62 protein-coding genes (2 of these 62 cut by a window edge) are annotated in these 57,671 nt (G+C 33.5%); 31 read left to right on the top strand and 31 right to left on the bottom strand.

Annotated elements, in window-relative coordinates; translation table 11 throughout:
• From C8P67_RS09140 to priA, 6 genes are all read left to right on the top strand, one after another.
• Positions 1–368, top strand: the end of a protein-coding gene (locus C8P67_RS09140; protein WP_115812562.1) for a M20/M25/M40 family metallo-hydrolase. It extends 1,006 nt beyond the left edge of the window; the window shows 368 of its 1,374 coding nt (coding positions 1,007–1,374); its start codon lies off the left edge, out of view; it ends in the stop codon at positions 366–368.
• A 213-nt stretch (positions 369–581) separates the two neighbouring features.
• Positions 582–1,439, top strand: a complete 858-nt coding sequence (gene nadC / locus C8P67_RS09135) for a carboxylating nicotinate-nucleotide diphosphorylase (protein ID WP_115812560.1) — start codon at positions 582–584, stop codon at positions 1,437–1,439.
• 4 nt (positions 1,440–1,443) lie between these two features.
• The gene (locus C8P67_RS09130) at positions 1,444–2,370 is read left to right on the top strand and encodes a YihY/virulence factor BrkB family protein (protein ID WP_115812558.1); all 927 of its coding nucleotides are present in this window, start codon (positions 1,444–1,446) and stop codon (positions 2,368–2,370) included.
• A gap of 111 nt (positions 2,371–2,481) precedes the next feature.
• Complete coding sequence (locus C8P67_RS09125; RefSeq protein ID WP_115812556.1) at positions 2,482–2,916, top strand: DUF2147 domain-containing protein; 435 nt, start codon at positions 2,482–2,484, stop codon at positions 2,914–2,916.
• Between the two features lie 14 nt (positions 2,917–2,930).
• Positions 2,931–3,689: a subclass B1 metallo-beta-lactamase gene (bla-B1-FLAV, locus tag C8P67_RS09120; protein ID WP_115812554.1), complete on the top strand. Its 759-nt coding sequence runs from the start codon at positions 2,931–2,933 to the stop codon at positions 3,687–3,689.
• A 24-nt stretch (positions 3,690–3,713) separates the two neighbouring features.
• Positions 3,714–6,164 carry a replication restart helicase PriA gene (priA, locus tag C8P67_RS09115; protein ID WP_115812552.1) on the top strand — a complete coding sequence of 817 codons (2,451 nt, stop codon included), beginning with the start codon at positions 3,714–3,716 and terminating at the stop codon, positions 6,162–6,164.
• A gap of 11 nt (positions 6,165–6,175) precedes the next feature.
• On the opposite strand, the gene C8P67_RS09110 is transcribed toward priA, so the two are convergent.
• The gene (locus C8P67_RS09110; protein ID WP_115812550.1) at positions 6,176–6,871 is read right to left on the bottom strand and encodes a LytR/AlgR family response regulator transcription factor; all 696 of its coding nucleotides are present in this window, start codon (positions 6,869–6,871) and stop codon (positions 6,176–6,178) included.
• Positions 6,872–7,036: 165 nt separating this feature from the next.
• Here C8P67_RS09110 and rpsF point away from each other — a divergent pair, with 165 nt between their 5' ends.
• The 18 genes from rpsF to C8P67_RS09015 all read left to right on the top strand — a co-directional run bounded on the left by rpsF (position 7,037) and on the right by C8P67_RS09015 (position 24,430).
• Positions 7,037–7,378, top strand: coding sequence for a 30S ribosomal protein S6 (gene rpsF, locus C8P67_RS09105; RefSeq protein WP_077370382.1), 342 nt, complete (start codon positions 7,037–7,039; stop codon positions 7,376–7,378).
• Between the two features lie 5 nt (positions 7,379–7,383).
• Positions 7,384–7,680 carry a 30S ribosomal protein S18 gene (rpsR, locus tag C8P67_RS09100; protein WP_007138295.1) on the top strand — a complete coding sequence of 99 codons (297 nt, stop codon included), beginning with the start codon at positions 7,384–7,386 and terminating at the stop codon, positions 7,678–7,680.
• Positions 7,681–7,746: 66 nt separating this feature from the next.
• Entirely contained in the window at positions 7,747–8,190 is a 444-nt protein-coding gene (rplI, locus tag C8P67_RS09095; protein WP_115812548.1) for a 50S ribosomal protein L9, read from the top strand.
• 128 nt (positions 8,191–8,318) lie between these two features.
• The gene (locus tag C8P67_RS09090; RefSeq protein ID WP_115812546.1) at positions 8,319–8,792 is read left to right on the top strand and encodes a DUF6495 family protein; all 474 of its coding nucleotides are present in this window, start codon (positions 8,319–8,321) and stop codon (positions 8,790–8,792) included.
• Between the two features lie 75 nt (positions 8,793–8,867).
• Complete coding sequence (gene ligA / locus C8P67_RS09085) at positions 8,868–10,871, top strand: NAD-dependent DNA ligase LigA (protein ID WP_115812544.1); 2,004 nt, start codon at positions 8,868–8,870, stop codon at positions 10,869–10,871.
• A gap of 805 nt (positions 10,872–11,676) precedes the next feature.
• Positions 11,677–12,195, top strand: coding sequence for a DUF6913 domain-containing protein (locus C8P67_RS09075; protein ID WP_115812540.1), 519 nt, complete (start codon positions 11,677–11,679; stop codon positions 12,193–12,195).
• 8 nt (positions 12,196–12,203) lie between these two features.
• Positions 12,204–13,091, top strand: a complete 888-nt coding sequence (gene dapA, locus C8P67_RS09070) for a 4-hydroxy-tetrahydrodipicolinate synthase (RefSeq protein WP_115812538.1) — start codon at positions 12,204–12,206, stop codon at positions 13,089–13,091.
• 126 nt (positions 13,092–13,217) lie between these two features.
• A complete protein-coding gene (locus tag C8P67_RS09065) occupies positions 13,218–14,012 on the top strand; it encodes an outer membrane protein assembly factor BamD (RefSeq protein ID WP_115812536.1) in 795 nt (264 codons plus the stop codon).
• Between the two features lie 8 nt (positions 14,013–14,020).
• Positions 14,021–14,338 carry a DNA-directed RNA polymerase subunit omega gene (locus C8P67_RS09060; RefSeq protein WP_026709525.1) on the top strand — a complete coding sequence of 106 codons (318 nt, stop codon included), beginning with the start codon at positions 14,021–14,023 and terminating at the stop codon, positions 14,336–14,338.
• 9 nt (positions 14,339–14,347) lie between these two features.
• Positions 14,348–15,559: a bifunctional phosphopantothenoylcysteine decarboxylase/phosphopantothenate--cysteine ligase CoaBC gene (gene coaBC, locus C8P67_RS09055; RefSeq protein WP_115812534.1), complete on the top strand. Its 1,212-nt coding sequence runs from the start codon at positions 14,348–14,350 to the stop codon at positions 15,557–15,559.
• Positions 15,552–16,433 (top strand): type IX secretion system protein PorD, encoded by an 882-nt coding sequence (gene porD / locus C8P67_RS09050; protein WP_115812532.1) that lies wholly within the window; start codon positions 15,552–15,554, stop codon positions 16,431–16,433. The genes coaBC and porD overlap by 8 nt, the downstream gene beginning before the upstream one ends.
• 52 nt (positions 16,434–16,485) lie before the next feature.
• Positions 16,486–18,138 (top strand): DNA repair protein RecN, encoded by a 1,653-nt coding sequence (gene recN, locus C8P67_RS09045; RefSeq protein ID WP_115812530.1) that lies wholly within the window; start codon positions 16,486–16,488, stop codon positions 18,136–18,138.
• A 72-nt stretch (positions 18,139–18,210) separates the two neighbouring features.
• A complete protein-coding gene (gene fabV / locus C8P67_RS09040; RefSeq protein ID WP_115812528.1) occupies positions 18,211–19,401 on the top strand; it encodes an enoyl-ACP reductase FabV in 1,191 nt (396 codons plus the stop codon).
• Positions 19,402–19,563: 162 nt separating this feature from the next.
• Entirely contained in the window at positions 19,564–20,370 is an 807-nt protein-coding gene (locus tag C8P67_RS09035) for an enoyl-ACP reductase FabI (protein ID WP_115812526.1), read from the top strand.
• Positions 20,371–20,479: 109 nt separating this feature from the next.
• Positions 20,480–21,478: a glycosyltransferase gene (locus C8P67_RS09030; RefSeq protein WP_115812524.1), complete on the top strand. Its 999-nt coding sequence runs from the start codon at positions 20,480–20,482 to the stop codon at positions 21,476–21,478.
• Position 21,479: 1 nt separating this feature from the next.
• A complete protein-coding gene (gene coaE, locus C8P67_RS09025; RefSeq protein ID WP_115812522.1) occupies positions 21,480–22,076 on the top strand; it encodes a dephospho-CoA kinase in 597 nt (198 codons plus the stop codon).
• Between the two features lie 59 nt (positions 22,077–22,135).
• Entirely contained in the window at positions 22,136–23,719 is a 1,584-nt protein-coding gene (locus tag C8P67_RS09020) for a sensor histidine kinase (protein ID WP_115812520.1), read from the top strand.
• Between the two features lie 3 nt (positions 23,720–23,722).
• On the top strand, positions 23,723–24,430 hold the full coding sequence (locus C8P67_RS09015) for a response regulator transcription factor (RefSeq protein ID WP_115812518.1): 708 nt from the start codon (positions 23,723–23,725) through the stop codon (positions 24,428–24,430).
• 130 nt (positions 24,431–24,560) lie between these two features.
• Here C8P67_RS09015 and C8P67_RS09010 read toward each other — a convergent pair whose 3' ends face one another.
• From C8P67_RS09010 to C8P67_RS08955, 12 genes are all read right to left on the bottom strand, one after another.
• Positions 24,561–25,271: a YebC/PmpR family DNA-binding transcriptional regulator gene (locus C8P67_RS09010; protein WP_100841226.1), complete on the bottom strand. Its 711-nt coding sequence runs from the start codon at positions 25,269–25,271 to the stop codon at positions 24,561–24,563.
• 81 nt (positions 25,272–25,352) lie between these two features.
• A complete protein-coding gene (locus C8P67_RS09005) occupies positions 25,353–27,392 on the bottom strand; it encodes a S41 family peptidase (protein ID WP_115812516.1) in 2,040 nt (679 codons plus the stop codon).
• Positions 27,393–27,537: 145 nt separating this feature from the next.
• Complete coding sequence (gene gcvT, locus C8P67_RS09000) at positions 27,538–28,620, bottom strand: glycine cleavage system aminomethyltransferase GcvT (protein WP_115812514.1); 1,083 nt, start codon at positions 28,618–28,620, stop codon at positions 27,538–27,540.
• 384 nt (positions 28,621–29,004) lie between these two features.
• Positions 29,005–29,469 (bottom strand): DUF1569 domain-containing protein, encoded by a 465-nt coding sequence (locus C8P67_RS08995; protein WP_115812512.1) that lies wholly within the window; start codon positions 29,467–29,469, stop codon positions 29,005–29,007.
• A 223-nt stretch (positions 29,470–29,692) separates the two neighbouring features.
• Positions 29,693–30,157: an Mpo1 family 2-hydroxy fatty acid dioxygenase gene (locus C8P67_RS08990; protein WP_115812510.1), complete on the bottom strand. Its 465-nt coding sequence runs from the start codon at positions 30,155–30,157 to the stop codon at positions 29,693–29,695.
• 50 nt (positions 30,158–30,207) lie between these two features.
• Positions 30,208–30,714 carry a GNAT family N-acetyltransferase gene (locus C8P67_RS08985; RefSeq protein ID WP_115812508.1) on the bottom strand — a complete coding sequence of 169 codons (507 nt, stop codon included), beginning with the start codon at positions 30,712–30,714 and terminating at the stop codon, positions 30,208–30,210.
• Positions 30,715–30,859: 145 nt separating this feature from the next.
• A complete protein-coding gene (locus tag C8P67_RS08980; protein ID WP_115812506.1) occupies positions 30,860–31,435 on the bottom strand; it encodes a DJ-1/PfpI family protein in 576 nt (191 codons plus the stop codon).
• A 346-nt stretch (positions 31,436–31,781) separates the two neighbouring features.
• A complete protein-coding gene (locus C8P67_RS08975) occupies positions 31,782–33,641 on the bottom strand; it encodes a peptidase U32 family protein (RefSeq protein WP_115812504.1) in 1,860 nt (619 codons plus the stop codon).
• An 861-nt stretch (positions 33,642–34,502) separates the two neighbouring features.
• The gene (locus C8P67_RS08970) at positions 34,503–34,997 is read right to left on the bottom strand and encodes a hypothetical protein (protein WP_245980407.1); all 495 of its coding nucleotides are present in this window, start codon (positions 34,995–34,997) and stop codon (positions 34,503–34,505) included.
• Positions 34,998–35,160: 163 nt separating this feature from the next.
• On the bottom strand, positions 35,161–35,856 hold the full coding sequence (locus C8P67_RS08965) for a hypothetical protein (protein WP_147298214.1): 696 nt from the start codon (positions 35,854–35,856) through the stop codon (positions 35,161–35,163).
• Positions 35,857–36,009: 153 nt separating this feature from the next.
• Complete coding sequence (locus C8P67_RS08960) at positions 36,010–36,525, bottom strand: hypothetical protein (RefSeq protein WP_147298213.1); 516 nt, start codon at positions 36,523–36,525, stop codon at positions 36,010–36,012.
• 169 nt (positions 36,526–36,694) lie between these two features.
• A complete protein-coding gene (locus C8P67_RS08955; RefSeq protein WP_115812498.1) occupies positions 36,695–37,234 on the bottom strand; it encodes an STM3941 family protein in 540 nt (179 codons plus the stop codon).
• A 460-nt stretch (positions 37,235–37,694) separates the two neighbouring features.
• Between C8P67_RS08955 and C8P67_RS08950 the strand changes: the two genes are divergently transcribed.
• Entirely contained in the window at positions 37,695–38,543 is an 849-nt protein-coding gene (locus tag C8P67_RS08950; RefSeq protein ID WP_115812496.1) for an NAD(P)H-hydrate dehydratase, read from the top strand.
• Positions 38,544–38,660: 117 nt separating this feature from the next.
• Here C8P67_RS08950 and C8P67_RS08945 read toward each other — a convergent pair whose 3' ends face one another.
• Both C8P67_RS08945 and C8P67_RS08940 read right to left on the bottom strand, forming a co-directional pair.
• Entirely contained in the window at positions 38,661–39,140 is a 480-nt protein-coding gene (locus C8P67_RS08945) for a hypothetical protein (RefSeq protein ID WP_115812494.1), read from the bottom strand.
• A gap of 70 nt (positions 39,141–39,210) precedes the next feature.
• Positions 39,211–39,528 carry a hypothetical protein gene (locus C8P67_RS08940; protein ID WP_115812492.1) on the bottom strand — a complete coding sequence of 106 codons (318 nt, stop codon included), beginning with the start codon at positions 39,526–39,528 and terminating at the stop codon, positions 39,211–39,213.
• 273 nt (positions 39,529–39,801) lie between these two features.
• Here C8P67_RS08940 and C8P67_RS08935 point away from each other — a divergent pair, with 273 nt between their 5' ends.
• Positions 39,802–40,320 carry a hypothetical protein gene (locus C8P67_RS08935; RefSeq protein WP_115812490.1) on the top strand — a complete coding sequence of 173 codons (519 nt, stop codon included), beginning with the start codon at positions 39,802–39,804 and terminating at the stop codon, positions 40,318–40,320.
• Between the two features lie 97 nt (positions 40,321–40,417).
• Here C8P67_RS08935 and C8P67_RS08930 read toward each other — a convergent pair whose 3' ends face one another.
• On the bottom strand, positions 40,418–42,520 hold the full coding sequence (locus tag C8P67_RS08930) for a beta-galactosidase (protein WP_115812488.1): 2,103 nt from the start codon (positions 42,518–42,520) through the stop codon (positions 40,418–40,420).
• Positions 42,521–42,727: 207 nt separating this feature from the next.
• On the opposite strand from C8P67_RS08930, the gene C8P67_RS08925 reads away from it, so the two are divergent.
• Both C8P67_RS08925 and C8P67_RS08920 read left to right on the top strand, forming a co-directional pair.
• Positions 42,728–43,522: a HipA family kinase gene (locus C8P67_RS08925; RefSeq protein WP_115812487.1), complete on the top strand. Its 795-nt coding sequence runs from the start codon at positions 42,728–42,730 to the stop codon at positions 43,520–43,522.
• Positions 43,500–43,883, top strand: coding sequence for a DUF3037 domain-containing protein (locus tag C8P67_RS08920; RefSeq protein ID WP_115812485.1), 384 nt, complete (start codon positions 43,500–43,502; stop codon positions 43,881–43,883). The genes C8P67_RS08925 and C8P67_RS08920 overlap by 23 nt, the downstream gene beginning before the upstream one ends.
• A 117-nt stretch (positions 43,884–44,000) precedes the next feature.
• Here C8P67_RS08920 and C8P67_RS08915 read toward each other — a convergent pair whose 3' ends face one another.
• The 3 genes from C8P67_RS08915 to C8P67_RS08905 all read right to left on the bottom strand — a co-directional run bounded on the left by C8P67_RS08915 (position 44,001) and on the right by C8P67_RS08905 (position 45,895).
• Positions 44,001–45,071, bottom strand: coding sequence for a DNA topoisomerase IB (locus C8P67_RS08915; RefSeq protein WP_115812484.1), 1,071 nt, complete (start codon positions 45,069–45,071; stop codon positions 44,001–44,003).
• 11 nt (positions 45,072–45,082) lie between these two features.
• Entirely contained in the window at positions 45,083–45,391 is a 309-nt protein-coding gene (locus C8P67_RS08910) for a hypothetical protein (protein ID WP_115812482.1), read from the bottom strand.
• Between the two features lie 213 nt (positions 45,392–45,604).
• Positions 45,605–45,895: a YciI family protein gene (locus tag C8P67_RS08905; protein WP_115812480.1), complete on the bottom strand. Its 291-nt coding sequence runs from the start codon at positions 45,893–45,895 to the stop codon at positions 45,605–45,607.
• Positions 45,896–45,912: 17 nt separating this feature from the next.
• Between C8P67_RS08905 and C8P67_RS22515 the strand changes: the two genes are divergently transcribed.
• Entirely contained in the window at positions 45,913–46,245 is a 333-nt protein-coding gene (locus C8P67_RS22515; RefSeq protein ID WP_449403985.1) for a hypothetical protein, read from the top strand.
• On the opposite strand, the gene C8P67_RS08895 is transcribed toward C8P67_RS22515, so the two are convergent.
• Entirely contained in the window at positions 46,220–46,885 is a 666-nt protein-coding gene (locus C8P67_RS08895; RefSeq protein ID WP_115812476.1) for a hypothetical protein, read from the bottom strand. The genes C8P67_RS22515 and C8P67_RS08895 overlap by 26 nt on opposite strands.
• A gap of 199 nt (positions 46,886–47,084) precedes the next feature.
• On the opposite strand from C8P67_RS08895, the gene C8P67_RS08890 reads away from it, so the two are divergent.
• Positions 47,085–47,432: a hypothetical protein gene (locus tag C8P67_RS08890; RefSeq protein ID WP_147298212.1), complete on the top strand. Its 348-nt coding sequence runs from the start codon at positions 47,085–47,087 to the stop codon at positions 47,430–47,432.
• 76 nt (positions 47,433–47,508) lie between these two features.
• Here the strand turns inward: C8P67_RS08890 and C8P67_RS08885 are convergent, their stop codons facing one another.
• Positions 47,509–47,934, bottom strand: coding sequence for a VOC family protein (locus tag C8P67_RS08885; RefSeq protein ID WP_115812471.1), 426 nt, complete (start codon positions 47,932–47,934; stop codon positions 47,509–47,511).
• Positions 47,935–48,526: 592 nt separating this feature from the next.
• Between C8P67_RS08885 and C8P67_RS08880 the strand changes: the two genes are divergently transcribed.
• Complete coding sequence (locus C8P67_RS08880) at positions 48,527–49,909, top strand: MFS transporter (protein ID WP_115812469.1); 1,383 nt, start codon at positions 48,527–48,529, stop codon at positions 49,907–49,909.
• A 610-nt stretch (positions 49,910–50,519) separates the two neighbouring features.
• Here the strand turns inward: C8P67_RS08880 and C8P67_RS08875 are convergent.
• The 10 genes from C8P67_RS08875 to thrC form a co-directional block, all read right to left on the bottom strand.
• Positions 50,520–51,101, bottom strand: a complete 582-nt coding sequence (locus C8P67_RS08875) for a hypothetical protein (protein ID WP_115812467.1) — start codon at positions 51,099–51,101, stop codon at positions 50,520–50,522.
• Positions 51,085–51,873, bottom strand: coding sequence for an alpha/beta hydrolase (locus C8P67_RS08870; protein ID WP_115812465.1), 789 nt, complete (start codon positions 51,871–51,873; stop codon positions 51,085–51,087). Before C8P67_RS08870 ends, C8P67_RS08875 begins: the two co-directional genes overlap by 17 nt.
• A gap of 87 nt (positions 51,874–51,960) precedes the next feature.
• Positions 51,961–52,575, bottom strand: coding sequence for a Crp/Fnr family transcriptional regulator (locus tag C8P67_RS08865; RefSeq protein WP_115812463.1), 615 nt, complete (start codon positions 52,573–52,575; stop codon positions 51,961–51,963).
• Positions 52,576–52,912: 337 nt separating this feature from the next.
• A complete protein-coding gene (locus C8P67_RS08860) occupies positions 52,913–53,392 on the bottom strand; it encodes a hypothetical protein (protein ID WP_115812461.1) in 480 nt (159 codons plus the stop codon).
• A gap of 84 nt (positions 53,393–53,476) precedes the next feature.
• Positions 53,477–53,713 (bottom strand): hypothetical protein, encoded by a 237-nt coding sequence (locus C8P67_RS08855; RefSeq protein WP_115812459.1) that lies wholly within the window; start codon positions 53,711–53,713, stop codon positions 53,477–53,479.
• 47 nt (positions 53,714–53,760) lie between these two features.
• Positions 53,761–54,240 (bottom strand): hypothetical protein, encoded by a 480-nt coding sequence (locus tag C8P67_RS08850; protein WP_115812457.1) that lies wholly within the window; start codon positions 54,238–54,240, stop codon positions 53,761–53,763.
• Between the two features lie 106 nt (positions 54,241–54,346).
• Positions 54,347–54,712, bottom strand: coding sequence for a hypothetical protein (locus C8P67_RS08845; RefSeq protein WP_147298211.1), 366 nt, complete (start codon positions 54,710–54,712; stop codon positions 54,347–54,349).
• Between the two features lie 139 nt (positions 54,713–54,851).
• The gene (locus tag C8P67_RS08840) at positions 54,852–55,490 is read right to left on the bottom strand and encodes a hypothetical protein (RefSeq protein ID WP_115812453.1); all 639 of its coding nucleotides are present in this window, start codon (positions 55,488–55,490) and stop codon (positions 54,852–54,854) included.
• Positions 55,491–55,524: 34 nt separating this feature from the next.
• Positions 55,525–56,280 (bottom strand): restriction endonuclease, encoded by a 756-nt coding sequence (locus C8P67_RS08835; RefSeq protein ID WP_115812451.1) that lies wholly within the window; start codon positions 56,278–56,280, stop codon positions 55,525–55,527.
• Positions 56,281–56,600: 320 nt separating this feature from the next.
• Positions 56,601–57,671, bottom strand: partial view of a threonine synthase gene (gene thrC / locus C8P67_RS08830; protein WP_115812449.1) — the 3' portion only. 219 nt of this gene lie beyond the right edge of the window; the window shows 1,071 of its 1,290 coding nt (coding positions 220–1,290); the start codon falls outside the window, past its right edge; the stop codon is at positions 56,601–56,603.

Here is a 57,671-nt window from a genome sequence, read left to right as displayed (position 1 = left end):
AAGAAGCTTCAAAACAAAAGAATGAAAATCATATTTTTGCTTTAGAAAGTGACTCTGGCGGGTTTACTCCAAGAGGTTTTTCTATTGAAGCGGATGATGTTAACTTTAAAAAGATACAAGGTTTTAAAGATTTTTTTGAACCTTACTTAGTTCATAGTTTTACAATTGGTCACGCTGGAGCGGATATTGGTCACTTAACTTCAAATAAAATTGTCAAAGCAGGATTAAAGCCAGATTCTCAGCGTTATTTTGATTACCATCATGCAGCAAATGATAAGTTTGATGCAATTAATAAAAGAGAGTTAGAACTTGGTGCAGCGACTATGACGTCACTTATTTATTTGATAGATCAAAAAGGGATAGAATAATTTTAATGATTATGATTTTAATGACAGCCTGCATGGAATTTAATTCCTGCAGGTTTTTTGTTTAAAAGTAAAATCAGGGATGCTTGAAAAGTTAATAATTGAAATATTGATTTAGTCATAAATAAATGTAAAAATCTTAATTTTTCAAACTCACTTGCTTTTTATTGCACAAAATAAATCTTATTTTAGCAATCCAAATTAAAGAATAAAAAGATGATTACTGAAGAGCAGTTTCAAAACGAACTAAAAGTATTGATTGCAAATGCTATTAGAGAGGATGTCGGAACCGGAGATTATAGTTCATTGGCTTGTATCCCAGAAAATGCAATGGGTAAAGCCAAATTATTGGTAAAAGAAGAAGGTATTATCGCCGGAGTGGCTTTTGCAAAAATGATATTTGAATATGTGGATCCAAATATGAAGATTGAAACCTTCATTCAAGATGGCACACCAGTCAAAAAAGGAGATGTTGTTTTTCATGTTTCGGGTAGTTCGCAGTCGATTTTAAAATCCGAAAGAGTAGTTTTAAACTCGATGCAGAGAATGAGTGCCATAGCAACCAAAACAAATAGTTATGTACAGCTGTTAAAAGGAACTGATACAAAAATATTAGATACAAGGAAAACAACGCCAGGATTTCGTGTTGCCGAGAAATGGGCAGTTACAATCGGAGGTGGAGAAAATCATCGTTTTGCATTGTATGATATGGTTATGCTAAAGGATAATCACATTGATTTTGCTGGCGGAATTACATTGGCAATAGCCAAAACACAAGCGTATCTGAAAGAAAATAATTTGGACTTAAAAATTATTGTTGAAGCCAGAGATCTTTCTGAAATTGAAGAGATTTTAAAAAGTGACGGAGTACACAGAATATTGATTGATAATTTCAATTATGAAGATACGCGTACAGCTGTAGCTTTAATTGGCAGCAAATGCCAAACCGAATCTTCGGGAAATATTAATGAGACAACAATGCGCAATTACGCAGAATGCGGGGTTAATTATATTTCTTCGGGCGCATTGACACATTCCGTTTATAATATGGATTTAAGCTTGAAAGCGATTTAAGGTTATGACGTTTAAGATCGAGGCAAAAATCGAAAAAATCCCAATTATCAGAAATCTGATGCATATCTTGAAGAAGATTAAAATGCCAGGTTTGGGAGGATTTTCTTTTTATGATTTATTGGAATTGTATTTTGAAGGTATCATCGACGGAGCATTTTCATATCATGCCAGTGCAGTTGCATTCAGCTTTTTTATGGCACTGTTTCCATTTGCCTTATTTATTTTAAACTTAATACCTTACATTCCTATAGAAGGTTTTCAAAACGATTTTTTGGAATTTGTAAGAGAGGGAGTTCCGCCAAATACCTATGATGCAATTGCTAATATTGTAAACGATATTCTTAACAACAGTCATACCGGATTAGTGTCTTCGGGATTTTTCTTGTCTATTTTCCTGATGGCAAATGGTATAAACGGAATCCTTGGCGGATTTGAATCTTCCCGTCATGTTTTGGAAAAAAGAGGTTTTTTGAATCAGTATTTTGTTGCCTTGGGAATTTCGTTACTGCTTTCTATTCTTCTACTTCTGACAGTTGCAATTATTGTAGTTTTTGAGGTTTTGATTCAAAGCACAGCAATACAAGATGTCTTGAATGATAAAATTCCTTTGATAATTTTAGGAAGATACCTTCTTGTAATATTAATGATTTTGATTACATCTTCTGTTTTATTGCGATACGGGACTAAGCAGTCACATAAACCGCCATTCATTAGTGTAGGTTCAGTTTTTACTACAGTGCTTATTATTATTTCATCCTATTTTTTCGGAATTTGGGTGCTGCGGTTTTCAAAGTATAATGAGCTGTATGGTTCGATTGGAACATTGTTGATTATGATGTTTTACATCTGGATTAACTGTATGATTTTATTATTAGGGTTTGAATTGAATGCGACTATTCGTAAATTAAAAAAGAGCAGATCGGAGAACTAAAGTTTGATAATAAATTGTTATTGTTTAAATGGAATTTTGTATTCTTGCGATGAGTAATTCGATGAGTTAATTTCGAATAATATAATTTTTGCATTAATAATTTAAGAAAAAATGAAAAGAAGTATCGTATTTGGTTTGGTTATGTGTTTTTCGATGATTTTTAATGCTCAGGGACAGACAGTTTTAGGAAAATGGAAAACCATTGATGATGAAACCGGAGAAGCAAAATCGATTGTAGAAGTTTACGAAAAATCAGGAAAAGTGTATGCCAAAGTTGTAGAAATACTTCGCGCAGAACACAAAAAAGATGTTTGCACGAAATGTGATGGTGCTGAGAAAAATAAACCAATTTTAGGAATGGTTATAATGAACGGCCTCAAAAAAGATGGTGAAGAATACAATGGAGGCACAATTTTAGACCCTGAAAACGGAAAAAAATACAAATGCTATATCACATTGGAATCTCCTGATAAATTGAAACTTCGTGGTTACATTGGAATTGCACTTGTTGGAAGAACTCAATACTGGATAAGAGTCAAAAATTAATTTTAGTATTACAAATGCGAAAATTTGCAACGATAATTTTAGTCTTTATAATATGCTCAAAAAGTTTTGGGCAGTCTAAAAATTCGCCGTTGCAAATAACTCATCTTGCAGGTGACTTTTACATCTATAAAACTTTTCATGAATATAATGGAGTTTTAGTTTCTGCAAATGCAATGTATCTGGTTACTGAGAAAGGTGTTGTCTTGTTTGATGCTCCGTGGGATGAATCACAGTTTAAGCCTTTGTTAGACAGTATAAAATCTAAACATAAAAAGGATGTAGTAATGTATTTTGTAACGCATTCTCATGAAGATCGGGCAGGAGGTTTAGAATTTTATGGACAAAAAGGAATTAAAACATATACTATAAAACTAACAGACGAAATTTTAAAAAATGAAAATGAAGGCAGAGCCAAATTTGTAATTCCTAATGATACTGTTTTCAGTTCTGGAAAATATAAATTTGAGGTCTATTATCCGGGAAAAGGGCATACGTCAGACAATATAGTTGTTTGGTTTGATAAAGAAAAACTGCTTTATGGAGGATGTTTTATCAAAAGCGCAGAAGCCAAAGACTTAGGTTATTTGGGAGAAGCGTATGTAAATGAGTGGGAAGAATCCATTAAAAAAGTTCAGGCAAAATTTAAAAATCCAAAATATATTATTCCAGGTCATGATGATTGGACTAATACAGAGTCTTTGAATCATACTTTAAAAATGGTTCAGGAATATAAAACTAAAAAAGCGTCTGATAATAAATTAAATAAAAAGTAATTTTACAGACCATAAATTCTTTACATGCATTTCGTTGAAGTTGTTTTACCGCTTTCTCTAGCCAAGACTTTTACCTACAGAGTTTCGGAGGCTGAATTTCTTTTTATAAAAAAGGGAATGAGGGTTACGGTACCTTTTGGAAAAAACAAAATTTATACGGCTTTGGTTATTGAAATTCACAATAACACACCAGCTTTATATGAGGCCAAGGAAATACATCAAATCTTAGATACAGCTCCATTAGTAACAGATTTTCAAATCAAGCATTGGTTGTGGATTGCCGATTATTATATGTGCGCCATAGGTGATGTGTATCGTAACGCCATGCCAAGTGCTTTGTTGTTAGAAAGTGAAACGCTGATAACAAGAAAAAATGACTTATCTGTTGATGAAAGTCTGCTTTCGGATGATGAGTATTTAATTTATGAAGCCTTACAGCAACAGAGTTCGTTAAAAATTCAGGATATTATTTCGATTTTGAATAAGAAAAATATTTTTCCTGTTATTCAAAAATTGATTGATAAAAATATTTTGATCTTGCAGGAAGAATTGCAGGAAACGTACAAACCAAAATTGGTTAGATATGTCAGATTGCATCCGAAATACGATTCTAATGATGGCTTAAAAGACCTGCTTGAAATTTTAAAAAGTGCCAGCAAACAAAAAGAAATAGTTCTGAATTATTTCCAGTTAAGTGCTTCCGAAAAAAAGCCGATTACCGTTAAAAAATTGGTAGAATCTGCTCAATCTTCTCCTGCGATTGTAAAGGCATTGATCGAAAAAGAAATTTTAGAAGAGTATTACCTGCAGGAAGACCGAATTAATTTTTCCGGAAAAGGAAGGGAAGATGAACTGCAGTTGAGTTCGGATCAGCAAAAAGCTTTTGAATCGATAAAAGAAAGTTTTAAAGAAAAATCAGTTTGTCTTTTACACGGAATTACTTCAAGCGGAAAGACTGAAATATATATTAAACTTATTGAAGAATATCTGGACACGGGAAAGCAGGTCCTGTATTTGTTGCCGGAAATTGTCTTGACTGCTCAATTGGTTTCCAGAATCAGAGCGCATTTTGGAAATAAGGTGGCTGTTTTTCATTCTAAATACAGTAATAACGAAAGAGTAGAAGTCTGGAATCAGGTTTTATTGAATGCGCCAAAAGCTCAGATTGTAATTGGTGCCAGATCAGCTCTGTTTCTGCCTTTTTATGATTTAGGATTTATAATTATAGACGAAGAGCATGAACAGACTTTTAAACAGTCAGATCCTGCTCCCAGGTTTCATGCCCGTGATTCAGCTATTGTTTTGGCGAATGCTCATAAGGCGAAAGTGGTTTTAGGTTCGGCGACGCCAAGTCTTGAAACGTATTATAATGCTAAATCGGGTAAGTTTGGATTTGTTGAGATTTTGAAGCGTTTTGGAAATTCAAGCCTGCCTGAAGTTTTTCTGGTTGATTTGAAAGATAAATACTTTCGAAAAAAAATGAACGGCCATTTCAGTGACGTTTTGGTAGAAGAAATCACGGCATCTTTATCATTGGGAGAGCAGGTGATTTTGTTTCAAAACAGAAGGGGATATTCACCGATTATAGAATGTATTACCTGCGGACATGTTCCTCATTGCCAGTCCTGCGATGTGAGTTTGACCTATCATAAACATAAAAATCAGCTTCGTTGTCATTACTGCGGTTATTCTATTGCAAATCCTACCCATTGTCACGCTTGTCATGGTGTTGATTTGACTACAAAAGGCTTGGGAACTGAGCAGATAGAGCAGGAGTTGGTAACTATTTTTCCAAATGCTAAAATTGGCCGAATGGATCAGGATACAACACGTGGAAAATTTGGTTTCGAAAAAATAATTGACAGTTTTAAAAATCGGGAGTTTGATATTTTGGTGGGAACTCAGATGCTAGCCAAAGGTTTGGATTTTGATAATGTGAATCTGGTTGGAATCATGAATGCCGATACGATGCTGTATCATCCGGATTTTAGGGCTTTCGAGAGAAGCTTTCAAATGATGACTCAGGTTGCAGGACGTGCAGGACGCTCTGATAAAAAAGGAAAAGTAATTATTCAGACATATAATCCGAATCACAATACAATACAGCAGGTTACCCATTCAAATTATGTAGGAATGTATAAGGAGCAATTGTACGATAGACAGATATATAAGTACCCGCCTTATTTCAGGATTATAAAACTAACCTTGAAACAACGTGATTTTGATAAGTTAAAAGAAGGTGCAATGTGGCTGTACCAAGTGCTGAGTCAGAATCTTGCCATGCCGGTTTTGGGTCCCGAAGAGCCTGCAATCAGCAGAATCCGAAATGAATATATAAGGACTATAATTATTAAAATTCCTCAAAATAATTCTATTGGAGGTACAAAAAAAACTATTCAGAAGATACTGAATAGTTTTGAGGCTGTTTCTCAATACAGATCTATTAAGGTTACTGTAAATGTCGATTTTTATTAAAGAGTAGTTTTTTACGAATAGGCAAGTGCTTTTACTAAATCTTCTTTTTTATTTCTGCTCAAAGGAATTTTAGTCACTCCGATTTCAGCAAATTTGCTGTTGAAACGGTCAATTTTATCAATATTCACAATATATGATTTGTGTACCCTAATAAATTTTTCTTTTGATAAATCATTTTCAAAAGATTTCATTGTAGAAAGGACAAGATTGCTGTCATCTTCGGTCACTACTTTTACATAATCACCAAAAGCTTCAATCCATTTGATTTTAGAAGTAAATATCTTTAATTTTTTTAGATTACTCTTAATAAAGATATGTTCTCCTTCGTCTTCTTTGTTTTCTTTTTTGAGAAGAAAGTGGTCAATCGCTCTGCGGACAGAAGCGTTAAAACGTTCAATAGAAATTGGTTTTTGTAAATAATCGGTAGCATCATAATCAAATGCTTTCATAGCATATTCTGCTTTTGAAGTAATGAAAATGATTTGAGGTTTGGTCTTTAAACCATCCAGAAAATCAAAACCACTGATTACTGGCATTTCAATATCAAGAAATATTAAATCGACAGTATGAACAGTCATACAGCTTTTTGCCTCAATCGCATTTGAAAAATCACCAATTAAATTTAGGTTGGTATGATTATTAACCAGCTTCGCAATAATCATTCTTTGTATTGAACTATCATCAACAACAACACAGTTTAGCTTCATAGTATCAAGTTTTTGATTTGGTAGAGTAAAAATAGTTTTTTTTTTGATTTAATTTTAAAAATTCAATTTTTTTTTCTCCGTTCATCGATAATAGTTATTTAAGGTTTGTTTGTTTGAAAAAAAAGATTACTTTTGCACCCAATTTAACAAATAAATAAATTTTTTATGAATCATTATGAAACTGTTTTCATTTTAAATCCCGTTTTATCTGAAGTTCAGGTAAAGGAAACAGTAAGCAAATTTGAAGATTTTCTTACTAGTAGAGGAGCAGAAATGGTATCTAAAGAAGACTGGGGTCTTAAAAAGATGGCTTACGAAATCCAAAATAAGAAAAGTGGTTTTTACCATTTGTTCGAATTTAAAGTATCAGGAGAAGTTCTTATTGCTTTTGAAACTGAATTCAGACGTGACGAAAGAGTTATGCGTTTCTTAACTGTAAGTCTTGACAAACATGCTATCTCTTGGGCTGAAAGAAGAAGAGCAAAACTTAAATCTCAAAAAGCTTAATTATCATGGCAACATTACAACAATCTGCTTCAGGAAAAAAAGACGGGGATATCAGATATCTTACGCCTTTGAACATAGAAACTAACAAAACTAAAAAGTATTGTCGTTTCAAAAAATCAGGTATCAAATATATCGATTATAAAGATGCTGATTTCTTATTGAAATTCGTTAATGAGCAAGGAAAAATTCTTCCTCGTCGTTTAACTGGAACTTCATTAAAATACCAAAGAAAAGTTTCTGTAGCTGTGAAAAGAGCTCGTCACTTAGCTTTAATGCCATACGTGGCCGATTTATTGAAATAATTAAAAATTAACAGTTGTTGGTTTTCTGAAATATGAAACCTAACTTCTCAAACAAAGGACAACAACATGGAACTTATTTTAAGAAAAGACGTTCAGAATTTAGGATTTAAAGATGATGTAGTAACTGTAAAAAACGGATACGGTCGTAACTTTTTAATCCCACAAGGATTTGCTCATTTAGCTACTTCTTCTGCAAAGAAAGTATTGGCTGAAAACCTTAGACAAAGAGCTCACAAAGAAGCTAAAGTTGTAGCAGATGCAAAAGCATTGGCTGAGGCTTTAAAAGCTATCGAAATTAAAATTTCTGCAAAAGCAGGTGGTGAAAAATTATTTGGTTCAATTACAAACATTGATATTGCTGCAGTTTTAGCTAATGCAGGTCAAGAAATTGATAGAAAATTTATCACTTCTGGTATCGTTAAACGTACTGGTAAATATACTGCTTCAGTTAGATTACACAGAGATGTAATCGTTGAATTAGCATACGAAATTGTTGCTGAAAAAGCATAATTTTTAAATGTATATATTGAAATCCCGATGAAAGTCGGGATTTTTTTGTTTAATCAAATAGCTTTAAGTTAAGTGGTAAGCATGAATTAGGCTTACGGCTTATAGCTTAGAGCATAAAGCTTTAAAAAATGAAATATTCTAGGTTAACCAAAGAGCAATTTGAAGAATTAACGCAGGAGTTCACTAATTTTTTGGCGACTCAGGCAATTGATAAGGCTGAATGGGATCAAATCAAAACGGATAAACCAGAAGTGGCAGAGCAGGAACTGGATGTTTTTTCAGATTTAGTTTGGGAGGGCGTTTTGACCAGAGCTACATATTTGGAATTTTTCTCCAAAAATCATATTTTTTTATTTCATTGTTTTGATACCTATGTGAAATCAATTGTTTTAAAATCATTGGTTCCTGATGTTGATTTCTTGACTAAAGAAGGCTTGCAATGGCTGAGTGATAATATGTTTACAGATACTATCGAAATGAAAGTGGGTAAAAAAGAATTTACTGAGGAACGTAATCTTTCTATTTTTCAATTAATCCAGCAGGGATCTATTTTGAGTGACGGGCAATTATATAATCAAATTAATACAATTATTGAGTCGTAAAATTTGATTTATAAACTTTAAATTGGTTATTTTAGTAGATTATTTAATCGGCTAGAATAGCCATTTTTTTTGTTTATGAATATACAGGATACCATTCAAACGCTTAGGGAAGAACTTAATCTTCACAATCATAATTATTATGTGCTGGATAATCCAACGTTATCTGATTATGAGTTTGATATGAAATTAAAAGAACTTCAGGATTTAGAAAACAAACATCCTGAATTTTTTGACAGCAATTCGCCAACTCAAAGGGTAGGAGGTACGGTTACTAAAAATTTCAAAACAATTCCGCATGAATATCGTATGTATTCCTTGGATAATTCTTATTCTAAAGAAGATTTATTGGATTGGGAAGCACGTATTCAAAGAGGATTAGGAAATGTCGATTTGCAATATACCTGTGAATTAAAATACGATGGAGCTTCAATCAGTATTACTTACGAAAAGGGAAAATTAGCTCAGGCTTTAACCCGTGGCGATGGTTTTCAGGGTGATGATGTAACTAATAACATTAAAACAATCAAATCAGTTCCTTTGCAATTAAAAGGTAATTATCCTGATAAATTTGATATTCGTGGCGAAATTATTCTGCCGTTGAAAGGATTCGAGAAAATGAATCAGGAATTGATTGAAATTGGCGAGACACCATATTCGAATCCGAGAAATACAGCATCAGGAAGTTTAAAACTGCAGGACAGTGCCGAAGTAGCCAAACGTCCTTTGGAGTGTTTGTTATATTCGGTAATTAGTAATAATTTGCCTTTTTCTTCGCAAATTGAAGGATTGGAATCTGCAAGAAAATGGGGTTTTAAAGTACCAAGCGAAGCCAAATTGGCTAATAATATACAAGAGGTTTTCGATTTTATTGATTATTGGGATGTGCATCGTCATAATCTGCCTTATGAGACAGACGGTGTCGTTGTAAAAGTTAACAGTATTCTTCATCAGCAGGAATTGGGCTATACTGCAAAATCCCCGCGCTGGGCCATTGCCTATAAATTTAAATCAGAACAGGTTTCTACAAAATTAAATTCTATTTCTTATCAAGTGGGACGAACAGGTTCCATTACGCCAGTTGCGAATCTTGAACCGGTACAATTGGCTGGGACAATTGTAAAGCGTGCTTCACTGCACAATGCGGATCAAATTGAAAAATTAGACATCAGAATAAATGATACTGTTTTTGTAGAAAAAGGCGGTGAGATTATTCCGAAAATTATTGCGGTAGATTTAGCTGAACGCCCAGAAAATTCAGTAATTACAAAATACATAACACATTGTCCTGAATGCGAAACTGAATTGGTTCGTAGCGAAGGAGAAGCAAATCATTATTGTCCTAATTTTTACGGTTGTCCTCCTCAGATTATTGGCAGAATTCAGCATTATATTTCGCGAAAAGCTATGGATATTGAAGGTCTTGGTGGTGAAACAGTTGCCTTGCTTTATAAAAACGACTTGGTTCATAACTATGCCGATTTGTATGAATTAAAAGTGGCAGATATTCTGCACTTGGAAAGAATGGCACAAAAATCGGCAGAGAATTTGGTTAATGGTGTTGAAAAATCAAAAGAAATACCGTTTGAGAGCGTCCTATTTGCACTTGGAATACGTTTTGTTGGAGAAACTGTTGCCAAGAAACTGGCGAAGCATTATAAAAGTATTGATGCATTGCAGCAGGCGACTCTTATGGATTTGATTCTGGTTGATGAAATTGGAGAACGAATTGCCAAAAGCGTAATCGAGTTTTTTGAGAATGAAGAAAACAGGAAGATAATTGAACGATTAAAAAGTTATGGCGTGCAATTTGAGATTATCGAAAAAGTAAATCCAAATGCGACCGAGAAATTCTTGGGGAAAACATTTGTGGTTTCGGGTGTTTTTTCGACTTATTCAAGAGATGAACTTAAAAAAGTTATCGAAGATAATGGGGGGAAAGTGGGAAGTTCAATTTCGGCTAAAACTGATTTTGTTGTCGCTGGTGATAATATGGGGCCTGCTAAGCTGGAAAAAGCTACTAAGCTGAATATTTCAATAATTTCTGAAGATGGATTTGTAAAAATGTTGAATGAAAGCTAGTACTCCGTCACTTATTTTGTTTTTTGTCACTTCAGTTTTGGCTATCATATTCAAATTATTGCAATCCGATATGTTAATGCTTTATACAAAGTCGGTTGTGGTACCCTCTTTATTTATATATTATCTGGTGTCCAATAATTATAAAACAAAATTGTTGAATGCCTTGATTTTTTTGTTGTTTTTTGTGAGAGAAGTTTTTAATACTTTGAGGATTATCGAGTCTCCTATGGGATCCTTTTTATGTGTATTAATGGTTTATATTTTGTTATTATTTTTCGCTTGGAGAGATTCTGCATTTTTAAAATATAAATACAACGACATCTTTTCTATTTCTCTTTTATTTATTGGTATGGGGGCAATTTGTTTTTCAGTATTGAATTTAAAATTAGAGAACCTAGAGCTTGATTTTTCTCTGTATGTTGTTTTTGGGTTGATTTTGAGTTTGTTGACAGTGTTTTCGATATTGAATTATATAAAAGCGGGGAGTTTAGTTTTTTTTAATGGTATGCTGATGTGTGTCAGTTTTGTAATTTCTGATGTTTTTTTTGTATTGTATAAATTCTATTTTTATAATTATTTATTAACCCTAGTTAGTTTAGTTACTCAATTTTCGTCTTATTTCTTTATGGTGAATTATTTTTTGGAGAAAGAAAGAAGGCATTGATTATTTCAAGGATTTGTAAATTATTTAACTAGGCTTTTTGTTAAGAATATAACAAAAAGTTTTAAAAGCTTGCTATAGTTTTTTAGATTTGTCAACTCAATTGTAACTGAAATAAGTAAATTTGTAATCTTGTAAAATGCTATGTTTTTAAATTTTATAAAGAACTTTTTATTAAAAAAGACTTTGAAGAAGCAACTACTGAATGTTAAAGAAGAGTCTTTAAATTCTCCAGTTGTACGAATAGGTCTGGTTGTAGATGAAAGTCGTTTTTTAGAAACAAATGCATTAAAACAGGAAATAATTCTGAAGGGAATTGTTGAGGATAATATCAAAATTATTGCTTACCGTGATAATTTAAACAGTAAAGAAGTGTTTTCTTATTCAGTGTTCAGCTTAAAAGATCTAAATCTAAAATGTGAGTTTACTCAGAAGGAGATAAATGACTTTATTTCAGATGAATTTGATTTATTGATTAATTATTATGCTGAAGAAAAGCCGTTTTTGATGCTTTTGACACATAATTCGAAAGCTAAATTTAAAGCTGGTTTTTCAACTGTAGATCAAAGACTGAATCATATGCTTATAAACATTGCTTTAGATGATTATAAAGGCTTTGTTTATGAATTATTCCGATACTTAAAAATATTAAATAAAATATAATTTAAATTATGCAATCATTAATAGGAACTGGAGTTGCCTTAGTAACACCGTTTAAAAACGATTTTTCAATTGATGTTGAAGCTCTGAGAAGAATAGTGAATTTTTCGATAGATGGCGGGGTTGAATATCTTGTTATACTAGGCACTACAGCAGAAAATGCTACATTATCAGCAGAAGAAAAAGAACTGGTTATTGATACTGTTGTTGATGTTAATGCAGGTAGGTTACCGTTAGTTCTTGGTGTTGGGGGGAATAATACATTAAAGGTTGTTGAAGAGTTAGGAACTAGAGATTTTTCTGCTTTTGATGCTATTTTATCTGTATCGCCTTATTATAATAAACCAACTCAGGAAGGGATATACCAGCATTTTAAAGCAATTTCTGAAGCTTCTCCTCTACCGATAATTTTGTACAATGTACCTGGAAGAACATCTAGTAATATGCTTCCTTCAACAGTTGTTAGACTGGCGAATGATTTTGAAAATATTGTTGCAATAAAAGAAGCTGCTGGAGATTTAGTTCAGGCAATGCTTCTTATAAAAAATAAACCTAAAGATTTTTTAGTGATTTCCGGTGATGATATGATTGCTTTGCCAGTTGTTTTGGCTGGCGGATCAGGAGTTATTTCTGTTATTGGGCAAGGCTTTCCAAAAGAATTTTCTGAAATGATCCGATTAGGACTGAATAGAAAAGTAGATGACGCATATAAGGTTCAGTATTTATTAGCTGACTGCATTGATATGATTTTTGAACAAGGTAATCCAGCAGGAATAAAGGAAGTCTTTAAAATTCTAGGTATTTCAGAGAACGTATTGCGTTTACCGTTAGTTTCTGTAGACGAATCTCTATCTAGCCGATTAAGCGTATTTGTGAAAAAAATGGTAAAAAATTCTTAAAATCTGCCCCGTTTTTTTAACTAAAGAAATATTTTGTATTAGCTAAATTAATAACTAAATTTGCCACCTAACTTGGGTGGCTTTTGTTGCATATATCTGGCAATAAAATTAAAATCAGTGAATATAATGAAGAAAATAATATCTGTATTACTTGTAGTTTTGTTTTTTAGCTCTTGCAGTGAATATCAGGAAGCATTAAAGAAAGAAGATGTTGCTGTAAAGTTTGAAGTTGGAACAAAATTATTTGAACAAGGCAAGTATTCAAAAGCAATTCGTCTTTTTGAGCAATTGGCACCATCATATAGAGGAAAACCACAGGGTGAAAAGCTGTTTTATATGTATTCGCAGTCTTTATATAAAACAAAGCAATATTATTTAGCAGGATATCAATTTGACAGTTTTAATTCTGGTTATCCAAAAAGTGAAAAAGCAGAAGAATGTTCTTATTTAGGAGCTAAAAGTTATGCAATGTTATCTCCTGTTTATAGTATAGATCAAACAGATACTTTTAAAGCTATTGAAAAGGTTCAAGGGTTTATTGATAGATATCCTAATTCACAATATATCACTGAAGCGAATGAAATATCGAAAAAGTTAAATGAAAAAATTGAGCGTAAAGTGTATGAAAATGCATTTGAATATTATAGAATTGGAAATTACAAATCAGCGTTAATTGCATTTGATAATTTTATTGCTGATTATCCTGGAACTTCATATAAAGAAAAAGCGCTGTATTATAAATTAGATGCAGCATATTTGTTGGCAATAAATAGTATTGTTATTAAAATGCAGGATCGATTAATAACTGCTAAGACCTGTTATAATAATTTGGTTAAATTTAAACCAAATACTGAATTCAAAAGTAAAGCAGACGATAAGTTGGCTAAAATTGATGAGGAACTACAAAAATTTAATAAATAAATAAAGTCATGGATTTAAAAAAGACAAATGCTCCGGTAAATACAATAACTTATAATAAAACTGTTATTGAAGAACCTACTGGAAATGTGTATGAGGCGATAACAATTATGGCTAAAAGAGCAAATCAAATCAATTCTGAAATTAAAAAAGAACTGACTGAGAAATTAGAAGAATTTGCTACTTATAATGATAGTTTAGAAGAAGTTTTTGAAAATAAAGAACAAATCGAAGTGTCTAAATTTTATGAAAAACTTCCAAAACCTCATGCTTTGGCTGTGCAAGAATGGTTAGACGGCAAAATTTACCACAGAGATTCAAATAAATAATCCTAGCTGATGTCAGTTTTAAGCGGAAAAAAGATTTTGCTGGGCATTACTGGCGGAATTGCTGCATATAAAACGGCTTCATTAGTTAGACTCTTCATAAAAGCAGGTGCACATGTCCAAGTGATAATGACACCTGCTTCTAAGGATTTTATAACGCCGCTTACCTTATCTACACTGTCTAAAAACCCTGTTTTTTCTGAATTTTATAATTCAGATGAAAAAAATGAGCAGTGGAATAATCATGTAGAGTTAGGTCTTTGGGCAGATATAATGCTTATTGCGCCAGCAACAGCTAATACTTTATCTAAAATGGCAAACGGATTATGTGATAATCTGTTACTTGCCTGTTATTTGTCTGCAAAATGTCCTGTATATTTTGCTCCGGCAATGGATTTAGATATGTATATTCATCCTTCTACAATTGAAAGTCTTGCCACATTGAAATCTTTTGGAAACACAATGATCCCTGCCGAAAATGGAGAATTAGCCAGTGGTTTATCTGGTGAAGGCCGAATGGCAGAACCTGAGAATATTGTCGCTTTTTTAGAAGCCGATTTAGAAGGTAAATTACCTTTAAAAGGAAAAAAAATACTAATTACTGCCGGTCCTACATACGAAGCTATCGATCCTGTGCGTTTTATTGGAAACCATTCTTCAGGAAAGATGGGATTTGATATTGCCCAAAGCGCAGTAAATTTAGGTGCATCAGTAATATTAGTTTCGGGTCCTACGCATTGTCGCATTAATAATCCTTCAGTTCAGATAGTTCAAGTTGTTTCTGCTCAGGAAATGTATGAAGCCTGCCATCTCTATTATCAGGATATGGATGTTGTAATAGCTGCGGCTGCTGTCGCAGATTACAGGCCTAAAAATGTAGCACAGCAGAAAATTAAAAAAAACACTAATGATTTTACGATTGAATTAGAGAAAACTAAAGATATTTTAGCTTCATTTGGTGAGTTAAAGAAAAAGCAATTTCTAATTGGTTTTGCTTTAGAAACAGAAAATGAAATTGAGAATGCTAAAGCAAAAATTCAGAAAAAAAACTTAGATTTGATAGTTTTAAATTCGCTGCAGGATGAAGGAGCAGGTTTTGGTAAACATACTAATAAAGTTACCTTTATTGATAATGCTTTTCATATCGAACCTTTAGATTTAAAGTCTAAAGAAGCTGTAGCCGAAGATATTTTGAATAAAGTAATAGCTCATTTTTATGATTAGATTTGTCTTATTTTTATTTTTAGGGTGTGGCTTTATTCAAGCCCAGCAATTGAATTGTACAGTAACTTTAAATACCCAAAAAGTAAATAATGCTAATCAGCAGGTTTTTAAAACATTAGAAACAGCTATAGGTGAATTTGTAAATAAAACCGACTGGACCGGGCAGATGCTTCCGCAAAAGGAAAGGATAAACTGTTCGATGTATATTACATTATCCAGTTACGGCTCAGATCAATTTGTTGCCAACATTCAGGTGCAGTCCTCAAGAAACATTTATAATTCTACTTATTCTTCACCGGTTTTGAATATAAATGACAAGGATTTTACTTTTACTTATACCGAATTTGAGAATTTGACTTACATACCTACGAGTTACGGATCTAATTTAATTTCTGTACTCTCGTTTTATTCTTATATAATTCTAGGAATGGATGCAGATACTTTTCTTCCTTTTGTAGGTGATCGTTATTTTAAAGAAGCACAAAATATTGCCAATTTGGCGCAGCAGGGCGGTTATAAAGGCTGGAATCAAGCAGATGGAACAATGAGTCGCTATTTTTTAATTTATGATTTATTATCTCCCACTTATGCTGATATTAGACAGTCAAGCCAGCAGTATTATTCTGGACTTGATATCATGAGTCAAGACCTGAAAAAAGCTAAAGAAACTATCAAAGGCTCACTATTGAATCTGGCTAAATTGAATGAAACCAAACCCAATTCCTATTTATTGCGTGTTTTTATGGATTCGAAATCAGATGAAATTGTTTCTGTATTTACTGGAGGGCCAAGTATTGCTATAAATGATTTGGTAGAGAGTTTAAATAGAACTTCTCCGTCAAATTCAAATAAGTGGCAGTCATTAAAATACTAGATTTTTATTGTTTCTCTTCATTTAACCCAATCTATACTTATAAAATTAATTAATGATAACTTCACTAGCTATAAAAAACTATGCGTTAATTGAGAAATTAACAATCGATTTTTCGAAAGGTTTTTCGATAATTACGGGAGAAACGGGTGCTGGAAAATCAATAATATTAGGAGCTTTAGGTTTGGCTTTAGGAAAAAGAGCTGACTTGACTTCTCTTAAAAATAAGGAAGAGAAATGTGTTATTGAAGCACATTTTGAAATATCTAAATACAATCTTCGTTCTTTTTTTGAGGTAAACGATTTGGATTATGAAGATGAAACTATTATCCGCAGAGAAATTCTGCCTTCTGGAAAATCAAGAGCTTTTATAAATGACAGCCCGGTTAATTTGCAGGAATTGCAAGAGTTAGGTTTGCATTTAATAGATATTCATTCACAGCAGCAAACTCAGGAATTGTCTGATGAAGCGGTACAATTTCAAATTATTGACGCGATTGCAAATAATTTGGAAATACTCAATTCCTATCAATCGGAATTAAAAAAGTATAAAGCTGATAAAAGCAAATTAAATGCTTTGATTAAAAGAAAGGGCGAAGCATCGAAAGAGCAGGAATATAATACTTTTCTTTTGGAGGAACTGATTGGAGCTAAATTGAAATCTGGTGAGCAGGAAGTTCTAGAAGAAAATTATGAGCAGCTGAATAATGTTGAGATTATCAAAGAATCGCTTGATAAATCTTTAGCTATTGCTAATGAAGAGCAGATTGGTGTTTTGCATAATTTGAATGAAATAAAAAATGCGATTCATAAAATTGCTCCTTTTTCATCTGATTATACTTTATTGTTCGAAAGAATTACAAGTCTGAAAATCGAGTTTGAAGATATTGCAATTGAGTTAAACCGCTGTTCCGAAAAATTAATCAATGATCCAGAGCAATTAAATCTGATTAATCAAAAACTGCAGCTGATTTATAATCTGCAGAAGAAACATCAGGTGGCTACAGTTGATGAGTTAATTGCAGTTCAGAATGCTTTGGAAAATTCAGTATTAGAATTAGGAAATATTGATGAAGAGATTGCCAAATTAACGGTATTAGTTGATGATGCAACAAAAGAATTAGATCAGATTTGTGACGCAATACATAATAATAGGCTTGAGGCTATTCCTTTGCTGTCGCAAAAATTAATTACAATATTAGAAACTTTAGGAATGCCGAATGTCCGTTTTAAAATGGAATTAAATGTATCTTCAGCTTATCTTGATAATGGAAAAGATGAACTGCAGTTTTTGATTTCGGCTAATAAAGGAACTGATTTTGGTTTATTGAAAAAAGTAGCGTCAGGAGGAGAAATGTCCCGAATTATGCTTGCAGTAAAAGCTATTTTAGCACAATATTCAAAACTTCCAACATTAATATTTGATGAAATTGATACGGGAGTTTCTGGAGAAATTGCGAATAAGATGGGTGAGATTATGAAAGAAATGAGTACGCAGATGCAGATATTTGCAATTACGCATCTGCCTCAAATTGCTGCTAAAGGTAATGAGCATTTCAAAGTATTCAAATCTACTGTTGGAGAAGATACTCTTTCAGAATTGAAATTACTTACCACTGACGAAAGAGTTGTCGAAATTGCACAAATGCTTTCAGGAACTGTCATTTCGGATTCTGCCTTAAATCATGCAAAAGCCTTGTTGAACTAAATAATTGGACTATATTTGCCCATTAAATTTAAAAATCTTTAGATTAAAATATAAATTAACGTACAAAGGATTATGATTATAGAACCAAGAATGAGAGGATTTATTTGTTTGACTGCCCAGCCAAAAGGGAGTGAGCAAAGTGTAAAAAATCAAATTGAATATGTAAAATCAAAAGGAACTATTGCTGGGGCTAAGAAAGTATTGGTTATTGGAGCTTCAACTGGTTTTGGTTTGGCTTCTAGAATAACAAGTGCTTTTGGTTCAGATGCTGCTACAATTGGCGTGTTTTTTGAAAAAGAAGCTTCAGAAGGAAAAACAGCTTCTCCAGGCTGGTACAATTCGGCTGCTTTTGAAAATGAAGCTCATAAAGCTGGTTTGTATGCAAAAAGCATCAACGGAGATGCATTTTCAAATGAAGTTAAAAGACAAACACTTGATCTTATCAAAGCTGATTTAGGCCAAGTTGATTTAATCATATACAGTCTTGCTTCGCCAGTACGTTTAAATCCGAATACAGGAGTTTTGCACCGTTCTGTTTTAAAACCAATCGGGCAGACTTTTACCAATAAAACAGTAGATTTTCACACAGGAAAAGTTTCAGAAGTTTCTATTGAGCCTTGTAATGAAGAGGATATTGTGAATACGGTTGCTGTAATGGGGGGTGAAGATTGGGCAATGTGGATTGATGCCTTGAAAGCTGAAAATCTATTGGCTGAAGGAGCTACAACAGTTGCTTATTCATATATCGGACCATCATTGACTGAAGCTGTTTATAGAAAAGGAACAATCGGCCGTGCAAAAGATCATTTGGAAGCAACTGCATTTACAATTTCTGACAGTTTAGCAGACATTAACGGAAAAGCATATGTTTCAGTTAACAAAGCGTTGGTAACTCAGGCTAGTTCTGCAATTCCGGTAATTCCATTGTACATTTCTTTATTGTATAAAATAATGAAGGAAAAAGGTATTCACGAAGGATGTATCGAGCAGATTCAGCGTTTGTATCAGCAAAGATTATATACTGGAGAACCAATGATTACTGATGAAAAAGGAAGAATCCGTGTTGATGACTGGGAAATGCGTGAGGATGTTCAGTCACAAGTGGCTGCGCTTTGGGAGCAGGCTACAACTGAGAATCTTGCCGAAATTGGAGATTTAGAAGGATACAGAAATGATTTTTATAACTTATTTGGTTTTGGTTTTGACGGAGTAGATTACAAAGCAGACACGAATGAATTAGTTAAAGTTCCAAGTATCTCTTAATTAGATAATCAAATTTTATAATTTTTAAAAACACCTTATGGCTTGGTTTAAAATCAAGGAAATAAGGTGTTTTTTAGTAAATAGTTTCTAAGTTACTAAGTCGCTAAGAGCCTTTCTAAACTTAGAAACTTAGAGTCTTAGCAACTATTAAAATATCATTTTATGTACAATTTATTAAAAGGGAAAAGGGGAATTATTTTCGGTGCTTTGGATGAAAACTCAATCGCTTGGAAAACAGCAGAACGTATTCATGATGAAGGAGGTGTTTTTGTTTTGACAAATGCACCTGCTGCAATGCGATTGGGAAGTATTGATGCATTGGCAGAAAAAATCGGATGCCAAATTATTCCAGCAGATGTGACTTCGGTTACTGATTTGGAAGAGTTGGTGGATAAATCAGTTGAGATTCTTGGCGGTAAAATAGATTTTGTTCTGCATTCTATAGGGATGTCGGTCAATGTTCGAAAAGGAAATCATTATACAAATCAGAATTATGAATTTACTGAAAAAGGCTGGAATGTTTCAGCGGTTTCTTTCCATAAACTGATGCAGGTATTGTATAAAAAAGATGCCATGAATGAGTGGGGAAGTATCATTGCTTTGTCATATATGGCTGCACAGCGTGTTTTTCCTGATTATAATGATATGGCTGATAATAAAGCGTTTTTAGAATCAGTTGCCCGCAGTTTTGGCTATTTCTTCGGCAGAGATAAAAAAGTGAGAGTAAATACTATTTCCCAGTCACCAACAGCGACTAGGGCAGGACAGGGAGTTAAGGGATTTGGAGGTTTTATTGCTTTCGCTGATAAAATGTCTCCATTAGGCAATGCTACTGCTGCGGAGTGTGCAGATTATATTGTTGTTATGTTTTCGGATTTGACCCGAAAAGTGACTTTGCAAAATTTGCTGCATGACGGAGGCTTCTCGAATATGGGCGTAAGCCAAGAAGTAATGGAAATGTTTGAATAGTGTAAATAAGACGTTTGTTATGTAAACCATCATTTTTTATGATGGTTTTTTTGTTTATAAAGAAGTACCTTTGCCGAAATTTAATAAAAAATAATAACTCACTACTATTATGTTGTTTTCATTGATCATTCCTGTTTATAATCGTCCTGATGAAGTTGATGAATTATTAGAAAGTTTAGCAAAATCAACTTATGATGAAATATTCGAAATAGTGCTAATTGAAGATGGTTCTACAATTCGATGTCAAGATGTGGCTCAAAAGTACGGTGACAGACTTGATATTTCCTATTACTACAAAGAAAATTCAGGGCCAGGGGATTCCAGAAATTACGGAATGGAGAAGGCGAGGGGAGACTATTTTTTAATTTTCGACTCCGATTGTATTATTCCAAGTAATTATCTGAATGAAGTTGAAAAAGCTTTACAGGAAGATTATGTGGATTGTTTTGGAGGTCCCGATAAGGCGTTAGACAGTTTTTCGGATATTCAAAAGGCTATTAATTTCACGATGACTTCTTTTTTAACCACAGGAGGTATTCGAGGAGGTTCCGAAAAAATTGGAAAGTTTCAGCCAAGGAGTTTTAATATGGGACTGTCTAATAAAGCATTCAAGGCTTCCGGCGGTTTTGGAAATATTCATCCCGGCGAAGATCCTGATTTATCGATCCGTTTATGGGAAATGGGTTATGAAACCCGACTTTTTACCAATGCGTTCGTATATCACAAGAGAAGAATCGATTGGGATAAATTTACGATTCAAGTAAGTAAATTTGGTAAAGCCCGACCGATACTCAATAGTTGGTATCCTCAATACAATAAATTAACTTTTTTCTTCCCAACGTTTTTTATAATAGGATTTTTTGTATCTTTAATATTGTTGATTTTTAATCAAGATATTCTTCTTAAAATTTATTTTTCATATTTCTTGGCATTGTTTTTGGTGTCTTCTTTACAGAATAAGAGCATTAAAATAGGTTATTTGTCAATAGTTGCAGCATGGAAGCAGTTTTATGGTTACGGAATGGGTTTTTTAAAATCTTATATTAAGGTAATTTTATTAAAGCAGGATCCGAAAAAAGCATTCCCCGAATTATTTTTTAAAATATAATATGACAAAGATAATTGGTTTAACAGGAGGAATTGGAAGCGGTAAAACTACAGTTGCCAATGAATTTGCTTCACATGGAATACCAATTTATATCACTGATCTGGAAGCTAAAAAACTGATGCAGTCAGATGTTGTTTTAAAAAAAATAAGAGAGGCATTTGATGATTCTGTCTTTGAAAATGATGTTTTGAATAGAGAGAAATTATCTGAAATTGTTTTTAATAATCCCGAAAGTTTAAAAATATTGAACAGTATTGTTCACCCCGCTGTTAAAGAACATTTCCAAAATTGGCTGGCAAAGCATTCAAAAGAGCAATTCATTATTTATGAAAGTGCAATTTTGTTTGAAAGTGGGAGTTATAAAGATTGTGATTTCATTATAAATGTAATTGCTCCTCTCGAAATTAGAATTCAAAGAGTAATTTTAAGAGATAAAACAACACGTGAAAAAGTTTTGGATAGAATGAAAAATCAATGGAATGATGAGGAAAAATCATCAAAAAGTGATTTTATTATTGATAACACTAGTATGAAGGCTTTAAAGTTAGGAATTGTTAAAATTCTTAATTTTTTAAGAATTAAACAAATGAACTCTTAAATGTTAATCTTTGGTTAATGCATTATTTATTATATTGTTAAAATATTAATTTTGCTTGAATGAATAAACTGTTTTTTAGATTGCTTGTAATGTTAATGAGTCTTTCCCTTATTGGGATAATTCTTGTGCAGGTGTATTGGTTTAATACCTCATTTCGAAATAATGACGAACAATTTAAGTTTCATGTTAAGCAGGTTTTAGGAAATGTTGCCCAAAAATTAGAGCAGCATGAGCTCTATAGCTTTTATAATAAAATCAACAAAAAAATTGATAGTGCAGGTGTGGTTCCTAAAGAGGAAGATTTAATGGAATTCTATTATGTTCAAAAGAACCCAAAAACAAATCAAACTATTGTTTATTCTAATAATGTTAAATCAAAACAGTATAATATTTCTTTACCTTCATTTGATAAAAAATTTGACAGCAATAAATTTAAAAGTTTTAGTTCAAGCAGATTAACAGAAGTTTATAATAATAATTCAATTGATAATTCTGCGGTTAATCAAAGTTTAGTTCCTGATGTTAAAAGTGTAAAAGTTGGGAGTTTAGGCATTTTAGATAAATTTATTTTCGAAATTTCAAATAAAGATATCTTATCTGCTATGCCTCTTGAAGACAGAGTATCTAATGATGAACTTGATAAATTAATTAGAAAAGAGTTAGAGGAATATGGTGTAAAAACCAAATTTGAGTTTGGAATTCTGAGTAATGGAATAGTAACAAAAATAAAATCGGATAATTTTGTTTACGATAAAGCTATAACTTATTCTATACCAGTGTTTACTGATAATGAAGGAAATGAAAAATATAAATTATATGTCTCTTTTCCGCACAAAAAGAAGTTCTTGCTGTCCCAATTGGTCAGTATTACAATATTATCTATAATTTTTACTTTAATCATTATAATAGCTTATACATCAGCGTTAAATCAGTTAATACGTCAAAGACAGATTTCTGAAATCAAAAATGATTTTATTAATAATATGACGCATGAATTTAAAACTCCAATTGCGACAATAAATTTAGCTTTGGATGCCATCCGAAATCCTAAAATTATTGAGGACAAAGACAAAGTGTTTAAGTATCTGGAAATGATCAGGGACGAAAATAAACGAATGCATGCCCAGGTCGAAAATGTATTAAGAATTTCAAAATTAGAGAAGAAAGAACTGAATATTATTAAAGAATCCAGTGATATTGAGGAAGTCATTAATGATGCTATTGAGCATGTAAATTTAATTCTTGAGGATAGAGAAGGTTCAATTTCGACTCATTTTGGAGCGATCAGAAAAATAGTTTTATTGAATGATGTTCATTTTACAAATGTAATCGTTAACATCTTGGAAAATGCGATAAAGTACACTCCAGATATTCCTAAGATTGAAATTTATACTGAAAATATTAAGGACATGGTCCTTATTAAAATAAAAGATAATGGTGTTGGAATGAGTAAAGTGGCTCAAAAAAGAATTTTTGAAAAATTTTATAGAGAACATACAGGAGATATACATAATGTAAAAGGCCACGGATTAGGTCTGGCATATGTAAAGAGAATTGTAGACGATCATAATGGTCAAATATATGTAGAGAGTGAAAAGGGAAAAGGAAGTACCTTCATTATAAAATTACCTTTAATAAATTAGAGTATGGAAAACACGAATAAAAAAATACTATTAGTAGAAGATGACCTTAATTTTGGTGCAGTTCTAAAAGACTATTTAATGCTAAATGATTTTGAAGTTGTTTTAGCTAAAAATGGTATGGAGGGATTTGAGAAATTCAAAAAGGATACTTATGATTTGTGTATTCTGGATGTAATGATGCCGTACAAAGATGGTTATACTTTGGCAAAAGAAATAAGAGAGAAAAATAATGAAGTGCCTATTATTTTCCTTACGGCAAAATCTATGAAAGAGGATGTTTTAAAAGGATATAAAGCTGGGGCTGATGATTATTTGAATAAGCCTTTTGATTCTGAAGTTTTATTGATGAAAATTAAAGCTATCATTCAAAGAAAGGCATCTGATGTGAAAACAGAAGTAGTTCAATTTGAATTTAATGTTGGTAAATTTCACCTGAATTCAAAACTTCGTTTCTTGACATTCAAAGACGAAGAACCTATTAAGCTATCTCCAAAAGAGAATGAATTGCTTAAAATGTTGATTCTTCATGAAAATGACTTAATGCCAAGAGAGTTAGCGCTGACAAAAATTTGGAGAGATGATAATTATTTTACTTCTAGAAGTATGGATGTTTACATTGCCAAACTAAGAAAGTATTTGAAACAAGACGAGGATGTTGAGATTTTAAACATTCACGGAGAAGGATTTAGACTAGTTGTAAAAGCTAAATAATCCATTGGTTCTATATAAAAAAAAAGCTTCAGAATAAACTGAAGCTTTTTTGTTTTAAGTGTTTTTGTTAAGTATTTAACAAACAAAAGCTCTATTTCTAGAGCTTTTGTTTGTTTCAATGTATGTTTTATTATTCTTCCATAGTATGATATACGTTCATTACGTCATCATCCTCTTCCATTTTTTCTATTAGTTTTTCCACATCAGCCATTTCAGCTTCAGTCAATTTTTTGGTTATCTGCGGAATTCTTTCAAATCCGGAAGATAATATTTCTAAACTTCTGCTTTCCAATTCTTTTTGGATTGTTCCAAAACTGCCAAATGGTGCATAAATTAAGATACCGTCTTCGTCTTCAAAAACTTCTTCTGCACCAAAATCAATTAGTTCTAATTCTAATTCTTCTGGATCGATGCCTTCTTTTGGAATTCTGAAGTTGCAGGTATGATCAAACATAAACTCTACAGATCCTTGAGTTCCCAATGTGCCATTGCATTTGTTGAAATAACTTCTTACGTTGGCAACTGTTCTATTATTGTTATCTGTGGCAGTTTCTATCAAAAGAGCAATACCATGAGGTGCATATCCTTCAAATAGTACTTCTTTATAATTTGCAGTGTCTTTATCAGTTGCTTTTTTAATGGCTCTTTCAACATTGTCTTTTGGCATGTTGGCCGCCTTAGCATTTTGAATAACAGCTCTTAATCTTGAATTGGCTTCAGGATTTGGACCTCCTTCTTTTACAGCCATCACAATATCTTTACCAATTCTGGTAAAGGCTTTGGCCATTGCAGACCAGCGTTTCATTTTTCTACCTTTTCGGAATTCAAATGCTCTTCCCATTTCTTATTGTTATTTTGGAATACAAAAATACAGCTATTCCTTATTTATCCAAAACCTATAGAAATCTTTTTCCAAAATATATTAATTATTTCGTCTTAATGCTTTATAGTCATTTATAATCGATATAGCTTCATTAAGATAATGATTAGATTTTAAATTATCGAGCTGTATTTTATTGTATCCTAATAACGCAGGGTAAAGTATTAGCAGCGATTTGTTATATTCAGAATTTGATACGTTCAGATTTAGGTCATTTGCTGAAAAATTATTAATCTCTTCAGATAACGCCATAATGTTGGTTTGGTTTTCAAAAACAGCATCTAGAGTCATTGGAATCTCTAATTTTGACTTGTTTATAACTGCGTCAATATTTTTATTGAGTGCAATTATAGAGTTAAAATAAGGATCCTGCGCAACTCTCTTTTTGCTTTTTTGAGCAAGAGATTCAATTAATTCATTACTTACATATGGATTAAAGCGAATTCTGGATTTTAAGGTGTCATTTTTCAATGCTGTTGGAAAATCACTCTCTTTTTGAAAAACATCCTGATAAACTGTAGGGATCTGCACATCTGGAATAACGCCGATTGCTTGGTGGCTTTTACCGGTAATTCTGTAAAACTTGCTGACAGTTAATTTTACAAAGTGCTGATCATCATTTTTTTCTAAAGGCAGTATGGCCTGCATAGTTGCTTTTCCTAATGAGGTGCTTCCTATTAAAACAGAGCGGTTATAATCCTGCATAATATCAGCAAAAAACTCGCTTGCAGATGCTGAATTCCCATTAATTATAATAACAATTGGGCCTTTGTAAATAACACCTTTGTAGGGGTCATTTATTATTGATAATTGTTTTTTGTTATCAGCAACTATTGAAATAGGACCTCGGTCAATAAATAATCCTGCTAGTTTTACAGCTTCCTCCATGGAGCCTCCGCCGTTATCAGTCAAATCAAGAATCAATCCTTTAATGTCATCCTGCATTAACTTTATGGTCTCTTTAGCAACATCTTGTGCGCATCCTTTACTGTTTTCTCCATCGAAATCGGAATAGAAACTTGGTATTTTTATATAGCCGACTTTAACATCTTTCTCGACTATAAAGCTGTAAACAGTATTCTCTTCATCTTTTAAAACTTGCTTTTCAATAGTAACTTTAAAGCTTTTTCCTGAATTTCGTTTAAGTGTTAAGGTTAGTATTGTATTTAATTCTGAAGACATCATCGTTGATATAGCTTCTAAAGAGGAACACGAAACTTCCAGAGTTTCTTTTTGATTGGAAATGGCTAATATCAAATCGCCTTTTTTGATTTTACCAGTCTTAAAAGCTGGACCGTTTGGATCAATTTCAATTATATTAATTTCGTTTTTTTCATTTAAGCTGACCTCTAATCCTAATGAGAGTTTTTCTTTAGACAAAGTGGAAACAAAACTGGATTTTGTATCATTGTTAAAGTAATTGGTATGAGGATCAAAATAAATACAAAATATATTGTAAAAATTATCTTCAAAAAACTTATCGTTAGAAAGCGACGAGTTGATTTTGCAAAGTTCATTTTCTATGACATCCTTTTTTGATTCTTGACTCATTAAATTGAAATTGAGTTTTAAGGAATCGAGATTCTTGCTTTTTCCAGCAATATCGTTAAATATTTCGAATCGTATTTTTTTGTTCCAGGCTTTCTCCGCTTCGTTTGCCTGGAGATAAAAATTAAAACTTTTTTCCTTGAAGCGGATAGTGTCTTTTATTTTGAAATCAATGGTTTGTGCGTTTAATTTTTCTAATATAACCTTATTTCTTAAAAGAGATTTTTTGTATTCGCTTTTAATATCGTCCAAAAAGGAACAATCATCTTTTAAAATAAGATCATCCAGCTGAAGACGGTATTTACTGGAAAGTGAGTCGGCTTGTGATTTTAAAAAAATGTTTCTCGCAGGATCTAAATCGTTCAGTAATTCATCAAAAACATAAGCCGATAAACTATCGTTCACCGGCTTTGGACTATAATGTTCGTTTTGAAGTAATCTGTTTATTTTGAGTAAAATTTCACAATTAGCACCACTATTTTGAGCAGATAGAGAAAATGAACAGAACAGTAATGCTAGTGTAATTTTTTTCATATGGATATCTTTCTTTTATTTGTTACCGAGACTCTAAGTTAATAAGTTTCTAAGTTTAAAAAAAATATCCTTTTTAAGTTGTTGTTTATTTATGAAATTATAATAAAAGTCAGCCTTTGCTTCTTAGAATCATCTAAAAAAGAAACTATTTTTTGTAAAAAGGAAGTTTTACCACTTTGGCAGGAACATCATTTTTCCTGATTCTGATAAAAATATCGCTGTCTACGGCGCTATTTGGAGTAGTAACATAACCAAGTCCAATTCCCTTATTCATTGAAGGAGACATCGTTCCTGAGGTTACAATTCCAATTACCTCTCCTGATGCATCAACAATTTCATAATCGTGTCTTGGAACAGCGCGCTCCTGCATTTCAAAAGCCACCAATTTTTTGGTAACACCTTCTTCTTTTTGTTTTTTCAGATTATCCGAATTGGTGAATTCTTTAGAGAATTTAGTAATCCATCCTAATCCAGCTTCAAGAGGAGAAGTAGTATCGTTGATGTCGTTTCCGTACAAACAGAATCCCATTTCAAGACGCAGCGTATCTCTGGCCGCCAAACCAATTGGTTTGATTCCGTATGAAGCTCCGGCTTCAAAAACTTTGTTCCAGATTGTTTCAACTTCCGAGTTTTTACAATAGATTTCAAATCCGCCTGAACCGGTATAACCAGTTGCCGAAATAATAACATGCGGGAAACCTGCAAAATCAGCTACTTCAAAATGGTAATAGGCAATTGCAGATAAATCTATAGAAGATAAAGACTGCATCGCTTCAACCGCTTTTGGTCCTTGAATCGCCAGTAAAGAATAATCATCAGACAGGTTTTTCATTTCAACACCCAAATCGTTATGTGCCGAAATCCAATCCCAGTCTTTGTCAATATTCGATGCATTTACCACAAGTAAATACTGCTCTTCTTTTATTTTATAGACGATCAAATCATCTACAATTCCTCCTTCATTGTTTGGCAGGCAAGAATATTGTGCTCTTCCAATAGTTAAACCCGAAGCATCATTCGAAGTCACTTTCTGAATCAAAGCCAAAGCATTTGGACCCGAAAGTATAAATTCGCCCATATGCGATACATCAAAAACACCTACTGCATTTCGAACCGTTTCGTGTTCTGCATTTACCCCTTCATAAAGAATAGGCATATTGTACCCGGCAAACGGCAGCATTTTCGCTCCCAAACCCTCATGTATGTGCGTTAAAGCAGTATTTTTCATTTGTTTTTTTATATAAAAATTAAAGTGCTAATTTATAGTTTTTATTTTGCCTGACAAAGGTTATAAATATTCAAAATATAGCTTTTTAGAAGAGTTCAGTATTATGTTTTTGGTCGTAACCCCATTGCTGAAAATTGCAGTCGTACCTCCTTTAATTTTCAGCAATGGGGTCGGGCTTTCGGCTTTATCTTTATTTTTTTAAAGGAAAAAAATAAAGGATATCGCCTCTATCCCTTACGCTAAGTATTTCAGTTGAAAAATTTGTGGAATTATTATCACACAATTTAAAAATCAGAAATATATAGTCATTTATGTAAAGTGATTATTTATTCAAAAATCAAATGAAATTTAGAATTTTCGTAAATGAAGAAAAGCTATATTATTTTAACTTTTACTTTCAATAATCTCCCTTATAATATTAAAATGGTGCTGTGTATGTAGTTTTATAAAACGGATTGTAGGTTTTAATTTTAAATGTCCCATGAAGGGATGGTCAAAATACTGATTGGAATTTAAAGTGCTTAATTTCTCTAAGTTAAGATTACTCTTTTCAATATGTGCTTTTAATGAATCCGAAGTAAAATCTGCTGCAGGCTGAACTGCTTTTGGTGCGCGAACTTTTCCTCTTGGAATTTTATTTATTACAAATACTACAAACCGATTGAAGTTAAAAGTCCTTTTGTAATTCTCAGGATTTGATTTTTGTATTGATGCAATAGTCAAATTCATGACCAATAATGCATGTTCAATATGCCAGCCCACCGATGATTTAGAAACCGATGGATTAAGAATCTCCTGATTTTGAATTTGGTTTTCTAACGCGGTCAGCAGTGCTTTTAGTTCTTCCATATAAGTAAATCAGCTTTATGTTTTAGGATTATCCGTAACTCATACCAAGAGCTAAATATTCAAAATGTACTTTGCGCCTTTGCGTGAAATTGGGCTCGCAGAGGCGCAAAGGCGCAAAGGATTGAAAGGAAAAGCATTCAACAACTAATTTTTCTGTGAAATGGTGCTAGTCACGGAATATTATGTTTTCTGTTTTGTTAATTTTTTAAAATGGAATTTTATATTATTTCTTAGAAAATAAATTTTCAGCAACCCAGGCAGGACCAATCAATAAAAACTGAATGTCTTTAAGAAATGACGGCTTTTTGCCTTCGATATTGTGACCATAAAACTGTCCGATCCAAGCCACAGCAAAAACACCTATAGAAAATGCCCAAAGTGGTACAAACTGCCCAATATAAAAATTAATGACTAAGCACAAAATTGAAAAAATCGCTATTTTAACCGCCATCGAAACAGATAATCGGATGTAGAAAATCAATACAAATACCAAAACAACTGCAGCCCAATTTTCAATTATTGGCTGGTTCAAATGCAGTAAATTAGTTAGAAAACCGCTTGGAATACTCATCAATAATCCCACGATAGAAAAGAAAATTGCAGGAACACAGATATAGTGTATTGCTTTGTTTTTTGGGTTTTGATGACTTACGGCATATTCTTCAAACCATTGATCTAGTGTTTTCATAATTGATATTTTTTACTAATTTATAAAATAATAATCAATGCTGATAAATGCTAAAGTGTTTTTTCTAAGACTGCAAATTCCAAATGCTGGTCTGTAATTATGGTATCTGCATCATTGAGCGCAAAAGGTTCTCTTACTCCGGTATCGGCATAGCCATGACGGTTGTACCACTCAATTAATTTTTCTCTGATCGTGATTACAGTCATTACGATTTTGGATAAACCTAATGTACGTGCATGAATTTCTGCCTCCTGTAAAATTTTCTTTCCAATGCCTTTATTCTGCAATTCAGGTGAGATGGCCAGCATTCCCAAGTACAATTTCTCTCCTTTGTCAGTAAGTAAAACCGATCCAATGATTTGATTGTTTTCTGTGAATTTTAAAATTGTATTGTTTTTGTCTCCAAAAATTTCTTCCAGTTGATCTAAAGTAATTCTTTTGCCTTCCAAAAGATTTGCTTCGGTAGCCCATCCTTTTTTAGAAGTTTCACCGCGATATGCCGAATTGATTAACTTTTCTAATGCCGGAATATCATCTGAGGTTGCTTTTGTAATCATGAAGAATAATTTTTTAAAGAAATTTTATTGTGTGCATATTATTTTGTCCAAAGATAAAAAAAACTACAGCGAAATTGTCTTAAGCTGTAGTTTTAGAATTGTTATTGTATTACTTCTTAAATGAATATATATTATAGTTTTGGATTTAAATTTCAATTTTTGCTCCCATAATTTTTAGAAACTCTCTGATAAAACTTGGATGTGCTGGCCAAGCCGGTGAAGTCACCAGATTTCCATCCACAAAAGCACCATCAACAGGAATAGATTGAAATTCACCTCCAGCCAATGTTACTTCAGGGCCAACAGCTGGATAGGCAGTCAGTTTTCGTCCTTTTACGACATTAGCAGCTGTCAAAATCTGGATGCCGTGACAAATAGCTGCAACAGGTTTATTGACACTGAAAAAATGTTTCGTTATTTCGATTACTTTGCTGTTCAATCTCAAATATTCCGGAGCTCTTCCTCCAGCGATAACTAATCCGTCATAATCATTTACATTAACGTCATCAAAACTGTAATTCAAAGCGAAGTTGTGTCCTGGTTTTTCAGTATAAGTCTGATCGCCTTCAAAATCATGAATGGCAGTTTTTATGGTGTCTCCCTTCTTTTTGTCGGGACAAACAGTATGAACAGTGTAACCAACCATTTCCAGCATTTGGAACGGAACCATAGTTTCATAATCTTCGGTGAAGTCACCGGTTAAGAACAATACTTTTTTCATTTTATCTCAATTTTAAAATTATTATAAAGCAAATCTTATTTTTTTTAATTATAAAGTTATTGAAAAGATAGTATTCGTTTGATTTTTAATCTGTTAAATTTTGTGTCTCTTTTGAGTTTTAAATGGTCGTAAACTTGTCATCCTGACGAAGGAAGGATCACATTAGAAATTCCGCAAAGTAAATTTCCAATCTTTATCGAGTTCCGTGTGTGATCCTTCCTTCGTCAGGATGACAATATTGGTGTAATTATTGTGTGACATTCTGCCAAACAAATAAAAAAAAACTACAAAGTAAAGTTTCCTTTTCCTTGTAGTCTTTAATTATATTTCTGGGCAAGATTATTTGTTAATCTTCCTCAATTTCAAATTCAGCGTCTTTTTCCCAAATTTCCATTTCGCAGGGCTTGCAATTGAATTTTAGTTTGTATTCCAATTCTCCCTGTTTCAGTACTAATGGTTCTTTTAGCTTAGTCTCCATGGTGTCTTTATGGTATTTTGGGCATTTTTCCAATTCGTATTTAATGCAGTATTTGGTTGTCATCACACGGGATTTTCCCGGATCCCATTGCAGTTCAAAAGCTTTTTCAATTTCGGTAACACCGTGACGTTCGTAGAATTGACGTGCTTTTTTATTGGAAACATTATACATGAAATCCAATTTGGTTTCTGGATAAGGATGTGATGTTTTCTCTAATTGGTGTTCTTCGCGTTTGTAATTTGCCAAACGAATTTCGGATAATTGCTCGTAAACCGTTCTTCTCATCTCGTTTACTTTTGAAATAGGCAAGAACCAGTTTTGCGTGAACATAATATCAATTTCATCAGCTGTATAAGGTGTAAAACCAGTTTTGGCCAATTGTGTTTTGATATTATCTTCAATCGAAAGGTTGTTTTTAGTTACATCTTTCGCAAAATCTAATTTAACGATGCTTACATAACCATCTTCATCAGTTGCAATTAATTCAAAGCCATTTTCATTTTCGGTCAGCAATAAAGTTGTACTTATTTTGCGGACAGCGCTGTCTTCTCTTTCTACAATTTTGATGAAAGCGGCATCATTATTTCGGTAAATAAAAGTACCGTCTTTGATTTCTTTCAGCACATTTGGATATGCCAGACCATTTTCGGCTTTGTTTACGTAAATCCCTTCGGCTTCATTATTTTCGTTGATGAAACAAAGTCCGTCGCCATTATTTAGAAGCTCTCCATTTTCAATTTGGTAAGCACCGCCAATGGTTTTTATTAATTTACCAATGTATTGTCCTTTCGATTTTGGACTTTCCCAAGAACCAATCGATTGGTATCTTTCGTTAACAAAATAGTCAGTATAACCACGGTTGAAACTTTTGTCTAAAGCAGAATCAAAAAGATAAGTACATTTTCCAGATGACGCTTTAGTATATTTATCGCTTCCTTCCAAAAAGGAATCGAGTTTTTGTCTTAAATACGAAACGTTATTTTTTACATAAACGATGTCTTTCAAGCGACCTTCAATTTTAAACGAAATAACTCCAGCTTCTACCAAATTTGGAATTTGATCCGATACATCAAAATCTTTGATAGAAAGCAAGTGGCTGTTTTTGATTAAAGTATCGCCATGACCATCGATTAAGTTGTAAGGTAGACGACAGTTTTGTGCACAGGAACCTCTGTTTGCAGAGCGTTCGCCATTGGCAACACTCATATAACAGTTGCCGCTGAAAGAAACGCACAAAGCACCGGTTACAAAAAATTCCAGCTCAACATCCGAAGCTTCGCTGATTTCCTTGATTTGATGCAGGTTTAATTCGCGGGCCAAAACCACACGTTTCATTCCGACGTCTTTCAGGAATTTAATTTTGTCTGTATCACGGTTGTTGGCTTGTGTACTGGCGTGCAAAACGATAGGAGGCAAGTCCATTTCCATAATAGCCATGTCTTGTACAATAAGGGCATCAACGCCAACATCGTACAATTTCCAAATCATCTGACGGCAGGTTTCCAGTTCGTTGTCGTACAAAATGGTATTGATCACCACAAAAACCTGAGCGTGGAATAAATGCGCATATTTGACCAATTCCGCAACATCTTCAATGGAATTGGTGGCATTGGAACGTGCTCCAAATTGAGGTGCTCCGATATAAACGGCATCGGCACCACTATTAATGGCTGCAATTCCGCCAATTAAATCTTTTGCAGGGGCTAAAATTTCTATTTTCTTCTTCATCAGTCGATGATTTTTTTAATTTCTAAAAAGCGTGCAAAGGTCTTATAAATATTCCAAGATTTCTAGCCTTAAGGGATTTTTTTTGAATGTATTACCATTTTTGATTATTAAGATGCATATCATTTTAATAGCATTCACCCAAAAGGCGTGAGACTTTTAGAGAGTTTACAATTTTTAAAGGCATTTTAATAAAAACACAAAGGTGGGGAGATTTTGCAGAGCAGGGGGTATTAACGGTAGCAGAGGGGGTACAAATGGTATGGTCTAGGAGGTGTTTTACCCCCTAATGCCCCATGTTTTAGGGGGTAATACTGTGTAAAAGGGTAACAATATTAACCAAAACAGGGTGGTAACCCCCTGAAAAAGGTATGCAATACACCCTGTTTGTAGGGGGTATGATGGGTATTTGTGGGGGGTAACAGTACCAAAACCATCCCTATTGAACCATTTTAGAATATAAAATAGTCCAATTCTGTCTCCCTCTCCTTTGGAGAGGGCTGGGGTGAGGTTAATTTCTAAATGGTGTTAGACTGTTTTTTGGTTCCTTTCAGCCACAAAAAAGCCCTATATTGAATAATAGGGCTGTATTCTAAAGTTCGGGTCAAAAATTGTTAATCAAAAATCAGTAATCATTTTACATTATGATCCCTAACTTAATGCCATTGCACTTATCGCCTGTGTCTTGCGGGAATGTTTCCTTCGACAGCATGACAAGTTTGTGTAAGGTGGAGATGTTGAAAAACAAAGAGTGAGTGGAGAGTTGGGAAACTTTGCCGAATGGCTTCTAAATACAAAACCATTTTTTAATTAAGACAAATAACTCAAATCCGTTGTAGTACCAGAACGTTATGCACAGGCTTTTTACTCGTTTAGTTCTTTCCAACAAATTTGAATTTCACGGTCTACCTGTCTTTCAAGTTTTGGCAATTCATTAATAACCCAATCTCTACTTTCTTTTGTTAGATAATATATGTTGTCTTTTAATTTGAAATTCATTGCACCTAATATCATTTGCATCATCTCTTTTTTTTCTGTTGTTCCATTTGCGAAATTTGGACCAATTAAATATTTCAATATATCTTTTTCAAAATATGGTTTGTAATACAAAATGTAACTTACAATTGGAAAATAAAAGTAAAAAAAACTATTCGTATTTGAAGCGTATTGGATTTTATTAAATTCTGTCAATAACTTTTCAGAATCTAATTCACTAGTTTCAAAGTTTAAGTCTTTTAATAGTTCATAAGTTCTTTTTGCACTTGGTACTATATCCCCCATTCTTTTCAAATCTGAAAATGATTTTTCAAACTCTGATTCGTTATCTTTTTTGTTAAATATTTTGTCTAATATTTTCAATGTTGTTTTTTTTAAGGTTGTGCTTAACGTTCTGGCAGTACCGCGGGTTTGAGATTAAAATTAAGTTCATTCTTCGGATTTGCTAAATCATCCCAAATACAAAATCATATTTCTATTAAGTTAATTGCGCAAATCCGTTGTAGTTCTGTTGGCAGTAGTTTTTTTAGTCATGCTCTAGAAGGGTTACAACTTTATTTTGTTTCCGTGAATATCCAATTACTGTTCCGCCTTCATCACAGTCAAAGCAGGTAATATCCATTAATTTTATTATTGAATCTGATAAAGCTTCATTTAAAAAATCTTTATCGCTAATGTCTTCTTCCCATTCTTTGAAGTCGTCATATTTATTCTTTTCTATTAGAGAAATTTCTTCAAAGAAACTATCAATTCTCTTTTTAAAATAAGCCTGATATTGTTTTTGTGTTAATGACTTTCTGTATTTTTCAATATATTTTTCATAATCCTTTTGATTTCCTGTAGGTACAGTTTCAGGTTCATCAATCCCTTTTAAAAAATAAAAAGCTCCAAAAGATTGTGTGTAAATGATTTTCTTGTCTGCTGTCATTATTAGCAATTTTGCTTTTGAGTCCTTAGCCAAACCTGGTTCGATAATTAATTGGAATATGTCTTTTGAATTTGGATTTGAAAAGAAGTATGAATTTGAAGTTTTTATTGTGTCTGCGATTGAGAATTTGAAGTTTTCCCTACTGTTGTCGTCAACTACTTCGCTACTTGTTTTTTGTAAAGTGCTACTATGATGGATGTTATTTTTATTTTCTTTCTTGTTTGAATTGCAAGAGAGAAAAGTAATCAATACAACTAAAAAAATACTTCCTTTATATGATGTCATAATTTTCAATAATGTCTTCTTAAAATGCCCTATACCGTTCTGGCACTACAGCGGTTTTGGGGTTAAATTAAACCTATTCTTCGGATTTGCCTAATCTTCCCAAATACAGGACCGTTTTTAAATAAGCCACCTAAATCCTATACAGCAGTCATGCATTCGTAATTATTCCTCGTTTGTGTTTTCATCTTTTCTAACAATACTAAATATCAATGTGATAATCATTAATAGTGTTAATAAAAAGAATTCTTTCCAAACTGACTTCTTACAAATATTATAATCACTTAGTTTTAATAATTCAGAATTATTTTTCCTAATAGCAAAAGAAAACACTTCTTTCTCATTTGTTATTTTTTCATATAGAGTTGATTCCTTATTCGTCAGAAATGATATTGAATCTCTAAATTTCATATTCTCAAATCGACTCAAATTTAAGTTTTGCAAACCGCAAGTTTTTATCGTAAAATTAGTTGGTGTTCCCACAATTTTAAAATCGAGTGAAGGGACATTGTCTCCTGTAGATTTGTAATAAATTGGCAGTCCAGCTAGTTCAGCTTTAATTTCAATTAAGTTTTCACTGTCAATTAAATTGGGTTTAGAAAAAATAAAACATGTATATCCCAAATAGAACAATAATATAAATATCCACAAAAAAGTTGTTTTTTTATTTTTTCTCATCATGACGCCTAACGTTCTGGCACTACAGCGGGTTTGGGACTAAATTAAGCCCATTCTTCGGATTTGCCAAATCATCCCAAATACAAAACTATCTTTCCATTAAGCCAAATACCCAAATCCGTTTAGTGGCTGTTACCTGCTGTTTTTTTATTCAATTTTCTTCGGAGTTGGACTATATCGTAATATTCGAACGGTCGGAATTATGTTTTTCAAATTCTTCCTTTAATATTTTCTCTAATTTATTTAAATCGCAATTCAATAAACTTGATGAAACTGTAATTGGAGTACCGTAGATTTTAGTATTTGATTTCATAAGGAATGCCTGAAATTTGCTTTCTGCTTTTTCAATGTATTTTTCAGGGTTATTCACATTAATTAGAATCAACCTGTTGTTTGTTTTAATTTCTTCAATGTCTTCCCATTCAATTAATCCAGTCTTAACCAAATTTGAATTGTCTAATATTCCAAAATCATCAACTGTTAGGCTAATTTTATTTTCGTATTCTTTGATTATAAGAACTAATGTTACCCATCCAAACAATAAAAAACCAATAAGTCCAACGATTTTGATAAAAAATATATTTCTAAAAATAGGTGAAATAAAATAAGTCGGATAAAGATATAATGGTATAAATGCTGAAGTAAATATAATACAACCTATAATCGAAAAATAAATCTTCTTTCTACTACTTTTAAATTCCATTTTATTCATCTATTCAATTATTCATGTTTTTTTAAAGTGTTTATTGTCTGCTATAATTATCTAGTTATTTTGCTAGACGTTCTTTTTCTGCAAAATAGCAGGTAACTACTTTATATGTGTCATAAAATGACACCAATCTATACATATTGGGTTGGTTTTATGCTACAAAAACAACTTTTTAGTATTCAGCTAATTTAGTTTTTTTGAGTAAATAATTGTAAGTGTATTTTGAATATTTCTTAAAATAATAATCCTCTCATTTTTCTTAAAAGTTGTGGTGATTTGCGTGAGGGATAGGCGGAAGCTACCGAAGTAGCCCAGATAGCCCGACCGCAGCAGGGATAGGGGCTGTGTACTCGTAACAGTGATTTAGCCCCTTTTCCTGCTGGGGTCACGCCCAGAAAAGTTAAAGTTTACTATTTGAAATTTGAGTTTTAGAATTTTGTACTTTTAATAGAAAATCAATCTTATGAATACTCCAATTTCAATTGATAGAAACGAAATTTTAAAACGCTATGAACCTATTGCGAAGCATACGCACAAAGGCCTGCAGGGACACGCTCTGATAATTGGCGGGAGTTATGGAAAGATAGGAGCGGTGTGTCTGGCCGGAAAAGCGGCGCTAAAAACAGGCTGCGGACTTGTAACTGCTTTTGTGCCGGAGTGTGGTTATCAGATTGTTCAAATTTCAAATCCCGAACTAATGGTAATAACCGATGCTGATGAAAAACATCTTTCGGATATTGATTTTGATTTAAAACCAAATGCCATCGGAATCGGTCCTGGAATGGGACTGCATACTGAAACTCAGAAAGCGTTTCATGATTTTTTGTCGAATACAAGTGTCCCAATGGTTATTGATGCTGATGCTTTGAATATTTTGGCGTACAATCCGTCTTGGATGGCGTTGGTTTCGCCTAGAACCATTTTGACACCGCATCCCAAAGAATTGGAACGGCTGATTGGTAAATGGAATTCGGAGGCTGAAATGTTTCAAAAAACTATTGCTTTTTCGTTAGTCAATCAGGTGATTATTGTGATGAAAGGAGCGCCAACCTATACTATTGACGGCGAAACGGTTTACCTAAATACTACTGGAAATGCTGCGCTGGCAACTGCCGGAAGCGGTGATGTGCTGACAGGAATAATTACCAGCCTTTTGGCACAGTCGTATAAACCTTGTGATGCGGCTATATTAGGTGTTTATCTCCACGGACTGACCGCTGATATTGCTTTGCCCGAAACAGGTTATCAGTCTTTTGTCGCTTCATCTATTATTGAGTATCTTGGGAAAGCGTATTTGAGTTTAGATGTTTAATCGTTTAATTGTTTAATTGTTTTTTGCGGGAAAGCATACTCTATGTTTTGATTGATTAAGGACAAAAAAAAGACAAGCTGTTAACTTGTCTTTTCGAGTTTTATAAAAAATTGCCGTTTAATAATTGTATGCAACAGCTTCTAATTTAGAATCGGTTTGATTGGTAATCACAACAAAAGGAAAACCTTGTTCTGCAGCTTGTTTTTTGATTCTGGTTGAAGCATCTGCAATCCAATCTGATTTCATCTGTCCTTTTGGCTTGTGGATTGTAGTTTTCAAAGCAGTTCCCTGATGCAGACCATTGGCTTGGCTGTTTGTTATTATCTGCACATTTTTATATCCGGTTTTACCAGAAACATCTGCTTTGTGATTGTCAACAAGTATCGAATTTGTTTTTTTATCGATTATTTTGTCAATAGCAAAAAGGCTTATTTCTTTCACAGCACTGTTTCCAGGAAGCGAATAAAAAACGGTGTTATCTTTTGTAGTAACATAATTTACTTCTAGTTTTTCTCCATTTTGTTTTACAATAATGTGAGAATCAGCAAATATCAAAGAGGTAAATAAAGCAAGTGCAAGTGTGAATATCGTTTTCATATGTATGTTTGAATTTAGATTTAATTGTATAAAAGTTTGTTCCAAACCCAATAGGTTTCGAAAGCTGATTTTAAGCAAATAAATAAAATTCAGGAGGCGGATTTGATAAATCCAAAAATACTGATTGTGGTATGGCATCCACTTTGCTAAAGTGCAGTTCAGTCGAAGGTATACTATGAAAAGGAATACTGAAAGGAGCTGGAAAATCTAAAACAATTTCAAATGTTTTTTCTTCCACTTCTGATTTTCCTTCCGGCAATGCTTCTTTTTTATCAGCAGTTTTTCTTTCGGTAGCCGTTTTTATAATTGTAGAAACAGACGGCGCTGCCCAAGTAAGGGTGAGCAGTAAGCAAAGGGTGTAAAATGCTATTTTGCGTGCTGTTTTCATATTGGTAAATTTATAGGAAAGTCCAATAAAATCAAAGGTTTTAACAGAATTTTGACTATTTAGAGCAGTGATATTTGAAGGCTCAGAAAAGGGTCTTGATTTGAGAATGATACCCTCATAAAAATAGGGGTATTATTTAAAATGATTGTAAAATTTAAACTTTACCCCTAGTTAAATTCTGCTGCGATGCTTAACTTGGAAATTAATAAAACTTCTATAACTGTCAATAATTGATTTTGATGCTAATTTTTTCGAAAGAAGTTATCGAAAATTATGAAAAACAGCCTTGGCTTGCATTTTGATATTTTATATTTGTCCTGTCAATTGCATTTGAAAGGAATGGAAACAAAAAAACATATAATGAAGAAGCTGTTCTTTATAGCAGCTGTGATTTTTTTACTGCATAGTTGCAACAAAAGGGAGAGCAAAACCTTTAGAAAATTTTACAAAGCTTCAAAAGGAGATTCAACAGCTTTCCTGTCAATGGTCTTTACAGAAAATACTTTTTATGGAGAATATGAAATCCGATACGGTCTTTTAGGAAAAGATTCTGGAGCCGTTCGCGGTAATCGTATTGGTGATACTTTGCGGGGCGATTTCTGTTACAGATCGTATGGTGGTGATATAAAAAGAGCGCCTTTTGTTTTGTTGGAAAGTAATCAAAAACTAAAACAGGGAACAGGATTAATTTCGACTTATATGACCATACCTTTCTATGTAAAAGGAACATTAGAATTTAAAGATTCGAACTTTTTATTTGAACCAATAGATAAAAGCCAATTTGGGAAATGATTTTTTGAGTTACAAATAAAACCATTTTTTTACCATTAAGATAGTAAGAAAAATTAAGCTTAATGATTCTTAATATCTTAATGGTAAATTTTTTTAATTAATTTTTATATTTCCAAACCAATACATCTGCGGTTTTCATCGATGGTGTTCCGATGATAATTTCAGTGTTTGTTGGAAGTTTCATTTCATACACTTTGTCAGAATAATTTACAGCGATTCCGAAACCATCTCGGTATTCCACTGTAACGCCCTCTGGGTAATTTTCAATCGGAATATTCTGCTGTTTGTATAATTTAGTCAGCACCTGTTTTTCAAGATCTCCTTTTTTTGAATCAACACCAACATAAGTCACGGTTCCTTTTCCCAATTTGCGGGAAGTAACGGCAGGAGTTCCAGCATAGAAATCACCTTGAAAAGTTCCCCATACATCTGTTGCTTTGTTAGGCTTCAGTAAATCGCCCCAGCTTGTCCAAGTAAATTCCTGATCGTTGAATTTAATTTTATCTGGAGATTGAGGCATTAATAAATCGTAGGATTCAATTTCAGAACCAATGAGTTTCCACATTGGCTGATAAAATTTAGCTTCCCAGAGATGGCCTTTGCGGTTTTGGATTCCTGTGCGGCAGCTCAATACTAAGTTTCCTCCTTTTTCAGCGTATGCAGTCAGTTTATCAATCATCTGCTGGTCAATCATTTGGTAAGCAGGAACAATTAGTACAGGATAATTCGAGAAATTTGTGGTATCACGTACAAAATCTACAGGAGCTCCAAATGATTTTACGGCCTTATAGTATTTGGTAAAATGGTCTATTGTGTTCCATTGGTTGGTCTGCCTGTTTAATTCAATCCCCATCACGTTATCAGCATTGAATAAAATTCCGGTTTTGCGCTGCAGGTAATCTTTTGGCAGCTGTGCTTTTGCATCGTATTTTTTGCGGAGCGTATTAATGTCTTTGATGAACTGGCTAAATTCCAATCCACCCGTAGTTGGAGTAACACCGTCGGTTCCTACGATTCCATAATGAAACTGTTCGTAGCCGTATAAAGGCGCGCGAAAGCGGTACGTGCAGGTGAACTTGCTTCCACCGGCAAAAACATTCCAGAGCCATAAACGCATGGCTCCAGGCAGTGGTTGCGGATTGATGCTTCCCCAGTTTACTTGTCCTGGCTGTAATTCCATCACACCATAAACTCCTTTTATTGGTCTGAAAAAATCATTGGACATTGGAATACGGGAATACTCGCCAACGCGATAGCCTTTTGGACCAATGCCAAGATCACTGCCGTAAACCATATATCTGGTATAGCTTACAAAGTCTAATTCCTTGCTCTGTCCTACATACCCCACATCATACATCGGAATATAATTGGAAGTAATCCACTGATTTGGATTTGAGAATTTACGGATTTCTTTGGCCTGATCGTCCAAGAAGGTTGCAGTTTCATTATCGGCAAAACGATAATGATCAAGCTGTGAGTGCAGATTCATTCCCCACTCAGCATGCAGCGGAATGTTGATTTCGTCAAAACTGCTGTAAGTGCCGCTCCAGAAGTTGTTTCCCCAAGCTTCGTTGAGAGTGCTAATAGTTTTATATTTTTCTTTTAACCAATCACGGAATCTTTGCGGAGCATCTTTCCCATAATCCAGAAAACGGCGCGGTTCATTATCAACCTGCCAGCCCATAATACGTTTGTCATTGCCGTATCTTTTGGCCAATTCGGCAATCATTTTCATAGAGTAGGAGCGGTAGTAGTTACTGGAAAAAGTGGCATGCTGGCGTGTTCCATGATCCATTTTGGTGCCGTCTTCATTGGTCGCAAGTACTTCAGGATGTTTGCGGACAAGCCATACAGGAGGCGTAGCGGTCGAAGTACACATAATAACTTTTAGATGATATTTTTCGGCAAGTTCCAATGATTTATCAAGCCATTTGAAATCGTATTTACCCTCTTCCGGTTCCAGTTGTGCCCAAGCAAATTCTCCAAAATGAGTGAATTCAAATCCCATTTTTTCCATGTTTTGAAAGTCACGTTCCCATTGCGAAGGATCCCAATGTTCAGGATAATAATAAACTCCCACAGAAGTTAAATCTTTTGCAGGGAAAAATTTCTCTAATTTTTGTGCAAATGAATTAGTGCCTAAAAGAAGCACTACAGCCAGAAAGCACTGCTGATACAATGCTGTAAGTTTATATTTCATAAGAAAATATTTAGAAGTGTATGAATTACAAATATAAGTTTTTTGAAGAATGCTAAGGGGGAGAAAACCGTTTAATTGAAGGGGTAAATAGTTTAATTACATAATGATTTTCATAATTTAATTAAATTTTAGAATCTGAGTTTCTTTGCAGATTAGCATCTCAAAAGAAAATAGTTATTTGTAAGTTTGTAGTTCATGAATTGAATTATGAGAAAACCACTTGAATTAAGAACCGTAAATGTTATGCGCTACATTTCACCGTTGCGGGAAGGCGGTTCATTGCCGGCTCTTGCTGAAGCTGATGATGATTTTAAATATGTTTTAAAATTTAGAGGTGCCGGACATGGCGTAAAAGCTTTAATCGCCGAATTGATAGGCGGTGAAATCGCAAGAGTTCTAAACCTAAAAATGCCCGAACTGGTGTTTGCTAATCTCGATGAAGCTTTTGGACGCACTGAAGCCGATGAGGAAATTCAGGACTTGCTGCAGGGCAGTCAGGGGCTGAATCTGGCACTGCACTTTTTGTCGGGAGCGATTACTTTTGATCCAGTGGTGACAAAACTTCCTGCGGATTTAGCTTCGCAGATTGTCTGGCTGGATGCTTTTATTACGAATGTTGATCGTACGTTCCGAAATACAAATATGCTTATTTGGCACAAAGAATTATGGCTTATCGATCACGGTGCGTCGCTGTATTTCCATCATTCCTGGAACAGCTGGGAAACGCATGCCAAAAGTCCTTTCGCATTGATAAAAGACCATGTTTTATTGCCGGAAGCAAGTCTGTTAAAAGAAACTGATGATGCTTTTAAAAAAATACTCACGAAAGAAATCCTGCAGGATATTGTCAATTATATCCCCGAAGACTGGCTCCATTGGGAAGACAGCGAGCAGACTCCAGACGAAATCAGAGCTGTTTACTTTCAGTTTTTATGGACTAGATTGAATCATTCAGAAATTTTTATAAACGAAGCCGAAAATGCAAGAGAAAAACTTATATGAGTACGCCGTTATCCGCGTTGTGCCAAGGGTGGAGCGCGAAGAATTCCTGAACGTAGGCATTATTCTGTTTTGCAAAAAAACAAAATACATAAAGATGCTGTATTCAGTCAATGAAACTAAATTACTTATGTTTTCAGAAGATTTCGATTTGGAACAGCTTGAACTGAATTTAGAATCTTTTCAGAAAATTGCCCACGGAGGCAGAGCAGGCGGTCCTATCGGTGAGTTTGATATTCCGTCCCGTTTTCGATGGTTAACAGCTATCCGAAGTTCAGGGATTCAGACTTCAAGACCGCATCCAGGATTTTGTACTGATTTGGATGCAACCATTCAGCGATTGTTTGAAGAGTTGGTTTTGTAATCGTATTTCAAACTAACTACTAAAAATGGTTTGCCACAGATTAAAAAGATTCACACAGATTTAATCAGTGGAAATCCTTTTAATCTGTGGCAAATAAAAAAAACTTTATTATTTCTATTAACAATAAACTTCCGCAATTGCTTCATTCTCCAGTAATTCAATTAAAGCGTTTTCTTCAGGACGCAATTCAGAATTATTAGAATTGGGCTGGTATTTCCAAATAGTACCTTTTTCAAATGAAGCAATCACCGTTGGATGCACATAATATTTTTTGCAAACAGTGCGTGTGTTTCCTAGTTTGGAAGCTACTTCATCGAGAACCTCAATCGTTTTTCGTTTACAGTCGGTTTGGTTTTCGGCGGGAGTCATTTTTTGAAAAGCAGTCAACGCATTGACAGTTCCTGACCATCCCCGAAAATCTTTAGCGGTAAAATCCTCTTGTGTTATTTCTTTGAGATAATTATTGACATCTGCCGATCCAATTGCGTGATGGTTACCATTATCATCGTAATATTGGAATAAATCCTGACCAGGAATGTCCCTGCATTTTTTTACAAGATTAGCGAGTTTTCTGCTCCCAAGGCTGATTTTATGTGTTATGCCTTTTTTTCCAACGAAATTAAAATAGATTTTGGAATCCCTAAACTTTACGTGTTTGTCTTGCAGAGTAGTCAGTCCAAAGGAACCGTACAGCTTTTTATACGATTCATTTCCAATTCGGATATTGGTTTCTTCTATTAATCTGATGACCAGCGCCATCACTTTTTCATACGGAAGCCCGCTTCGTTTTAAGTCCTTATCGACTTGTTTGCGTATCAATGGCAAAGCATTGGCAAAACTGCGGAGTCGGTAAAATTTGGATTGATTCCGAATTTTATTCCATTGCGAATGATACCGATATTGTTTTCTTCCTTTGGCATCAATACCGGTAGCCTGAAGATGACCGTTGTCATAAGGAGAAATCCAGACCGTCTGCCAAGCGGGCGGAATCACAAGTTTCGTAATTCTCTCGAGTACTTGTTTGTCACGCACAACTTTTTTGTAATGATCGACAAATATAAAACCGTCATTTTTTATCAGGCGGTAATAGCCGGTATTGGTATTTATGGCATAGCGCAGCCCAATGGATTTGGCAGCAATTTTAGAATCTCTCCCTATTTTTTCGAGTTTAGACTGCAGGCGCTTCATCCCAAAAGTAATTAGAATTGCTGTTCTTTGCCTTTTATGGCCAAATCATTCAAAACCAATGCTGCACTCTTATCTGCCGAAGCCGCTAAGCCAGCCACATATACACCTTTTTCGCCAGTAATTGATTTTATTCCGAATACCGTAGCTTCATCGCCAGGATCTGATTCTCCTTCGTAGCGATAAATATGCACGATTTCAAAATCGTTGGGATTATTTATGATTTTAGACTCCTGAATATTAAAATCTATCATAAAACCTTTTTCCTTTAATTCTTCCAATGCTTTCGAAACTGTCGTATAATGATACATCCTCTTTTCCATGATTTCCTTTTTTAAGTAGAACATAAAATTAACTTCGTCAATGCTTTTTCGACTTATAGAATTATCAATAAGTATTGCAAAATTATGCGGTGGAGGAGGAGATGAATGCTCAGGAATATTTTGTCATCGCTGAGCAGAAGATTTTTGTTTTTGATACCTCTTTCTGAAGGACACTTTCGTGTAAAACGTATTTTAGGCAAGGCAGTAAAAAAACTATTTTTCTATAAAAACAGCAAAATCTTCATCATATTTGGATGGTATTACTTCGGTAATATCAAAATTAGCGATTTCGTTCTGATAAAAAGGATCCTGCTCAATGATTTTCTGCAGTTCATCTCTATTCACGTTCCGAGCTAAAATAACGCCGCCTGTTCTTGGATTTTTCTTTCCCGAGAAAATAAATTTCTTTTCAGAATAATATTTGTCCAAAAACTGAAGATGTGGTTCGATAAATTTGTCGACCTCACTCGGGTCTTTTTTATACGATAATGAAACGATAAACATATGGTGAGTTTTAAATAATGATTGTATTAATTGCCTGCTACCTTGATTTCATAGCCTTAATCAGTTTATTATTGCGTTTGTCGGCTCTGGAGTTCTGCAGTGATATAACTGCCCAAATAGCTGCCGGAATCCAGCCGATTAAAGTTATCTGCAGGATTAAGCACAGAATAGACGTTAGTATTCGGCCTCGTAAAAAGAAGGAAAGAAACGGAAAAAATATTGCGATTAATGTCATTATTTTTTTGATTTGTCCAAATGTATCAAATTACGGTAACCTTTACAAATACAAAATCAATTGTTTAGCTGCAGTTATTGACTATTTTCTTATTCGATTACCTGCTGTAATTTGATTTTAGAATCTACTTTTCGGTTCCAGTAAATGATATATAAAGTTCCTATAATCGATGGAGTCATCCAGGCGATTAAATTTCCCAATCCTAATCCCGCAACAATAAAAGCGGTAATGGAAGCAATCAATGCGCCAACCATTTTGCCGATATGTTTGGTCAGCCAGCTGTTTTTTGTGGTTGTGAAATTTTTAAAAAAGATAAAATCTTTAACGGTCATATACAATCCGAAACCGCCGAAGAAAGCAAACAAAACTCCATTTGCTACAGCATTGACAACGCAGTAAATCCCAATCAAAATCATGATAATTGAAGAAAACATCATGATTCCCGAAATCAATTTGTCGGTAAGATCAGCTTGTGTTTTTGATTTAAATTTGAAACTTATTGCTCTATTTCCTGCAAGTACAAGATAAATAGTAAATATCCCGATTAGAAATAAAAATAAGTTTTGGTGTTTTGGCATGAAACAAATAGGCAGTGACAGCAGTGAACTTGTTATCATCCCGATGGAGAATAGTCTGCCCATTCTTCGATGTAGCTTTTGTCCTTTTTTGACGATTATACTCCCAATTCCTGTGATTAATCCAAGTCCGCCAAAAAAGGCATGGATGTAAATTAAAATCTTGATAGCTTGTTCCATTTTTTGTTTTGATAAGTTCAACGGTTCAAACTTCGTGAGAAAACTTCACTTTATGAAAATTTTATTCCTGAATTGTATGTTTTTTTGGATGAGCTGTAAAAAAGCAGAAAATATATTTTGTAAGCAGATTGCGGATTTGTAATGCGTGCCTGCTCTAATTGTTCTTGTGTTTACGTTCGTAACGCTTACAATAGCGGGAGTGAGAACCTTAAGTAAAGTTGCTCCAACTGTAAATACGAATGCTATATTCATAAATGCGAATGCTCTATTTATAAATGCGAATGCTATATTCATAAATTCGGATGCTCTATTCATAAATGCGAATGCTTTATTTATAAATGCGAATGCTATATTTATAAATACGAATGCTATATTCATAAATTCGGATGCTCTATTTATAAATGTGAATGCCATAACTATAAATGAAGTAGCTAAAACACTAAATCAGGTTGTTCTTTCAGTAAACGGACGAAGTAAAATAAATAACGTAATCATGATTCCTCGTTCCTCAGCAATGACGAACTGCAGGTATAACCTAACGAATTAAATTCAAATCTTGCGTTCACGAGCGTGACGCTCGCACTAGCGGGGAATGATGACTGATTTCTATTTATATATTTTTGCTATTTTTTTGGATTAAAATCAATCATCCATTCAATACCATATTTATCTCTAAACATACCAAAATAAGATCCCCATGGACTGTCGCCAATAGGGTACTCAATAGTACCTCCGGCTGAAAGTCCGTTAAATAAATGATCAGCTTCTTCACGACTTTCTGCGGTAATTGCCATTTTAGATCTGTTTTCATTTTCGTTTACTTTGCCTAATATTTCTGGAACATCATTGGCTATTAAAATATTATTCCCAATGGGTAAGGTAATATGCATTATTTTATTTGCCTCATTATCTGAAACTGGATTTTCAGAACTTGCAATATCTTTAAAACGGATGATTGTTGCAAACTCTCCGCCAAATACTGATTTATAAAATAGAAATGCTTCTTCGGCATTTCCATTGAAGTTAATAGAAGGATTGATAATTGCCATAGTTTAATTTTTTAAGTTGATTTTTTATTCTAATTTGATAAATTATAGATAACAATAACTGGGATTTTCCCCGTAGATTAAAATTATAAAAAAACGACTGAAATTATTCGGTCGTTTAATGTTTTCTTCAATAATAATCTAACGTTGGGGGAATCTCACATATAATTCCGCAATCAAAATCCAATATTTGTCGAGTATCTAATAATTCTTAGGAATGACAAACTGTGTGTAAAAATCTAATGAATTCAATACTATGTCCGCCTATCGGGTTGTACGTTACTCAGAAACATTCGACCCCGCTGGGGTCATTATCAAAAATCGAATATTATTTCTGTAAACATTAGACCTCTCTGAGGTCAAAAAAAACTTTACATTAATGACATTGCACTCGTGCTAGCGGGGAAGGCTGTTGAAATTTACCTAAATTAATATACTTACGTATAAATACTTAATTTTTTTCTAAAAACTGCGTTTTGGCAGTTTTTGTTCCAAACAAAGCTCTTAATTTTGCTTTGTAAATAAGTAAAATACTTAGACGTAAGTTTGAAGCTTAGAAAAATTAAAAAATACTAAACGATAAAATTTTTTTGATATGAGTTCAATTTCAACAAATCAACCGCTTTCGAGTTTAAACATTTTTAGTGGCAAAGGAGTTCAAATGCGTACCTTCCACATTACATGGTTAACATTTTTCTTTTGCTTTTTTGCATGGTTTGGTATGGCATCACTTATGCCAATCGCTAAAGAGCAATTGCACCTGACAAAAGACCAATTGGGTAACATTCAAATTGCGTCGGTATCGGCAACTATCATCGCCAGATTATTAATAGGCCGATTGGTAGATAAATTTGGACCAAGACTAATTTATACATGGTTATTAGCGATTTGCTCCATACCAGTCTTGCTAATTGGTACTTCACAAACTTATGAAAGTTTCCTATTTTTTAGATTAGCTATTGGAGTTATTGGAGCTTCTTTTGTTATCACACAATTTCATACTTCAGTAATGTTTGCCCCATCTATTAAAGGAACTGCCAACGCTACTGCAGGAGGATTCGGTAATGCAGGTGCTGGTTTAGCTAATATTACCATGCCTCTTATTGCAGCTGGATTTGTGGGATTAGGAGTGTGTACTAAAGAGGATAGCTGGAGATATGCTATGATTGTTCCTGGAGTAATGTTATTGGTTTTTGCTTTTTTATATTTCAGATTTACCAAAGATTTGCCAAATGGTAATTATAAAGAACTTGGAATAGAAACAGAGAATAAAGAAAATACATTTATGCTGGCTGTAAAGGATTATCGTACTTGGGTTTTGACCATTGCTTATGCAGCTTGTTTTGGAGTTGAAATCACTATTGATAATTTTGCCCCAATTTATTTTACAGATACTTTCGGCGCTAGTTTGAAAACAGCAGGAATTTGTGCAGGTATTTTTGGATTGATCAATATTTTTGCAAGACCATTAGGAGGGATTGTTGCCGACAAAGTAGGTAAAAGTTATGGTTTTTCGGGAAAAAATTTATTGCTTGCGTTACTGCTTCTTATAGAAGGTGTAGGCGTTATTTTCTTTGGAATGACAAATCAATTAGGGCTTGCAATCTTTTTAATGTTTTTGTTTGGAATGAGTTTAAAAATGGCAAATGGAGCAACCTATAGTCTTGTGCCTTTCGTAAATCCAAAAGCAGTAGGTAGTGTTGCCGGAATTGTAGGAGCAGGCGGGAATATTGGAGCAATGTTGATTGCTTTCTTGTTCAAAGCTAAAGCTGTTAAATTTACTAAAAATGTAATTGACGAAAGCGGAATATCACAAACTAAGGATTTAATTGATTACACTAGTGCTTTTTATGTATTAGGATTCATTATTTTATTTACAGGAGTTGTAGTTTTGGCAATAAAACTTTTAGTTAAAGATAAAGAAGAAGAGAAATTACCTGCAGCTGCGAATTTAGCGTATCAAACAGTAAAATCTTAAATATATAAAAACAAAAAAGTATATGTTTTTGTATAAAAAGAAAGGCTCTCTGGATAAAGAGAGCCTTTCTTTTTTTTTATGTTTTACAGTTTTTTTGTCGCAAAAATAGTTTTATAGCTTGTCTTTGAAGGAAGGGATTGTATCTGCGCTATCGGATTAATTTTTAGGAGCAGAAAATTCATTTTCATAAAAAATTCAGTCCTGCTTTTCGTTGCACACGAGCGATAGCGAACTGACGAAGTAATCGGGGCTAAGCGAGAAATTTAGTTTTTCATATTTTTTTGCCATTGTAGTCGTTAGCGCTGGTGCGAGCGTCCCGCTCGTACGCACAATCCTGCGTTCACGTGCCTGCTGCTCGCCTAGCAGAGGACTTTTTTAACATCCCAATAATCCTCAAACTTGTCATTCCGACGTAGGAGGAATCTCCGCAAGTAATTCCGTAATCAAAATCCCTAATCTTTGTCGAGTTTCTAACGGAGATTGCTTCGCTAATTCGCTTTCGCTCGTGTCCTCGTTCCTCAGAATGACAAACTATGTGTAAAAATCTAATGAATTCAATTCGTTGCGTTCACGAGCGTGACGCTCGCGCTAGCGGGAGAGAATGCTCTAACTAATTAGCAAAAGTTTTAGTCCATCCTATTCCAAATTGATAACCTGATTGTGCTTTGTCATCTATTAAAGGTAAAAAACCATACAGACCGATATAATTGGTGTCATTTATCTTATATTTTGGAGCAAAAAGTAAACCATAATTTATAAATGCTTCATTGTTCGAATAATCTATTTCGAATCCTGCACGTTCATTTACTAAGGTTCCCTTCGTATATGCAAAACTGGCACCCACTGGGATTTCAAAATTGAGCTGTACTTTGCCGAAATTTAAAGAATAGCCTAAATTTATTGTCGGTATCAACCGCATATCAACATCATTTTTTAAATAAGCTAATGGTTCTGATTCGCCTTTAAAATCAAAATAAGCTGCAAATGACATTCCTAATGTAAAATAATGTTTGTGCTGGGATAAAGGCACGGTATATTTACTATATATACCATAATAGATAGTTTCATCGCCGGCAATAATTGCCCCTCCTTCTAGCGAATTATTGTTTTTTCTGCCGTTTTGAGAGAAAGCAAAATTGCAATACAATAAAATAAAAATAACAAGAACGGTTTTTCTAATTGCTAAATACATAATCTAATCCTTTTTTAAATCCTTCATTAGCTGCTTCTGAATGGCCGCTTTTTTTTATATACTCTGATTTGTGCTTAAAGTTTGAAAAAGACCTGCTGTCTAATATTTTATTCATTTGCTCAAACGATCCCAGTGAAACACCTCCTTCTAAGGTTCCCATACCATTGAAAAATTTTACGGGCAGATCCGTATGTGTAGCTGCATATTTTTTTTCGTATTCGAAAATTATGCCCGAATCATACCAATAAGATGTTCCAATAGCCACAAATTTGTCAAAGGGATTTGACAGTCTGTCCTTGGCCATAACATACTGTGTAAATAACCCGCCAAAGGAGTTACCAATTAATGTTTTATTGTTAGACTTGTCTATATTATATCTTGCTTCTAATTCAGGAATTAATTCCTCTTTTAAAAACAAATAAAAATTGTCAGCCCCGCCTGAACCTTTTTCATATACTGTGGGTGTGTAGTCTCTATTTCGTTCTTTACCATTGCCAATACCAATAAATACAGATGGCGGCATACTGCCATTCTGGACTTTATTTGAAATTAACTCAGAAATAGTATTGAATTGGAAATCACCATCTAAACCAATTACTAATTGATTAATGGGTTCCGAACTATAATTTTGTGGCAGATACACATAAATAACGTAATCTTCTTTATGTATGGTTGATTGTAAGACAAACTGCTCCGTAGTGCCAATAATCTCAAAATCGTCAGCTTTACTACAGCTGATAAATAAAAATAGTAGTAATAATGAATACCGCATATGTATAAAGTTTAATATTTTTTTTACAAAAATAAAGTAACTCTATACAGTAAAACTTATTCTAAATCAAGAAATTCAGATCAGGTGCTAAGTCTTTTTAAGGTATTTTTTCTTAACTCGACTATAAGTTTCAGGGGTTATACTGAGGTAGTTGGCAATTAGTTTTTGAGGAATTTCTTTTAAAAAGTCTTCCGATTTTGCGATTGAAAGCAAGAACATTTCAAATTTTTTATAAGCATTTTTATGCTGTAATACCAAGGATCTCTTTTCACGTTCCAAATGAACCTGTTCATATAATTTAGTGTAGATGTAACAGAAAGCATGATTTTCCAGTAACAATCTTTCAGCGTCCGATTTTTCGATAAATATAATTTCTACATCGGTAAGAGCTTCTTGTATTTGGTTTGAAGGTGAGTTTTCTACATAACTTGTAAAACAGTTATAGCTCATGCCGGCAAGCGAAAAATCGATTGTACATAAATTATCATCTACAATTACATATTGATGAACAGCACCTTTTAATACTAAACTGGTTTTAGTCTCAATTTGCCCAAAATCTAAAATTATTTCATTTTTTTTATAAGTACTCTTTTTGCAGACATTTGCAATGGGTTCAAAGTCTTCTTTTGAAATAGGGTGAACCTGATTAAAAAAATGAAATAAAATTTCCTTTTCTGATGATTGAATACTGCTGTGATTCATTTTGTTATATGTATACTATTAACGATTGCATCGCTGTTATTTTGCCAAATTCTTGTTTTAAAAATAAGCAAAAGGTTTTTCATTTTCTTCGAATTAAATACTTTTCGTTGCTTTCACGAGCGTGACGCTCGCGCTAGCTGGGCAGTAGTGTGTGCCCAATCAATTATATTATTCACAAAGTTTGTCATTCCGACGTAGGAGGAATCTCCGCAAGTAATTCCGTAATCAAAATCGCCCATCTTTGTCGAGTTTCTAATGGAGATTCCTCCTACGTCGGAATGACAAACTACACGTAAAACCTAATGAATTCAATTCAAAGTTTTAGATTTCTATTATTTTACAGCCATCTTTTTTCACTTCCAGTGGCATCAAGAATATCAATTTTAAAAATAGATTTGAACTTTTCTGCTACATTAAAAGCGTCTGTTTTATCTTGAGTTTTGTAAAAAGTAATATGCTTATTGCCTTTGTAAAAGAGATTCAATACAATTACATCACTCTGCATTGTGGTTTCCGCAGTTACAACTCTAATTGTTTGGTTTTCTTTAGTTTTAAAAACTGAAACGTATTCAAATTCTGGGCAAGGTTGCCATTTTCCAAAATGGGAACCGAATAATGATTTTATATTTCTATAGGTGTTATTCTGTAAATTGATTTCAGAACCTTCGGTCAACAAAAAGTTTATGCCTAATGTGAGAAAAATTGCTCCAAATATAATATTGAGTAATAAAAATGCATACAGACCAAAAAAAGATAGAGCGAACCCTAAAACTTTTTTAAATAATGGCACATCTTTTAAGTAGGTAATTGTATTCATAAATTTAGGATGTTTTGTTATGTCTTTTCGTTGCGTTCACGAGCGTGACGCTCGCGCTAGCGGGTACAGGTAAAGAAGTAAAGTTTATTTTTTGTTTTTTTGAGATTCAAAAAGATCCAATCTGTTTTTAATCCTTTCAACGATTTTTAAATCACTATCCCCATGAATGTCTCTTATGTTATAATTTGGATTTCTTGGATCTATGGTTTCCTGAAATTCATTAATGCCAAGATTAAAAAGTGCTTGCCCAAATCTTTGGCTTGGATTTTTTTCTAAATAAGACTGTATTAGGTTTAGTATAAGTTTGTGTTCTTCCTTCATTGACATGCTTCTAATTTTAAAATCATTTAAGTTTTTATATTGTGATATTATTCAAAAATACCCCATACATATTTTGAATCCACGATTGCGTTTGGATTTTCTTTTATTTTTTCCAAAAACAAATCAAATTTATCATAATTACTTCTAAGCCTATAATTTATTTGTTTGCCGGAATCATTGATGATTATTTCCCAAACTCTTCTTTCGTTAATTGTAATGGAAGTCCTCCGTACTTCGTTAATTGTAGAAAGAGCATGTTTAATTATAGGCTCTTTTAATTTTATGCGGTACAAATTATTGTCATCAAAATAAAAAACAGGCTTTGGAAATATATACATTTCCAAACCAAATAAAAAGTTTTTTGGACGAGCAGATATTCGTGTAAGTGTAAATAAATCAAGACCAGTTCTTCTTTTAAATTTAGCAGCTCTTTGTTCTTGGTAATGTTCAATCAAAGACAATATTCTTTTATAATTTAAAATTAAAATGATTATTACTGCTAAAAGAACTAGCGTTTTTATATTCATAATTGGTTTAAGGCTTTGTTTTTTTAATTGAAAATGTTAATAATAGTTGCTAGTGTGAGCGTCACGCTCGTGAACTTTCCTATTGGCATTTTGGTTACTGATAACTTTAATCAAGTAAAATTGTTGGGTTAAAAATTTCCTTTCTTTTTTTTAAAATGGTGTCAAACGCTATATTTTTCGGGTAATCTTTCTCAAAATATTCTTCTTCTGCGTTGTATATTTCTAAAATTTTGTTTTTGATTTCTGCATCTAGCTTTTTTAAATATTCATCACATAAACATAATGCAAATTCGCGTTTTGCTGATTCAAGTAACCATTGATTTGATATGAAATTATCTGGATCAGATTCATCTTGACCGCTTCCGTAATTCATGTATTCAATTTTACAGCCTCTAAAAGTTAGAGTTCTTTTTTCATCTTTTTGACAAGATAAAAGTAAAAGACAAAAAGTTAGAAATATGATTTTATTCATTTCGTTAAGTTTGGAATAATTTATATTTATCGTTCTTTTTTGTGATGAAGAAATTAGCTTTATGGTTTGTCTTTGAGGGCACGGATTGCAAATCCGCGCTATCATACGTGTGAGACATATTTGCGCGATCGGGTTTAGCTCAACTTTCAAAAATAGTCCAAGTAAGATTCGCTTGTTCCTCGATCTTAGATCTGTCTATCTTTTCAATAATTGATTTTCTATGTGCGGCACCACACATAAAAATTGCTGAATTGAAATGATTGTTGTTACAATATGAATATATATTCCGAATCATTGGGTTTTCGTAGGCTTCAATGTCTGCTTTAAGTATTTCGTTCACGTCATTGTCATTTAAAAGCTGACTTTCCAATACTCGAATTTCTTCCAAAAGAATGATGCTTTCTAAACTATTGAGAAATTTAAATCCATATTTCTCTGCTAAGAACTTGAAATTATTAATCAATTGTTGTCTTTCTCTATTTTGATGGACTATTTTGTTTTTTCTATTAAGAGCATCAGATAGACTATTTTCACACACGGGAACATATTCGAAAAGGATATTTGATTTATGATATTTCTGGATTGCGGCTATTTCCAATTTTTTATGATATACTCCATATGTGGAAAACAAATATCTTTCATATTCCGAATAAGTTTTTTCAACGGCCTCCAAAAAAATAACTTCAGGACTTAGTTTTTCGATAATTTTATATAGTTCTTCAGCGTTGCAGTTTCCAGTCTCCTCATGGATTGTGCTAATGAAAGTTATAGTATGCATGGATTTTGTTTGTTTTCTTATGCGCAGTTATAATTCAGTATCTTTCTAGCCAATATTTTATATCATTGAAATCTTTTAAATCTAATTGGTTTTCAATTTTCTTAGCTGTTTCCTGTGCATCTTTCGTAAAATAACTGGTTGTTACAATTATACTTTTAGAAGGTCTATCCAAGTATTGTACCCCGGCCACATCTCTAATTATTCCGACATCAATTTTGTGATCAGGTGAGTATCTTTTGCATTCTACGTACGCTAAAAAATTTGTTGCAGCTGTTCTAATATTAGCAATTATATCTCTACCACCGTCTCGAGTAGCTTTTGTTAATTCGACATCAAATCCCAAATCTTTGAAAATGCTGGCGATTAATTCTTCAAATTTTCGTGGATGCATTTCATATAATTTTGTTGGATTTCTTTTAAAATAATTTTTAACCACTTCATCCATGTCATTTATAATGGTAACAGATTTTGAATCGAATAAGGTCGAATGGTAGAGTATTTTTTCAATTTTACCAATTCGTGCTGATTCGCGCATTTTGGAGGTAATTTGATGAATTGCTTTTGTATCGCTTTCAATAGAAACAGAAACATCAACGAGTGCATAAGACCCATTTTCTTCTTTAGCTAATATAACATAGCTCCAGTCTTTATCATAATTATCGAGTAATACTGTCCCTATAATATTTGTTTCGTCATCTGCATACCAATAATGTTCAACGGCTGCAAATGTTGGGAATCTTTCAAATTCGTAATTATTAAATTTATTCTCGCTAATTGATTTTAATGCCATAGTTGTAAATATTAATGCATAACAGAGTATAATCGAAAGTTTATATGTTTTATTGCTTTCAAATATATGTTTTATTTCTTCCCAATTTTTAAAATTTCATATTGAATGATCGTCTTTTAAATTTTGATCAAAGAACGAATAAAACTCTAATTTAAAACCGACTACTTCTTAAATACACAAATCTCGTCCTAGCCCTGATGGAAGCGACATCCTGTGTGCCTAGGGTTCAGGCACACAGATACAGCGGACAGCAGGATTAGCTCCAAAAAAAAACGGCTGAAATAATTCTCAGCCGTTTTGTGTGTGTTGTTGTCAATTTGCTATCCCAAGAAAGCTTTCAATTCCTCATAAGTTGAAATTTTTACGCTTACTTTTTCCTTGTTCATAACGCTTTCGATTTGCTCAGGAAGAGGCAGGGTTACGCCCAAAGCAGGTTCTACCACGTCCAAGAACTTGATAGGATGTGCGGTTTCGAGGAAAACACCAATCGCGTTTGGAATGTTTTGCAGTTCTTTTTTCAATCCTAAATACCCAACGGCACCGTGCGGTTCTGCGATGTAGCCTCTCTCGTTATGAATGGCTTTTAGTGCCACCAAAGTTTCGGCATCATTAAAGGTGTACGAAGTGAAATCTTTTTTGAATTGCTCCAAATCGTTTTGGTACATTTCCTGAATACGAACGAAGTTGCTTGGATTTCCTACGTCCATAGCATTTGAAATCGTTGCGATAGACGGTTTTGGATCGTAAATTCCTTTTTCGAGGAATCTCGGCACCGTGTCATTCACATTGGTCGAAGCCACGAAATGCTCGATAGGTAATCCTAATTTTTTTGCAATGATTCCGGCACAAATATTCCCGAAGTTTCCGCTTGGACAAGAGAAAACCAATGGTTTGTTTTGGCTTTTTAATGCTTTGTAAGCAAAGAAAAAGTAAAACATTTGGGGCAGCCAGCGCGCAATATTAATCGAATTCGCAGAAGTCAATCGCATATGGTTCAGGCTTTCGTCAAGAAACGCTTTTTTGACCATGTCCTGACAATCGTCAAAAACACCGTCTACTTCCAGCGCGCGTATGTTTTGTCCCAAAGTCGTTAATTGTCGCTCCTGAATGTCGCTCACTTTTCCGGATGGGTAAAGGATCACTACATCAACGCCAGTAACACCCAGGAATCCGCTTGCTACAGCTCCTCCCGTATCGCCGGAAGTGGCAACAAGAACCGTGTTTTTGGCATCTTTATCGTCTTTGTTGAAATAACCCAGACAGCGCGACATGAATCTAGCTCCAACATCCTTGAAAGCCATCGTTGGACCGTGAAATAATTCAAGGGAATAGATTCCGTTTTCAACTTCCACCAAAGGGAAATCAAAGCATAAAGTCTCGGCTATGATTTG

The organism is Flavobacterium aquicola (assembly GCF_003385115.1).
Lineage (GTDB): Bacteria > Bacteroidota > Bacteroidia > Flavobacteriales > Flavobacteriaceae > Flavobacterium > Flavobacterium aquicola.
This window is presented reverse-complemented; position numbering and strand designations above follow the sequence as displayed.

Coding starts and splice junctions, on each gene's coding strand:
- nadC (WP_115812560.1), top strand. CDS start 582: ATGATTACTGAAGAGCAGTTTCAAAACGAACTAAAAGTATTGATTGCA.
- C8P67_RS09130 (WP_115812558.1), top strand. CDS start 1,444: ATGACGTTTAAGATCGAGGCAAAAATCGAAAAAATCCCAATTATCAGA.
- C8P67_RS09125 (WP_115812556.1), top strand. CDS start 2,482: ATGAAAAGAAGTATCGTATTTGGTTTGGTTATGTGTTTTTCGATGATT.
- bla-B1-FLAV (WP_115812554.1), top strand. CDS start 2,931: ATGCGAAAATTTGCAACGATAATTTTAGTCTTTATAATATGCTCAAAA.
- priA (WP_115812552.1), top strand. CDS start 3,714: ATGCATTTCGTTGAAGTTGTTTTACCGCTTTCTCTAGCCAAGACTTTT.
- C8P67_RS09110 (WP_115812550.1), bottom strand. CDS start 6,871: ATGAAGCTAAACTGTGTTGTTGTTGATGATAGTTCAATACAAAGAATG.
- rpsF (WP_077370382.1), top strand. CDS start 7,037: ATGAATCATTATGAAACTGTTTTCATTTTAAATCCCGTTTTATCTGAA.
- rpsR (WP_007138295.1), top strand. CDS start 7,384: ATGGCAACATTACAACAATCTGCTTCAGGAAAAAAAGACGGGGATATC.
- rplI (WP_115812548.1), top strand. CDS start 7,747: ATGGAACTTATTTTAAGAAAAGACGTTCAGAATTTAGGATTTAAAGAT.
- C8P67_RS09090 (WP_115812546.1), top strand. CDS start 8,319: ATGAAATATTCTAGGTTAACCAAAGAGCAATTTGAAGAATTAACGCAG.
- ligA (WP_115812544.1), top strand. CDS start 8,868: ATGAATATACAGGATACCATTCAAACGCTTAGGGAAGAACTTAATCTT.
- C8P67_RS09075 (WP_115812540.1), top strand. CDS start 11,677: ATGTTTTTAAATTTTATAAAGAACTTTTTATTAAAAAAGACTTTGAAG.
- dapA (WP_115812538.1), top strand. CDS start 12,204: ATGCAATCATTAATAGGAACTGGAGTTGCCTTAGTAACACCGTTTAAA.
- C8P67_RS09065 (WP_115812536.1), top strand. CDS start 13,218: ATGAAGAAAATAATATCTGTATTACTTGTAGTTTTGTTTTTTAGCTCT.
- C8P67_RS09060 (WP_026709525.1), top strand. CDS start 14,021: ATGGATTTAAAAAAGACAAATGCTCCGGTAAATACAATAACTTATAAT.
- coaBC (WP_115812534.1), top strand. CDS start 14,348: ATGTCAGTTTTAAGCGGAAAAAAGATTTTGCTGGGCATTACTGGCGGA.
- porD (WP_115812532.1), top strand. CDS start 15,552: ATGATTAGATTTGTCTTATTTTTATTTTTAGGGTGTGGCTTTATTCAA.
- recN (WP_115812530.1), top strand. CDS start 16,486: ATGATAACTTCACTAGCTATAAAAAACTATGCGTTAATTGAGAAATTA.
- fabV (WP_115812528.1), top strand. CDS start 18,211: ATGATTATAGAACCAAGAATGAGAGGATTTATTTGTTTGACTGCCCAG.
- C8P67_RS09035 (WP_115812526.1), top strand. CDS start 19,564: ATGTACAATTTATTAAAAGGGAAAAGGGGAATTATTTTCGGTGCTTTG.
- C8P67_RS09030 (WP_115812524.1), top strand. CDS start 20,480: ATGTTGTTTTCATTGATCATTCCTGTTTATAATCGTCCTGATGAAGTT.
- coaE (WP_115812522.1), top strand. CDS start 21,480: ATGACAAAGATAATTGGTTTAACAGGAGGAATTGGAAGCGGTAAAACT.
- C8P67_RS09020 (WP_115812520.1), top strand. CDS start 22,136: ATGAATAAACTGTTTTTTAGATTGCTTGTAATGTTAATGAGTCTTTCC.
- C8P67_RS09015 (WP_115812518.1), top strand. CDS start 23,723: ATGGAAAACACGAATAAAAAAATACTATTAGTAGAAGATGACCTTAAT.
- C8P67_RS09010 (WP_100841226.1), bottom strand. CDS start 25,271: ATGGGAAGAGCATTTGAATTCCGAAAAGGTAGAAAAATGAAACGCTGG.
- C8P67_RS09005 (WP_115812516.1), bottom strand. CDS start 27,392: ATGAAAAAAATTACACTAGCATTACTGTTCTGTTCATTTTCTCTATCT.
- gcvT (WP_115812514.1), bottom strand. CDS start 28,620: ATGAAAAATACTGCTTTAACGCACATACATGAGGGTTTGGGAGCGAAA.
- C8P67_RS08995 (WP_115812512.1), bottom strand. CDS start 29,469: ATGGAAGAACTAAAAGCACTGCTGACCGCGTTAGAAAACCAAATTCAA.
- C8P67_RS08990 (WP_115812510.1), bottom strand. CDS start 30,157: ATGAAAACACTAGATCAATGGTTTGAAGAATATGCCGTAAGTCATCAA.
- C8P67_RS08985 (WP_115812508.1), bottom strand. CDS start 30,714: ATGATTACAAAAGCAACCTCAGATGATATTCCGGCATTAGAAAAGTTA.
- C8P67_RS08980 (WP_115812506.1), bottom strand. CDS start 31,435: ATGAAAAAAGTATTGTTCTTAACCGGTGACTTCACCGAAGATTATGAA.
- C8P67_RS08975 (WP_115812504.1), bottom strand. CDS start 33,641: ATGAAGAAGAAAATAGAAATTTTAGCCCCTGCAAAAGATTTAATTGGC.
- C8P67_RS08960 (WP_147298213.1), bottom strand. CDS start 36,525: ATGATGAGAAAAAATAAAAAAACAACTTTTTTGTGGATATTTATATTA.
- C8P67_RS08955 (WP_115812498.1), bottom strand. CDS start 37,234: ATGAATAAAATGGAATTTAAAAGTAGTAGAAAGAAGATTTATTTTTCG.
- C8P67_RS08950 (WP_115812496.1), top strand. CDS start 37,695: ATGAATACTCCAATTTCAATTGATAGAAACGAAATTTTAAAACGCTAT.
- C8P67_RS08945 (WP_115812494.1), bottom strand. CDS start 39,140: ATGAAAACGATATTCACACTTGCACTTGCTTTATTTACCTCTTTGATA.
- C8P67_RS08940 (WP_115812492.1), bottom strand. CDS start 39,528: ATGAAAACAGCACGCAAAATAGCATTTTACACCCTTTGCTTACTGCTC.
- C8P67_RS08935 (WP_115812490.1), top strand. CDS start 39,802: ATGAAAAACAGCCTTGGCTTGCATTTTGATATTTTATATTTGTCCTGT.
- C8P67_RS08930 (WP_115812488.1), bottom strand. CDS start 42,520: ATGAAATATAAACTTACAGCATTGTATCAGCAGTGCTTTCTGGCTGTA.
- C8P67_RS08925 (WP_115812487.1), top strand. CDS start 42,728: ATGAGAAAACCACTTGAATTAAGAACCGTAAATGTTATGCGCTACATT.
- C8P67_RS08920 (WP_115812485.1), top strand. CDS start 43,500: ATGCAAGAGAAAAACTTATATGAGTACGCCGTTATCCGCGTTGTGCCA.
- C8P67_RS08915 (WP_115812484.1), bottom strand. CDS start 45,071: ATGAAGCGCCTGCAGTCTAAACTCGAAAAAATAGGGAGAGATTCTAAA.
- C8P67_RS08910 (WP_115812482.1), bottom strand. CDS start 45,391: ATGGAAAAGAGGATGTATCATTATACGACAGTTTCGAAAGCATTGGAA.
- C8P67_RS08905 (WP_115812480.1), bottom strand. CDS start 45,895: ATGTTTATCGTTTCATTATCGTATAAAAAAGACCCGAGTGAGGTCGAC.
- C8P67_RS22515 (WP_449403985.1), top strand. CDS start 45,913: ATGATTGTATTAATTGCCTGCTACCTTGATTTCATAGCCTTAATCAGT.
- C8P67_RS08895 (WP_115812476.1), bottom strand. CDS start 46,885: ATGGAACAAGCTATCAAGATTTTAATTTACATCCATGCCTTTTTTGGC.
- C8P67_RS08885 (WP_115812471.1), bottom strand. CDS start 47,934: ATGGCAATTATCAATCCTTCTATTAACTTCAATGGAAATGCCGAAGAA.
- C8P67_RS08880 (WP_115812469.1), top strand. CDS start 48,527: ATGAGTTCAATTTCAACAAATCAACCGCTTTCGAGTTTAAACATTTTT.
- C8P67_RS08875 (WP_115812467.1), bottom strand. CDS start 51,101: ATGTATTTAGCAATTAGAAAAACCGTTCTTGTTATTTTTATTTTATTG.
- C8P67_RS08870 (WP_115812465.1), bottom strand. CDS start 51,873: ATGCGGTATTCATTATTACTACTATTTTTATTTATCAGCTGTAGTAAA.
- C8P67_RS08865 (WP_115812463.1), bottom strand. CDS start 52,575: ATGAATCACAGCAGTATTCAATCATCAGAAAAGGAAATTTTATTTCAT.
- C8P67_RS08860 (WP_115812461.1), bottom strand. CDS start 53,392: ATGAATACAATTACCTACTTAAAAGATGTGCCATTATTTAAAAAAGTT.
- C8P67_RS08855 (WP_115812459.1), bottom strand. CDS start 53,713: ATGAAGGAAGAACACAAACTTATACTAAACCTAATACAGTCTTATTTA.
- C8P67_RS08850 (WP_115812457.1), bottom strand. CDS start 54,240: ATGAATATAAAAACGCTAGTTCTTTTAGCAGTAATAATCATTTTAATT.
- C8P67_RS08845 (WP_147298211.1), bottom strand. CDS start 54,712: ATGAATAAAATCATATTTCTAACTTTTTGTCTTTTACTTTTATCTTGT.
- C8P67_RS08840 (WP_115812453.1), bottom strand. CDS start 55,490: ATGCATACTATAACTTTCATTAGCACAATCCATGAGGAGACTGGAAAC.
- C8P67_RS08835 (WP_115812451.1), bottom strand. CDS start 56,280: ATGGCATTAAAATCAATTAGCGAGAATAAATTTAATAATTACGAATTT.